This is a genomic window from Fibrobacter sp. UBA3629 (genome assembly GCF_002374005.1).
Lineage (GTDB): Bacteria > Fibrobacterota > Fibrobacteria > Fibrobacterales > Fibrobacteraceae > Fibrobacter.
Window position 1 is genome coordinate 74,845 of the sequence record NZ_DFLC01000014.1, and the last position, 41,504, is coordinate 116,348.

Below are 41,504 nucleotides of genomic sequence, written 5' to 3' on the forward strand. Positions count from 1 at the left end.
CTCCGCAAGATTATGGAAAAGAGCCGCACGCTCGGAATCCCCGTGAAGCCGACCTGCGCCCCGCAGTTCCTGCGCATCGCGGACCAATTGGACATCAAGACCCGCTACAGCCGAGGCTGCCTCGCCGGTATCGACTACTGCATCGTAAGCCCGATAGGGAAGGTGCGCCCCTGCGCCTACATGATGGAAGAAGCGGGCGATGTGCACGATACGCCGTTCGACGAAATCTGGGCGAACGCCGATGTGTTCAAGAAACTCCGCACCAAGGCATACTCCGGTTCTTGCGGCAAGTGCAAGTTCAACGACCGCTGCGGCGGCTGCCGTGCCCGTGCTGCCTACTACCACGACGGCGACTACATGCAGGAAGACTCCTACTGCGCCTACGGGAGAGGGCTGTGATTTCTGCAGACGACGAAAAGTTCATGCGCATGGCGCTTCGCGAGGCGCAAAAGGCTTTCGACGAGAAGGAAATTCCCATCGGTTGCGTCATCGTGAAGGACGGCGTGGTGATAGGGAAGGGCCACAACCAGATCGAGATGCTGAGGGACGCCACCGCCCATGCCGAAATTTTATCCATCGGGACTGCCGCGGGCAAACTCGAAAACTGGCGCCTGGACGGTTGTACTTTGTATGTAACGCTCGAACCCTGCCCGATGTGCGCGGGGGCTATCCTCAATAGCCGTGTTTCCCGCGTGGTCTACGGCTCCCCGGATACCCGTTTTGGTGGCTGCGGAACGACTATCGACGTGATTGCGGGTAACGCTCTCAAGCGCGAGGTCGAGGTGGTGGGTGGAGTGCTTGCCGATGAGTGCCTGGGCCTGCTGAAGGCGTTTTTTCAGCGCATGCGGCTCGAAAAGGGCGATTCCGGCAACAAGGGCCCCACGTAAGCCGGTCTAATATCTATATTCAGAACATGAATTTTATCAAGTCTTTTTCATGCTCTGTAGCACTCGCTTTTCTTTGTTCTTGTGACAGCAATGATGTTTCCTTGGCGTTCAATACCCAGAATCCGCCTGTCCAGAAATATTTCATAGAGTCCTCTTTGGACGCCCTGTTGCCGGTTGATTCCGCAAATCCGAACCCGGAATCGATGCAGACCCGCCTGAACGTCCAGGCGACGCTCTCCGAACTGGTTGCGTACGATAACGGTTCCGGTCGGTTCGAGATGAAAATCGATTCCATTCAATATAAGAGCGATAAGCGGACCGTAGAGGATTACCTCTATATAGAGAAATATCTCCTAACGCAGCATTTCCAGTACAAGATGGCCTCGGATGGAGCCGTGAGCGAACCGGCCGTTGAAGATGTTGCCTTGCAACCGGGAACCGAGGAATTGAATCTGCTCAAGCTGTTCATGAAGGTGCAGCCGATTCTTCCGGGAGGTCCCGTGAAGGTGGGCGAGACCTGGAAGCGTCCGGTGGAAATTCCGGAGAAGGGCAAGACGACAGTCGTTTATAAGTCTTTTACCCTCGAGGAAGTGTTTTTGCATGATGGCGTCCAGATGGCAAAAATCGGGATGAACGTACAGTACAAGGAAGTCGCGGATTCTACGTCGAATGTCCGGATGGAAAGCGATGACTTTATTGTCGGGACGGGCTCTATCCTCTTCGATATCACGCACGGGATTGTGTCCTCGGTAAATCTTGAACTTTCGGGGCATTTGAACGTGAACGATATTGTCGCGGGCTACGAGGTTCCCAACATGCGCGTCATTCAGAGAATCAAGCTGAGGAGTGAAATCTGATGTTTGTCCGGCGTATAGGATATGCTGTGGTTTGGTGCGTGGCCGTTCTTGTGGTGGCGGGTTTTGCCGGTGAAATGCCGTTCCCGCATCCGACCGAAGGCGTTGTCCGCTTGACGGAAAAGGATAGCCCCTATATTCTAGAACAGAGTGTCGTCGTTTCGGTCTCGGACACCTTGGTTGTCGAGCCTGGAGTGACGGTCCTCATGGGCGAGTATGCGAAACTTACTCTTCGCGGGCCGGTCCGCATCCTCGGGACGGAGACGAAACCCGTCACGTTCAAGAATGCGGATTCTAGCGGCAACTGGAATGGAATCCATTTTGTCTCGTCTAATAGGCCGTTCGAAGTCAAGAACCTGGTGGTGCAAAACGCCTTTCGCAATACGGTGTTCCGTTCCCGCGGTATTTTTGAAAATGTGCATTTTGTGAACAATTACTACGGCCTGTGGATTGACGATGTTACAGAAGTATTCCTTTCACGCTGTGATTTTGTCCGCAATCGCTTTGCTCTTTCTGTAAGGGCGGGCAAGGTGCTCGCTGCCGATACCAAGATTTCCGGCAATGTCTATGGCCTCTATCTTGAAGCGGGCGGCGACTACAATGGAGATCTTGCTCTCATCAAGGGAAATCTTGAGGCGGATGTCCGCAAGGAAGCCGACGAACTTTCTCGTTCCGGCAAACACGTGAACCGTAGCATCTGGCATGCGATCGAGACTGGGTTCTAGGGGGAGCGCGTGGAAGAGTCTTTTCGTCGAGCTATAAGGAAGATGACAGGGGTGAGCGTTCGCTTGAACGATAGCCCTAACCGCTCCTCCATGGTTGCGGATCTTTCTCAATCGATGATGGTCACTTGGTCTATAGCTCTTTTTGAGCATATGGATGCGCTCCTGAACAACCTGGAAGAATCTGTCGGCGGTTCGGAACAGATTTCGTATAGCGAGACCGCGTGGAAACTCTGTGATGCGGGGTTCCCGCAGATCATGGCCGATGCGAACAAACTTTATGATGAATTCCGCGCCAAGTGGATCCAGCGATTCTCGACGGAAGAGGTGATGCGTCTGCTTCTGGAAGGGGGCGATTTCTTGCATCATGACGAGGAAAAGGGCTGGGCGCTCACGGTCAAGAACAACAAGCAGGATATAAGCGCTTTCTACTCGGCGACGATCCATTTGCTGGTGAGCGATGCCGAACCCTTGTTTGTCCGCATGCATGGCCGCGTGATGCAGCTGCAGGAAAAGCTGTGCAAGTATTGGCATGCCGAGAGTGCCGTGGATGCGGTCTCGAAACTGCTCCCCTGCCTAGAATCCTCGCTCCGCGAAAAAGAAAATACGATCGTGGTGTCCTTGCGCAGTTCGCTCAATGCCCTTGCCAAGAAGCGCTTTGCTGCGGCTTTCAACACCAAGGGGGCTCCGCGCTATTATAGTTCTGCGGCCTCCTGCGCTCGAAATGTGGGACGCTTCTGGAACCCGCATTATGCTTACGAGAATGGTTTTCTCGCTTTTACGGATGATTTTTGCGACTACGCCCGCGGACTTACTATGCATGTCATTGAATGGTACCGCGACAAGTGGTTGCTTTTTCTCCGCGGATTCTCCCGCGGTCAGTTGAACCTTTTTGAAACAACGGCCTCGATGGAGGCCTAAACTCAAGGAATAAGATGAAGAACGCTTTCAACTCGATTCTCATTCTCACGGTTGTCGGACTTGCGGTCTTGGTTGCCGGCGCTGTTTTCTTTGGAGCCCCGCTCTTCGGCTGGATTATCATGATGGCGATTTTCGCCGTGTTCGTTATCGACCAGTTCAGGTTGCTTTCGGCTTTGAAAACCATGAGCTCGGATGAGGATGGGTTTGTTTCCCGCCGCCTGAGTCAGGCCCGCGAATTGCTCGGCAGGGGGGTGCGCCTGGATTCTGCGATTGCTTTCGAGGTGCTTTCGAACAATTCCTCTGTTCCGGCTCCGAGAAGTTCGGGGGGTACGGTGATTCTCCTTGGCCTTATGGGAACTTTCTTTGGTCTCATGTATTCTGTTGCGACCGCGGGCGTTGCCATTGACAATTCTACGACCCAGGGGACTCTCGATACGATCCAGGTTCTCTTTGGCAACATGAAGGGTATTTTCGGTACGAGCCTTTGCGGCCTCTTCGCGGCTCTCGTGCTTGGTATTTCGCGCGGGCTTTTCCTCGGTTCCCGCGAGGCCTTTATTGCGCGCTTGGATTCGCTTACGTTGGATTTGCAGGGAGAATCTGCTGGTGAAAATGAAAAGAGCAAGGATGAGCTCGGCCGCCTCTTCGATGCGGTCGAAAAGAATCTTGCCCGCGTGGCGGAGTCTGTGCAGCAGGGCCTGAACGGTGTTGTTTCGAAGGTGGGCGAGGAACTTTCTTCGACAACGTCCAAGTTGAATTCTGACCTCGGCTCCATGGTCTCGAAACTGGAGGGTTCTCTTGGAAATCTGGGTAGCAGCGTCGGCAATGATGTCGCGAATGCGCTGGGTCCGATAAACGACTACATGAAAAACCTGCAGACATCGGTGGAAGCATTGCCGTCCAGGCTTGACGACAAGTTGAACGGAATCTCTTCGAGTCTGAATTCCAACTTGAATGCTATTTCCTCCAGCGTGAAGGAAGGTCTTTCGGGTGTTGCTGCATCGACCGAAAAGTCGATGGATGGCGCTGTAAAGAACATTGCGGATTGCGTCTCGGCTCAAGTCAAACAGTCTGACGAACAGTGGAAAGCCTTTATGGATAAACTTGCGTCTGAAAGTTCTGCGAGTACGGAATCCCAGAAGCAGGGTCTCGAGACTCTCAAAAATGTCGCCCTTCAGGTGGCCGAGAAGGCGCAGGCGGGTTCTGCTGAACTCAGCAATTCCGTTGCCGAAAAGCTTTCGGCGCTCTCGAACGATATCCTTACCGCATTCCAGAAACTTTCTGAAACGTCGGCGACACTCCTCGAAGCCCAGAAGGCTCTCACCGAAAGTATCGACAATCGCGTGGTGAAGGAGAAGGAAGCGACCGACGCGCTTGGCGGAAACATCGTCGAGACGGCCGAACTCATGCGTGTGAACCAGAGCGAACTTAGCGCGAATCTCGAAATGCTTCGTGCGGGCCTCGAGACGATTCTCGAGAAGCTCAGTGGCGATACGGCGGAACACGAGGAAGAAGAAAACTTCGTGGAACACCTCAACCAGTCCCTGGAAGCCTTCCACGAACGCGCAAGCGAAGTGCTCGTGGAAAATGCCGTCAAGACGCAGGAAATTCTACTCGAGGTGCTGGAACAGGCTCAGCGTGCTTCCATTGCACACAACGCTCCGAAGGCCGAGGGCTAACCTATGCGTCTGCGTCGCGACGAGAATACCAATCCCTGGATGGCCTATACCGACCTCGGCATAGCTTTGGTTTCTCTGTTCATTCTTGCGTTTGTCGCCATGGCGACATTGAAGGAACAGAAGGCCGAAGACCTTACGCGAACCGAGGAAGAAGTTCTCAGCTGTCAGGAAGAAATGCGTAAGATAGCGAGCGAACGAAATGCGCTCCTGTCGAAAAGTTTGCAGACATCCATCGAGGCGGGACTCATTGCTCTTGACGACGGAAAGATTCAGATCCAGGCGTCGTTCCTTTTCCCGACGAGCGGTGCCAACCTGACCGAAGAAGGCGTTTCCGTCATCAAGGGAATCAGCAAGGGGCTCCTGGATGCGCTCGACACGGGCGATGTCGTGATGGTGAGCGGTTTTACCGACGATACTCCGTTCAGTTCCAAGGTCAATTACACGAACTGGCACTTGTCTTCGGAACGTGCAGTGAACGTCGTGAAGGCGCTGGTTGCACAGGGGTTCCCGCCCGATCGCATCTTTGCGGCGGGATTTGGCGAATTCCAGCCCAAGTATCCGAACGATACCGAGGAACACCGCCGCTTGAATCGCCGTGTGGAAATCGGTGTCACGCCACTTAGACGAGAGAATTTCCACTGATGAATGAAAGGGTAGAATCCATACGTCGATCCGTCGATGCCATCCGCAAGTCCGGGACGCTCCCGCACTGGCGCTTGGTCTATGCCGACAAACTCCTCGAGCGAGCTTGCGACTATATCGCGATTGACAGGGAACCCGAAGCGAAGATGATGCTGGACAAGCTTGCTCGCTGGGTGGGGTCGCATACGCCTATGGCGAGCGGCAAGACGTCGGATTCGCGGATCCCGATGGTCTTCTGGAAACCCGACATGTTGCGCGGAACTGTCCAGCAGATAAGAGATACCCTTGTCCGCAGGAAGATGCTTATTCCGCCTACGGAGCGTTCGTCCATTCAACGTCGCCTCGACATGGTGGAAGATTGGATTTCGAAGGGCAAGTGCCTGGAAGCGCATCGCGAACTCGTATCGCTTCGCGGTACACTTATCGCCCGCTTGCGCCGTTCGTTCCGCGCGCGCCTTGTTGCGTCGACTGATTACCGTGGCGGAGTGCTGGTCCAGCCTGCGGGTAGTTTGGTCGGCCCTTACAACTCGCGTCATACGCTCGAGGAAATGTTCCAGATCGTGGGCGAGAGGGATCCTATCTGGATAGAAGATTTTCTTGATGTCTACAATGATCTTTTCCGTATTGCGGAACGCCTTGTGCCGCAAGAAAAGAAGTAATGCGCTAGGCGATGTTGCCTATAACCAATGATTGGGAGGGATGCTGTGGAATGTAGAATCTTGATGCGTTTTATCGGCAGCCACGCCGATTTGGAATCGGTTTGGAACGAAATTCTGGAGCGTTTTCCGGAGGCTGACTTGCCGAATGCTGATTCGGGCGACTGGTATTACGTGAATGACGTGATGGTGGACGAATACGAATGCCGCTTCGAGGAACTTCCTGAGGAAGAGCTTCTTGCGATGGATGGAAGCCTCTTCGTGGAAGAAGACTTTCCCGAGGAATTCCTGACGGAGTTGATGGAACGCAATGAACGCGTCTATGGCGTGTTCAAGTGGTCCTCGATGGAAGTTGGAGTTGGTTGCGGAGCAAGCGAAGCCTGGGGCGAATTTACGGCCGATTTTGTTGATGATTACTCCGACGAGGCGAACGAAATCTCCGAGGCGGTCCTCGGTTTTTAAGTCTGCTTCGTTAATATAGTTTGCTTCGAACGGCATTTCGCACGCTCACACATAGCAAAAACCGCCTGGACTTGCATCCAGACGGTTTAATTTTTGCATTTTCTAGTAACTAATAACTAGTGACTAGTAACTGCGGCGGAGCCGCTTACGTTTTATCTTCGCCGCGGAGCATGATGACCTTGCCCGTGCGGATGTATTCGACAATCTCGAACTTCTGCAAGAGGCTCTTGAGCGTGTCGACCTTCTGGCTGTTGCCCGTAATCTGGATAATCATGGACGTGGCGGTCATGTCCACGGTATTGGCGTGGAAATGGTCGCACAGCTGCAGGATTTCGGTACGCTGGTCCGGAGTGCAACGCACCTTGATGAGTGCGAGTTCTTTCTCGACGGCGTCCGTGCCGGTATGGTCCTTTGCCTGCACAACGTCCACGAGCTTTTCGAGCTGCTTGATAATCTGCATCAGGATCTCGGGATTGCCGTGCGCGATGATATTCATGCGGCTGAAGTTCGGGTCAAGCGTGGGGGAGACAACGAGTGAATCGATGTTGTAGCCACGGCGGGAGAACACGAGGGCGATACGCACGAGCACGCCCGGGCGGTTCGCCACCAACAAACTAATGGAATGTCCTTTATCGATCATGGTAATGTCCTCCTGTTAGGTCGATCCCGTGGGTTTTTCAAGTTTGGCCTTGGGTGCTTCCGTAAGCATGGCGGTAAGCGGTGCGCCTGCCGGAATCATCGGGAACACGTTGTCTTCCTTCTCGCATTCGCAGTGGATGAGGATCGGACCGTCCTTGTATTCGAGCGCCTTCTGGATTACGCGTTCGGCATCAGCGGCGCGCTTGATGCGGAGCCCCGGAATTCCGTAGGCTTCGGCGAGCTTCACGAAGTCGGGGTTGCCCATCATGTCGACGCTAGAGTAGCGGTGGTCGTAGAAGAGTTCCTGCCACTGGCGCACCATGCCGAGGTATTTGTTATCCATCACGAAAATCTTGATGGGGAGCTTGTGGATGGCAGCGGTCGCGAGTTCCGCTTCGGTCATCTGGAAACCACCGTCACCGCTGAAGCTGAGCACTGGCCAGCCGGTCTCGTTGCCGAATGCGGCGCCGATAGCGGCGGGGAAGCCAAAGCCCATCGTGCCTGCGCCACCGCTGGAGTGCAGCTGGCGCGGATAGTTGATGTGGAAGAACTGTGCCACCCACATCTGGTGCTGGCCCACGTCGGTCGTGACGATGGCCTTGCCCTGCGTGAGTTCGCTTGCGGTCGCAATCACGTGCTGCATGCGGAGTCCGCCCTGCTTGGGGTAGGTGAGCGGGAAGCGCTTCTTCCAGGTCTGGCAAGTCTTGATCCAGTCGGCTGTATCGAGCTTGTGCACCATCGGCAAAAGCTGTTCCAAAACGAGCTTCGCGTCGCCGCACATGAACACGTCGGGCTGCAGAACCTTGCCTTCTTCGGCGGGGTCGATGTCGATGTGCATCTTGATGGCGTCCTTGCAGAACACTTCAAGCTTGCCGGTAATGCGGTCGTCCCAGCGGCTGCCGATAGAGAGAATCAGGTCGCAGTCGAGTACGGCCTTGTTGGCGTACACGGTGCCGTGCATGCCGAGCATGCCGAGCGAAAGCTCGTGATCAACGGGGAAGGCGCCGAGGCCGAGCATGGTGCAGCACACCGGGGCGCCGATCTTTTCGGCGAGTTCCTTCACCTGGCGGCTGGCCCCGCTGATCATGGCGCCGTGGCCCACGAGCAAAAGCGGTTTCTTGGAATTCTTGAGGTATTCGGCGGCCTTCTCGACGCTCTCGGTAGAGGCGTATGTCGGAATCTTGTAGCCGGGCAAGTCCATCTGGTCGGTGAACGGAGCGGTGCAGGGGCCTGCGGTCACGTCCTTGGGCAGGTCGATGAGCACAGGGCCCGGGCGGCCAGTGCGCGCGATGTGGAAGGCTTCCTTCATCACGCGCGGGAGGTCGTTGGTATCCTTCACCAGGTAGGAATGCTTGACGGCAGCGAACGTCATGCCGCTGGTGTCGCATTCCTGGAAGGCGTCCTTGCCGAGGTTCGGGGTCGTCGTCTGTGCGGCGAGCACCACGATGGGGCTAGAATCCATGAGGGCTGTATAAATACCGGTGAACGTGTTGGTTGCACCCGGGCCGCTCGTCACGAGAGCGACGCCGACCTTGCCGGTCTGGCGTGCGTAGCCGTCGGCCATGTGGGTCGCGCCCTGTTCGTGGCGGGAGAGGACTACCTTAATATTGGAATCGAGAATCGCATCGAACATCGGGATGGCGGATCCACCGGGATAGCCGAAAATGGTGTCGATGCCTTCGCGTTTGAGGCATTCGATAATCACTTCGGCGCCGCTCAAAGTCTTGTTTGCCATAATTTTTCCTGTTTAAGCGTTTGGATTTTTAAAATTTGTGCTGAAAATATAGAATGTAGGCTTGTCTATGGCAACGGATAATTGGTAATTTAATGAAAATTTTTTGTTTTTATGGTGAAATTTTGATTTTTTGTGATTTTGCTTTCGTCTAAATCGAATGAAAAAGTTTGAAATTTGTCGGTTTTAGAATTTTGTGACTTTGAAAATTGGCTGTTTTTGAATGAAATATTATAATTGAATGGAAATAATTATAGAAAAATTCGATGATTTTTGAAAAAATAACCCGTGAGGCGTAGCGGCCCCCCCTCTTTAGGTGCTCTTGAATAAAAAAATGGCAAAAAAGGAACAATTTCTGGTTTCGGCCGTTTTTATAGGTAGATAGTACTTGGAGGTACAAATGGATATGAATCTTCTACCGCGCGAAAAACTCGCGGCGCGTGGTGCTGCTGCGCTTTCGAACGAGGAACTCCTGGCCCTCATATTGGGGAGCGGGACTCAAAAGTGCGATGTATTCGAGCTCTCGCGCCATATTTCGGATTACCTGTCTGCGGCGACTCAGGTCCCGACGATTGAATCCCTGTGTCGCATCCGGGGGCTTGGGAGGGCTAAGGCAACGCAAATCCTTGCCTGTCTCGAGCTTTCCGGACGTTATATTTTGAGCGCGAAAGCCGTATCGGTAATGAGCCCCGAGGATTTGCTTTCGAGGCTAGCCTACATGAAATACGAAGAGCAGGAGCACCTGGTTGCGGTGACGCTCAATTCTGCAAACAATGTCATCAATGTTCACGAGTTGACGACTGGGCTTGTGAATCAGACTCCGGTGCACCCGCGGGAGGCCTTTGTAAAGGCGATTGAGGACCGTGCGGTGGCAGTCATCTTTGCGCATAACCATCCGTCAGGTTCGATAGCGCCCAGTGAGGAGGATTTCGCCATTACGAGGGTTCTTTGTGCGGCGGGGAAGATTGTTCAGATTCCCGTGATAGACCACATCATTATTGCAAAGGGCGGTTTTACCAGCTTGTGTCGCGAGATGCCGGAGCTGTTTGAGGGATGTTTGCGTTGATTGTGCAACCATTTTTGTAAAAAGATATAAACAATGGCAAAAAAAGCCGTAAAAGTGTGTTTTTTATCGCTTTTTGAGGGGACTCGTGAAAAAAAAGCTTTATTAAAAGTTATATTATGTGCAGTTTAGTTTAGGGATCACCCTTTTTAAGGAGACTCTATGAAGAGAGTAGTTACTGGGTTGGCTTTGGCCTTGGCAGTACAGGCCTTTGCTGACCATCCACAAACGATTAACAAGACCGGTTTTGTCGGTGTAAATAAAACTCAATCTGCTCAATCTCTCGGGCATGCCAAGCTGTCTTTCTATGCCTTGATGGATGCGACTACGGACGTGGAGAATATTGCTCCGACGGGCGTCTCGGAATATTACATTGGCCAAGAACCCACTCTTTCGTATAACACGCTTATGCGTCAGGGTATGGTCGAAGATTACATTGCCTTGGGAGCCCAAATCGGCTTCGGCATCGGTCTTTGGAATATCGTTGACTTGGGCGTGGGTATCCCCGTTTATTACGATAAGTTCACTGTGAATAATACGGGATGCACTCCTGGCTTCTACGGGGTTGATGCCGCTTCTGGAATGAGCTATGGCTGCCAGACGGGACAGATTCCCAGTACCGATATCGGCTATATTGGCAATATCAAGGGAAACGTCAAGTTGAGGATTCCTCTTCCGGACGAACAGCCCATCGACATCGCCATTTTCGGCGAGGGTGATTTCGGCACGTCGAACCCGGCCAAGGATGGTCTCTGGATTCGTGAGGCTGAATTCATCCACAAGACGGGTGGAACTGCCGAAGCTTACGGAACCCGCGCAACCGTTATCAAGGGCGGCTTGGCATTGACGCTCGACTTTGACAAGATCGACGCGATTCCGCTTCTCATCCACGGAAACGGTGGTTATGTCTATTCCATGAACGAAGACTACCTCTCGTATCCGTATGCGACGGGCGCCTTGGAAATTTACTTTGCGTCCTTCCTCTCGATCTTTGGCGAATACTACATGATTTTGCCTTTCATGCAGGACGCGTTCAAGGATGGCGTCAAGCTCGATGTCAAGGACATTACGGGCGCAATCGTGTTCCACTTGCCAATCGGCCTCGATATCCATCTGGGCGGATCTTATTCTCTGGGCAAGGGCTATGCGGACGACTCCACGAAGTACACTACTGTCCGCGCGATGGAAAACGATGTCCGTATCCTCGAATACAAGACGACGATCAATCCGAAGTATAAAGTCTACGGCGGCATTACCTGGAGCGGCTTCCTCGTTCCGCAGGACCGCGACGGCGATGGCGTGAAGGACAACGAAGACAAGTGCCCGGATGACTTTGGTCATCGTCTGAATCAGGGTTGCCCGTTGGGCAATCCGGATGCCGACGAGGATGGCGTTTGCGATTCCTGGGTGGCCGAGAAGGGCTTTGAAGCTGAATTCCAGGATGTGTGTGAAGGTATCGACGCCTGCCCGAACGAACAGGGTGAAGGCGAAGATGGTTGCCCGCTCGATGAACCGGATCCGGATAAGGACGGCGTTTGCGATGCTTGGGTCTCCAAGAAGAAGATGCTGAAGAAGTTCAAGGATGTGTGCGAAGGCATCGATAGCTGCCCGGCCGAAAAGGGTACTGTCGCCAACAAGGGCTGCCCCGAAGATAATCCGGACCCGGATTCCGATGGCATGTGCTCTCCGTGGGTGACCGACAAGAGCAAACTCGCTGAATTCGCGGGCGTCTGCAAGGGATACGATATGTGTCCGGGTGAAGCCGGTCCTAAGGCGAACAAGGGTTGCCCGTGGGATGATCCGGATAGCGACGGTGACGGCCTCTGCGACGAGTGGGTGACCCAGAAGAAGATGGGCTTCTACTTCGAGAAGGCTGCCGAAGACGACAAGATCAAGAACGAATGGTTCATCGAGAAGACCTGTAAGGGTATCGACAAGTGCCCGACCGAATTCGGTCCGGCCAACAACGAAGGTTGCCCGCTTGGCGAACCCGATACCGACAAGGACGGCATCTGTGACGAATGGGTGACGCAGAAGAACATGCTCGACCAGTACGACGGCATCTGCTCCGGTATAGACAAGTGCCCGACCGAACCTGGTGAAGCATGGGCCAACGGCTGCCCGATGGACAACCCGGATATTGACGGCGACAGCCTCTGTGCCGGCTGGGTTGCCGAGAAGAACATGCAGACGCAGTTCAAGGACATCTGTCACGGCATTGACAACTGCCCGACCGAAAACGGACCGGAATGGAACAAGGGTTGCCCGGCTGAAAATCCGGACTCCGACGGTGACGGCCTCTGCGATTCCTGGGTCTCCAAGCAGAAGATGCAGGATCAGTTCAAGGATGTCTGTAAGGGTATTGACCGCTGCCCGGATGAAGCTGGTCCGGAATGGGCTAAGGGTTGTCCGTCTGATGACAATCCGGATACCGACGGAGATGGCATCTGTGACGCCTGGGTGACCAAGAAGAAATTGCAGGATCAGTTCAAGGATATCTGTAAGGGCATTGACAAGTGCGAAGAGGAACCGGGACCGGAATGGAGCAAGGGCTGCCCTGCCGACAATCCGGACTCCGACGGCGACGGTCTCTGCGATGCTTGGGTTTCCAAGAAGAAGATGCAGGATCAGTTCAAGGATGTCTGTAAGGGTATCGACAAGTGCCCGGATGAAGCTGGTCCGGAATGGAACAAGGGTTGTGCCATGGAAGACGATCCGGATGCCGATAAGGATGGCGTCTGCTCTGAATGGGTGTCTACCAAGAAGCTCCTTAAGCAGTTCGAAGGCGTCTGTACTGGTCTCGACCGTTGCCCGGATGTTGCGGGTGATGACGGCCACGGCTGCCCGAAGAAGGCTGTCGAGAAACTCACCGGCGTGACCTTCAAGCCCGGCAAGGCAACGCTCGAATCCAACGCCAGGAACATCCTCAAGGCTGTTGCGAAGAAGCTGAACGAAGACGATAGCTACAAGGAACTGAAGATTGTTATCCAGGGCCACACCGATAACAAGGGTAAGGACAAGACGAACCAGAAGCTCTCTGAAAAGCGTGCTAAGGAAGTCATGAAGACCCTCATCAAGTTCGGCGTGAAGAAGAACCGCATCAAGGCCGTGGGTCTCGGTGCAAGTTGCCCGGTGGATGACAACGAAACAGCCGAGGGCCGTGAGATGAACCGCCGTATCGAAATGCACTTCGCTACGCCGGAAAACGACGGCACCAAGTGCGAATCCGAATTCGCTCAGTAAGATTGAACGGCAAATAGATTTAAATCCCTGGCCCCTGCGGGTCGGGGATTTTTATATTTGAGGCATGACAAGACTTGACGAAATTCTGCAGTCCCTCGGGGCGTCGAACCACGACCTGGTGGAAAAGCTTCCGGCCAACCTGAACCACAAGATGGTGCAGAAGGCGCGTTTGGGTAAGAAACCCGTGCCGAAACACACTCAGGATTTGATATTGCAGGCGCTGAACATGCTGATGCGTGAAAAGGCTGTCGCCGAGGACAAGGCGGTTTGCCAATATAAACGTGTGGAAATATTCCCGGCGGAGCCGGAAACGTGAGTTTTCTGATTCCACTTTTTTTATAATTTGGTTATATGCGACAGTACCTAGACCTACTTCAAGATATTATCGATAACGGCGTGGACCGTTCCGACCGTACCGGCACCGGCACCCGTAGCGTTTTTGGTCGCCAGACCCGCTTCGACCTTTCGAAGGGATTCCCGTGCCTCACGACAAAAAAGTTGCATTTGCGCTCGATTATTCATGAGCTGCTGTGGTTCTTGAAGGGCGACACGAACATCAAGTACCTGCACGACAACAAGGTGACCATCTGGGACGAGTGGGCCGACGAGAACGGTGACCTGGGTCCGGTTTACGGCCACCAGTGGCGCAGCTGGCCGACCCCCGATGGCGGCCACATCGACCAGATTCAGAACTTGATCAACAGCCTCAAGAACAATCCCGATTCACGCCGCCACCTGGTGTGCGCCTGGAACGTGGCCGAGGTCGACAAGATGGCGCTTCCGCCGTGTCATTGCCTGTTCCAGTTCTACGTGGGCGGAGTGGGTGCATCTGGCAAGCGCAAGCTCAGTTGCCAGCTTTACCAGCGCAGCGCCGACATGTTCCTCGGGGTGCCGTTCAACATTGCTTCGTACTCGCTTTTGACGTTGATGCTTGCGCAGGTGTGCGATTATGAGCCGGGTGAGTTCGTCCATACCTTCGGTGACCTTCACCTGTACAGCAACCACTTTGACCAGGCCCGCGAGCAGTTGTCGCGCGAGCCGCGCAAGCTTCCGACCATGAAGGTGAATCCCGACGTGAAGGATCTCTTCGAATTCAAGTTCGAGGACTTTGAACTCGTCGATTATGACCCGTGGCCAACCATCAAGGCTCCCATCGCGGTATAGGCTGGGTGATTCGGTATGCTTGTTTCTGCTATCGTTGCTGTTTCTAGGAATAATGTCATCGGTCGCGATGGACACCTCCCGTGGCACCTGTCTGCCGACCTCAAGCGTTTCAAGGCAATTACAACTGGTCATTCGATTATCCTCGGCCGCAAGAACTACGACGACATCGGACGTCCGCTCCCGAACCGCACGAACTACGTGCTTTCGCGGAATACGGCGTTCGAGGCTCCGGGGTGCACGGTGTGCCGGAGCCTCGGGGAGGCCTTGGAAAAGGCCTCTGCCGCCGGAGAAACGGAATGTTTCATCATCGGCGGCGCCGCCGTATACCGCGAGGCGATGCCGCTTGTGAAAAAGTTGTACCTGACGCGTGTGCTTTCCGATGTCGAAGGCGACGTGTACTTCCCGGATTGGGGTGATGGATGGCACAAGGTGAGCGAAGAGGCTTTTGCTGCCGACGAAAAGAATGATTTTGAAACTTTGTTCGAGGTCTGGGAACGATAAGATGCAGAAGGGAATGGACGTCTCCAGAGTAATCAAGAAGATTTTGGCGAGGCTCCTGACGCTAGCCCTGTTGCTGTTCTTTATTGCTGTGCTCTTGATTGTCCGCGATAACGGTATTTCGCCTTCTATCACGCATCTCAAGTGTGCTGGGAGCATTTTGTACAAAGGGGAAACGTTCGAAGTCCCTTCAATTTCGAACTATGTGCTTCCTGAAAATATGGCGAAGGGTGATACAGTCACTTTAAAGTTCGCGCTCCCTTCGGAATTGAAACCGAAAACGGTTCTTCGGTTCAAGACTTACCATATGATGGTCGAGGTTGTCGAGGACGGACGTGTCGTCTATTCATACGGCAAGGAAAAACAGATGAAGGGACGCATGGTGGGAAGCGGATTCCATTATGTTGTCTTGAACCAACAGGCTTCGAAACATCCCCTGGAAATCCGTTTTGTCCATGCTATCGAAGGAAATCTTTCCGCATTTTCCGAATTTGATTTGCTCCCGGCCCAATATGCCAATAGCGATTATTCGTCGCGCCATGTAGTTGCACTTGCGGTTGGCGTATTCCTTCTGCTGTTTGGCTTTTTGTCCGTGCTGATAGGGATCGGAATCAGCTTCCATGGAATCCGGGGGTTCCGTGTCACCATGATTGGATTCCTTTCGTGTTCGCTTGGAATATGGACATTGTGTTATCAGAAACTGCTCCAGATTGTCTCGTACAACTTTGCTTTCAATACGACTCTGGAATACTTCAGCCTCTATTTTGCGCCGATTCCGTTTTTCTTGTTGCTGCTTGACATGCGGAAAGGTAAAATCGCCAGTTGGAAATGGTGGGGAACTTTTGCATTTGTGGCCGTTGAAGTTGCGTTCCTCCTGGTAACGACGTTTCTCCATGCGCTTAATGTGGTATGGTATCCCTTCTCGCTACCGTTCTTCCATGTGTTTGTTGCGATCGCCTTCTCGTATCTCCTGTTTTTTGGTGTGCTCTACAACCGCAAAATCGATTTGTCGGGTAAGTTCCTTACCATGGGCGTTGTGGTGTTCGGTTGTGTCGCGCTCCTCGACTTGATGCGCTACCATTTCTGCAAGTATTTCTTGATAGATAACCCGATTCTTGATATGACGTGGATTCCCTTTGGGACCCTGCTGTTTGTCCTTTGCCTTGTGCTGAGTTACATCATTTATCTCTTCCAGTTGCTAGAGTCCAAGGCCGAAAAGGATGTGCTTTCGACGATGGCGTATGTGGATTCCTTGACGGGACTTTTCAACCGTGCCAAGTGCCAGCAGATTTTTGGATTCCTGGACAAGTCTCCTGCCGACTATGCAATCGTGAGCATTGACATGAACGGCCTCAAGCTCGTGAACGACAAGTACGGCCACATGGCGGGCGATACCTTGATCAAGGCGTTCGCGAACGTGTTCAAGCAGTCGCTCGCCGGCATAGGGACTGCAATTCGCATGGGTGGCGACGAGTTCCTTGCGATTGTCCGTAGCGAACATATTGCGGAAGTAGAATCGTCGCTCGCAAAGCTTTTGCAGTTGCAGAAAGATTGCAAGGAAGAACTGCCTATTTCGCTGGAAGCCGCCTATGGAGTGGCCTACCGTAGGGAATGTGGTGAGAACGCTACGGCGGAAATGGTTTACCAGGAAGCCGACAAACGCATGTACGACATGAAGTCGCACATGAAGTCTAATCTGGTCCGCAAGTAAATAGTTCGATTGCTTAGTTTGTCTGCGACATTTCGCGGGCAAGCTCGATTAGAGTCTGCACGCCGAAACCGGTGGCGCCGTATTCGGTGTACTTCCACTTCTTGGTCGAAAATGCGGTGCCTGCGATGTCCCAGTGCGCCCAGGCGGTATTCTCGGGGACGAATTCTTGCAGGAAAAGTGCTGCGGAGATGGCTCCCGCGTCGCTTCCCGTATTCTTGAGGTCGGCGAACTTGTCCTTGAGCGCATCGGCGTATTCTTCTTCGAGCGGCATGCTCCAGAATTTTTCGCAGCAGGCTTCGCCGCAGTTGATGACCTTGAGGGCGAGATCGTCGTCGTTGCTGAAGAATCCGGCGACGGCATAACCAAGTGCGCGGACCATGGCTCCGGTAAGTGTGGCGAGGTCCACGATGTGCGTCGCTCCGATTTCGCCCGCTTCGGCAAGTCCGTCGCTGAGTACGAGCCTGCCTTCGGCGTCCGTATTGTCGACCATGACGGTCTTGCCGTTCTTGGCCTTGAAAATGTCGCCCGGGAGGACAGACTTGTTGCCGATGGCGTTTTCGGCGAGGCAGCAGACGGCGCTTACGTGAATCGGAAGCTTGAGCGTAGCGATGGCCTGGATGGCGGCGAGCGCGGTAGCGGCGCCACTCATGTCACTGATCATTTCGGGCATGGATTTGGGCGGCTTGAGGCAGAGTCCGCCGGTATCGAAGGTGAGGCCCTTGCCGACAATCACGAGGTGGTCCTTGGACGTGCGCTTGGCGGGCTTGTAATCGAGCGTAATCATGTACGGCTCGTGCGAGCTGCCCTTTCCGACAGTCACGTGGCCCATGAAGCCTTCCTTTTCGAGCTGCTTCATGTCGCGCACCTTCACGGTAAGGCCCGGAGTGTATTTCGCGATGGTCTTTGCGTTTTGAACAAACTCGGCGGGGTAGAGGTCGGCGGCGCAGGTGTTGATGAGGTTCTTCGCGAGCACGACCGCCTTGTTTTCGATGGCGACTTCTTCGGCAATTTTCTTGAAGGCGCCCGCGCGGTCACCCGCGACAATCTCGTAGATCACCTGGAAGTTGGGCTTCTGCTTGCTCTTGTAGGCGTCGAACTTGTATTCGGCGTAGTGGAGTCCGTGGAGGATGGCCTTGAACTGTTCGTCGGCGGCATCGGCAAGGAAAAGGCTGACGCAGGCAATCTGTTTTTTCATAGCGCGGCCGGCAAGGCGGTAGGCGGCCATGCGCAGGTGATCGAGGGCGGAAAGGCCGCGCTCTTTTGCGGCATCTACGAAAAATGTGGGCTTGGCGTCGATTTCGAGGTATTCCAGGTCTTCGAACGGACCATCCTTCATGCCGTTGAGGACGGTTTCGGCTTGGGCGTTGCCGGTTTCGGTCAGCACGCTGGAAAACTGGATGGACTGCTTGACAAAAAACAGCGCATAGGCCTTGCTTTCGGAGGCCTTGGCGGATTCGGTGGTGACAATGTTCAATTTCATGTCCATAAAGATAGCAATGTGCTGTTCTGCGAAATGAAAAAAATGCTATAATGTTGAATGTTAGAACTAGTTGAACTTAAAAATGGAGTGCAAGATGAACCTCAAATTTTGCGTTACCGCTATCTTTGCGCTTTCTGCAGCCGTATTTGCTGCAGATGCGGCAGTTCCTGCTGAAGTGGCTCCTGCTGCGGAAGAGGCTGTTGCTGAAAATCCGGCTCCGGCAGCACCCGAACCGGGCGCTGCCGAAGTTACCGCTCCTGGAACGGCCGAATCTGTCGAATCAGCTCCGCAGCCGGCAGAACCGGTTGTTGAGCCAGCCGCCGAACCTGTTACAGATGCGGTTGCGGAACCGGCGCCCACCGAGGCCGAGCCTGTGATGGATGGGGAAGTCCCTGCACCAAGGGCAGTGCGTGGCGTCCCGGCAGATGCTCCTGCGGGTTATCCCTATGCAGAAGAAGCGAAGCCCGCGCCCGAGGCTCCGGCATTCCGTCGTCCTGATCCTGTCCCGATGACGTTCTCTGCCGGTGTCCAGGCCTTTATCGGGATGAGTAACCTGTATGACAATAATTGGGACCTTAACGAGTCCTATGACGGTGTCGAATGGAAGGCGGGTGCCTTTGTCCTGATTCCGCTGAACGAATATACCATGGGATTCAGGATCGGCGCTTTCTACAGTCGCAGCGAGACGAGCGCCTCGTATGCCTATACGAGCGACCTTTCCAAGGAAGCCCATGTGAAGTTTAAACAGGACAAGGTCGATGTTCCGCTCCTGTTTGTCTTGAAGCCGACATATTCCCGCTTTACTATCGACATGGGTGCGCAGGTATCTATCCCGGTGCGCGATGAGTTCAAGTATTCCTATGAGAAGTCGAACGGGGACCAGGTAAATCGCAAAGCCGACATGATTGATTTGGATTACCGTGCATCTATGGATTTTGCTCTTGTCTTTGGCTTTAGCATCCGCGCGAACAAGTACTTGTCCTTCGATCTACGGACGGATTGCGGATTCTCGAACAATTACGAGGGTGTACCCGGCTGGCGCATCAACGATTTGACTCGCACCTCCCTGATGCTTGGCCTTTCCATTTACGCTTTTTAAGCAGGTCTAATTCTTGTTTATGATTCTTCCGATTTTCGCTGTAGTCCTGGGATTGGGTGTCCTGGTATGGAGTGCGGACAAGTTTGTTGATGGTGCGGTAGGTGTCGCCAAGTTTTGCGGCATGTCTACGCTCCTTATCGGTATGGTTATTGTCGGGTTCGGCACCTCCGCTCCGGAGATGGTTGTCTCGGCGATTTCTGCCATGCAGGATGCTCCTGAACTTGCCCTTGGTAACGCTTACGGGAGCAACATCGCAAACATTGCCCTCATTCTCGGCGTGACAGCGATTATTTCGCCGGTTATCGTGGTGCGGAAGGCTCTCGTGCGAGACCTGCCCGTGTTGATTGCCGTTACGGCTGTTGCCATATTCCAGGCGTTGGACGGCTCCATCAGCAGGCTCGACGGCATTGTCGTGCTGCTCGTTTTTGCGGGCGTGTTGACCTTCAATATCGTGAGCGAGCTTCGCCAGAAAAAGGGTGCCGCTGCGGAAGAACCGGCTGCGGCGGAATTGGGCGAGAGCGAAAAGCTTTCTCTCGGAAAGTCTATCCTGTGGCTTGTGCTCGGGCTTGCGCTGTTGGTGGCGAGTTCTCGCGCGCTCGTGTGGGGTGCAGTTGAAATTGCTCGTGCGCTCGGCGTGAGCGACTTGCTGATTGGTCTTACGATTGTCGCCGTGGGTACCTCGCTCCCGGAACTTGCGAGTTCCATTGCGGCAGCCCGCAAGGGCGAGAACGACCTCGCCATTGGCAATATTATCGGGTCAAACCTGTTCAATACGCTCCTGGTGGTTGGCATCGCTGCGACGATTGCCCCGATGCATTCCTTCAGCGCTTCTATCCTGAGCCGTGACCTGCCGGTCATGGCCGTGCTGACTGTTCTCCTGCTGCTGTTCGGGCTTCCTGTGCGCAAGAGCAGGGTCGGTGCGGATGGCAAGCGCATTGGCCGCATCAACCGCCTCGAAGGTACCGTGTTTCTCGTTGCCTACGTGGGCTATATCGGCGTGCTTATTGCGCAGGCGACCGGAGTCTTGAAGTAGCGTGCTTTTCCATTCCTGGTATTTCATTCTGTTTGCGGTCGCTGTCGTAGGGCTATACTACGCGGTTCCCGTGGGCAGGGAGAATGCCTGGGGCGGCAAGTTCCGTCGCATACTGATTCTTGTTGCGAGCCTCTACTTTTATGCGGTGTGGCGACCCGAGTACCTTGCGCTTATCCTTGCGACAATCGGCGTGGATTACACGATGGCGCGCTTTATCGAAAGGTTTGGCCGGAGTGCGGATGGCCGTTTTGAAGGTTTGCCCGGCGCGGATGCTAAGGCGAATATTAAACGGCGCATCGCGCTTGCAGTTTCGCTGAGCTTTGACCTCGGGCTTCTGTTTGCGTTCAAGTACCTGGGATTCTTCGAGGAAACGTGGAATGCGGTTGTTGCCCCGTGGATGGGGAAACCTTTGGACTTGCCCAAGTTGCTGCTCCCAATGGGGATATCGTTCTACACGTTCCAGAGCCTGAGCTACGTGATTGACGTTTATCGCGGGAAGATTCCCGCATGCAAAAGCATTGCGAACTACGCGCTGTACGTGACGTTCTTCCCGCAGCTGGTGGCTGGCCCTATCGAGCGCGCTCCGCACTTGATGCCGCAACTTGCGCTCGAGCACCGCTTCGATTTGGGCGACTTGCAGGCGGGCATGTTCCGCATATTGCAGGGGTTCTTCAAGAAGGCAGTGCTGGCAGACCACCTGGGCGTATTCGTGGATGGCGTGTTCAATGGTGTTGCTGCGGGCCACGTGTCGGAACTGTCTCCTGTAGAACTGATTCTTGCGGGCATATTCTTTACCTTCCAGATATACTTTGACTTCTCGGGCTACTCGGATATCGCTATCGGCATCGCGCGGATTTTTGGCGTGCGGCTGATGGAAAATTTCAACGCGCCCCTGCTTGCGACAAGCATTTACGACTTCTGGAAGCGCTGGCATATTTCGCTTACGAGCTGGTTCCGCGAATACGTTTACTTTAGCCTCGGCGGTTCGCACAAGGGACGCCCGCGCGCTATCGTGAACGTGCTTGTCGTATTTTTCTTGAGCGGACTCTGGCACGGTGCTGCGTGGACTTTCGTGGCGTGGGGCGTGTGTCACGGTGTCGCGTATGTGCTGGAACGTCCGTGGCGCAAGCTCCCGGTAAAGCACCCGTGGCTCGGTCGTATCAAGACTTTTGCGCTTGTCGTGCTGTTCTTCACGCTGTTCCGCGCACCGGATTTTGGCACGTGGCTCAACTACATTGCCGGCATATTTAATTTCGGGCCGTTCGAAAGCCTGACGCAGGCGTACATTGTTCCTCACGATGATGCTTTCCTGAAAGGTCCTTTTATGTTGTGCGGTGGAAATTGTGCGCATTCGCTTTTCTGTGTCGATAACGATGCTGTGCATATTCCTGCAGCCCTTGCTGTGCTTGCGGGCCTTTTGATATGGGGTATCCGCTCGCTTGTGACTCGCGGTGGAACTCGCGGCTGCGTCGTGGGCGATGAGCCCGGTGTATGGCGCTGGACCTGGGGCCTCGTTTATTTGCTTGCCATTATTTTCCTCGGCCGCTTCAGCGGGCAGGGTTTCATTTACTTCCAGTTCTAGGGGGCGACGGTGGATACAAAGACTAAAATCGCTCTCTGGTGTGTTCGCGGGCTCGGCCTGCTTTCCATTGCATTGCTGGTGCTGTTCTTTAGCGGAGCCTTCCCGCAGTGGTTTACCGGCAGGGGAGACCTGTTCCGGCTTACTTCTGCAAAGCCGTTCAAGGAAGATGTCGACAAGCCGTACCATCCCGATGAAAGCGTGCATACGGCCCCGCTCGATTCGGGTATCGTGTGGTGGCTGGGGGATAGCTTCAGCCGCGTGCAGTTCGGGCACAAGCCCTTGCCCGAAGAGGTTTCGGATAAACTGTCTGCGGAAAGAATCGGGAAGGTTGCTGCGGTGGATTACATTGACCTGCAGGGTTCCCCGAAGTCGCTGTTTGCGCTTGCCGCTGCCCGCGCGAAGGAAGGGAAGCCCGTTCCGAAAGTCATCGTGGTGGAATGTGTCGAACGCAACGTGTATGTGAACTTCGGTGCGAATGCGGTATTCGATTATGGCGACGTGGCGCCCTGGAACGAGGGCAAGGGCCTAGGCTCGAAAGTCAAGCGCATCCGGCGTCGCGCCTTCCTCGAGGCTCCGGGAACGGTCGATTTTAAACTGCGTCGCTTCCCGCCGACGGCCGCCGTGCGTGAATTGACGGATACATGGCGCTATTCGTTCTACAAGGATACGCATCCGGGGGCGGACGAGGGGTGGATTGGGGTTGGCACTTATCACGAGACGAAACCGTTCCTTGCGTTTGCGGAAGATACCGCCGGTGTGCTCCTTGACAACAAGAATCTCGATGAATACGAGGCTGTAGCGGAACACCTGAAGGGGCTGGATTCCTTGGCGAAATCCTTCGGTGCGCGCCTCCTGTTTGTGATGGCTCCGAACCGGAACCTCTTTTGGCGCGATGATGTGAATGACTGGTTCTTGACTATGGGATTGCCGACGGTGTCACCTGATGCAAAGCACTACTTTGACTTTTACGATATGCTTGATTCTGCTGGCATCGAGAACGTTGACCTGACGGTTCCGTTCTTCAAGGCGCGTAAGGCCGGTAAGGATATTTTCTGGAAGACTGATTCCCACTGGAACGGAAACGCGCACGAAATTGCGAGCGATTCGATTGCCGCAAAACTTTCAATAATGCTGTTCCCGAATAAGAGGCTGGTGACGCCTCATGTCGTTAGTTATTAGACTGGCGGGAAGAACAGGTACGCGATTGCAATTGCCGAGATGATGCCTACCGCATCGGAAATGAGTGCACAGGTGAGGGCGTGGCGCGTCTTCTTGATGCCCACGGAACCGAAATAAACCGCGATGATGTAGAACGTGGTGTCGGTTGCGCCTTGGAACATGCTGCTGAGGCGCCCTGCAAAGCTGTCCGCACCGAAAGTCTTCATGGCGTCAATCATCATGCCGCGCGCACCGCCTCCGCTCAGGGGCTTCATGAATGCGGTGGGGAGAGCGGGAACTACGTCGTTGCCGATTCCGAAGCAGGCGAGAACCCACGAGATTCCGTTCATGACCAGGTCCATCGCCCCGCTGGAACGGAATACGGCAACTCCCACGAGAATGGCGACCAGGTAGGGAATGACCATGACTGCCGTGTGGAATCCTTCCTTTGCGCCTTCGATAAACGCCTCGTAGGCCTGAACCTTCTTGTAGACGGCGAGGGCCATGAACGCAACAATCAGGCCGAGCAATACGATGCCGCTGATGAAGAGGCTCGTGGTTCCGATGGCTTCGGCAGTGAGGTGGCTGAAGTAGACCATGATGGCGATGACGCAGGCAGAAAGCCCGCCGAGCCATGCGACCGTCACCGGGTCCTTGAGTTTTACTTTCTGGAAAAAGCTGATGGCGATGATGCCCGCGATGGTGCTGAAGAACGTAGAGAGGAGAATAGGGAGGAATACGTCGCTCGGGTTTGCCGCTCCCATCTGGGCGCGGTACGTCATGATGCTCACCGGGATGAGCGTGAGCCCGCTCGCGTTCAGCACGAGGAACATGATTTGCGAGTTGCTTGCTACGGTCTTGTCTTCGTTCGGGTTCAAGTCCTGCAACTGCTTCATCGCCTGCAGGCCCATCGGAGTGGCCGCGTTATCGAGCCCGAGCATGTTCGCGCTTATGTTCATGAGCATCGTGCCCACGACCGGGTGGTCTTTCGGAACTTCGGGGAAGAGCCTGCTGAACAGCGGGGAGACGATTTTTGCGAGAATCTGTACGGCTCCCGCCTTTTCGCCAATCTTCATGATGCCGAGCCAGAGGCTGAGTATGCCAGTGAGGCCGAGGGCGATTTCGAACGCGGTTTTCGACATGTCGAACGCGCCCATGATAGTCTTGTTGAAGATTTGGGTGTCGCCGAAGGCGATCCACTGCACCATGCACGCGATAAATGCGCCAAAGAAGAAGATGAGCCAGATGATGTTTAAGACCATGGCTTAAATGTTAGTAAAAAAAGTAGGATGGGAGTGTGAGATGTGAAGTGTGTAATGTGTAATTGAAAACCATTTCACATTACACATCACACATTACACATTTTAATTCGCTGCCGTCGTCGAGCCTGTGGATGCTGAATTTGGCGGGGGAGGCTGCGGTCGCGCTTTCGTAGAGGGCGAAGGTCGGCGGGTTTCCGCCCTTGGGGAGGCTCGTGGAACCCGGATTCACGAGCAGGACTCCCTTGAAGTTCTTTTCGCATTTCCAGATGTGCGTGTGCCCGTAGACGTACGCATCGACGCTTCTGCCGTTCAGTTCCAGGTCGTTCGGGGCGAGCGTGTGGAGCGCATCTGCGGGGAAGCATTCCGGCATAAAGATGTGCCCGTGGCTCAGAAACAGCGTCGTTTCTGCGGGCGTAGCGCCTGCGCGGTCATCTTTCACGACAGCAAATTCATCCTCGATGGGCATGTCGAGCATCATCAGGTCGACATCTGCATCGCAGTTCCCGCGGACCGCGACGATGCGCTCCTTGTAGGGAGCAAGCGCATCGACGACTCCCATGGGGCCGTGACCCGCCGGGAGCGGGTTGCGCGGTCCGTGATAGAGCGTGTCGCCCAGCAAAAAAATTTTGTCGCAGTTGAATTTCTCGAAAAAAGCAAGCGCCTGCCTTGCGGCGATGGCGGAACCGTGAATATCGGAGAGGATAAGTGCGCGCATCTTGTTTCCTGAGCTATCTTATTTCCTTGCCCCGCGTGGGTCGGCAATATCGTGCCTAAAACGCATGGGCTTTAGGTTGTCTATAACGCTTTGCAATTCCTTCGGGAGCGGACAATCGAATACCTTGCGTTCGCCCTGCCATACGAATTCGAGCCTGCAACTGTGCAGGAATAGCCTGTGGAGCCCGAGCGTCTTTTTCACTTCGCGGTTGAGTGCGAAATCGCCGTAGCGGGTATCGCCCAGGAGCGGGTGTCCGATGCTTGCAAAGTGCGCGCGAATCTGGTGCATGCGCCCGGTCTCGAGCTTGATTTTCACGAGGTCGTAGCCTTCGTAGTGCTGCTTCACTCGGTAGTGCGTGATGGCTTTCTGCGCATCCTTCCCGGTTTCGCCGACCTTCATCTTGGATCCCTTTGCGGCATCGGTGCGGGTGAGGCTCTCGTTGATGGTGCCCTTTTCCTTTTTCAGGTTGCCCTTCACGAGCGCGAAGTAGAACTTTTCCACCTCGTGTTCGCGAATCATACGGGTAAAGTCGCGCAGCGTGTCGCCGTGGAGGGCCGCAATCAGCATGCCCGATGTCTCTTGGTCCAGACGGTGCGCGATGGTGGGCTTGAAGTCGAGGCCTTCGCGGCGGCCCCATTCCCACAGGTATTCCACGAGGCTTTCGCCCGGGCGCGTACCGGAACCCGGCTGGCTCGCAAGTCCCGAGGGCTTGTTCACGATGACGTAGTCTTCTGTCTGGATGACGATATCTAGGTCCTTCGCGCCCCAGCCCGCCTGCTTTTCTGCAGGGGAGAGAACCTTGCCCCATGTGGACTTGTTCTTCGCGAAACCGGAACTTGGGGCTGGTACCGGCGACTGTTCCGTTTCGGTGGTTTGCACTGCGGATTCATCCACGCTCTTGAAATTCTCGTAGATGCAGACGGTATCGCCTTCGGCAAGCATCTGGTTCGCCTTGCCGACGACTCCGTTCACGCGCACCTTTTTTTTTCGGATGACTGCGAAGAAAACCGACAGGGATTCGTCGGGGAATGCCTTGCGTAAAAAACGGTCCAGTCGCATGTTGGCGAAGTTGCGGTCGATGATGCGCGTAATCATGTAATGAAAGATAGAAATAAATGCCAAACAAGTTTGTCACTTCTCTCGCCTTGCAGAATTTTTATATTTGCGCCATGCTCAGATGGGAAACACTTTTATCCGCTACGCGTTACGGGCACCCGGCCGATCAGGACCCGAACCGCTCCGATTATCACAGGGATTACGACCGCATTGTCTTTTCGACGGCTTTCCGCAGGCTTGGCCGCAAGACGCAGGTTCACCCGTTCTCGGTGAACGACCACGTGCATAGCCGACTCACGCACAGTATCGAGGTCTCGAGCGTGGGGCGTAGCCTTGCGATTACGGTTTTCCACCTCATCAAGAAGTACTTGCCCAAGTATATCAACGAATACCAGTTCGGAACCATCGTGCAGTCGGCCTGCTTGGCTCACGATATCGGTAACCCGCCGTTCGGGCATGCGGGCGAGGCGGCTATCCGCGAGTGGTTCCGCAAGAACCGCCAGAGCGCTCCGCTGAAGGATTTGAGCGACAAGGAAATGGCAGACTTCGAGAATTTTGACGGCAACGCGCAGGGGCACCGCATATTGAGCAAGCTGGAGTACCACTTTCTCGATGGCGGAATGCGCCTTACCTACGCGACCATCGGCGCCATGATAAAGTACCCGCAACTGGCCAAGTACGGTTGCCCCACCAGTCTGTTCTCTACGGAAGCGGACCTCTACGGGATTACCGCCGAAACGCTCGGGCTCCCGCAGATAGATAACGGCAAGTGGGTGCGCCACCCGCTCGTCTATCTGATGGAAGCCGCCGACGATATTTGCTATTCCATCCTCGACGTGGAAGATGCCATTGAACTTGGAATCCTTGCTTTTAGCGATGTTCGCGACATGTTCAGCTACCTCTGCGGCCCCGAAATAAATATCGACAAGGAATACGAGGAAAACGGACGCAACTTCCGCGACTTCCTCAGCAGCATCCGCGGGAAGGCCTTCCAGAACATTATAGACGACGTTGCCGTGACCTTCGTGAAGCACTATGAAGAAATCATGGAAGGCAAGCTCAACAGCCACCTGATCGATATCACGAAATCCGATGCCATGTGGGGAATCCGCATTGCGAAGCGCCTGGGCGTGGAACGTATCTATCCGGATCGCCGCAAGACGGAACTTGAAGTCGGCAGTTACACCACGCTAGCAACCGTTCTCGACGCCTTTATCAACGGCGTTTACGATTACAGGCAGAATGGCAGGAATTCTTACCGTGCCGACCGCATCGTACGGCTTATCGGGCAGGCGAAAATCGGACAGAGCGTGACCGCCGCCGAGGCCTACCACCAGGTGCTCGATTTTGTGACGGGCATGACGGACAACTACGCCACATACTTGGCGCGCCAGATTGGCGGCCTTGCGATGGGCGTGTAGGCGGGGGTCCCTTGAAGGTCTGGCTTTTCGATTACGACCTTACTTTGTATGGTGACGAAGAGCGCTATGTCATCAATTCGCTCGACCACCGCATTTCGCTTTTTGTGCAGAAGACTGTCGGCGGCGATTTTGAATCGGCGCACAGGATTCGCACGGATTACCTGGAAAAGTTCGGCACGACGCTTGCTGGCCTCATGGCGATGAACGATACCGACCCGGACGAATTCTTCGACTTCATTCACGAACCGGAATATCTGACGTACCCGAAGCGTGCTCCCGAGAAACTCGCGCTGTTGCAAGGCCTGCAGGGCCCCCGCTACGTGTTTACCAACGGGCGGCACGACTGGAGCGAGGCGGGCATGGCGCACATGGGAATTGCGCCCGCGATAGATGGCGTTTTTGACCTGAAGATGATGGACTGGGAAGGCAAGCCGCACGAGAGTGCGTACGAGAAGATGGAACGCTGGCTTGCGCGTGTTTTGCCGGAGAGATATGGCGCGATGCCCGGATGGGAATGCTCGATGCCCGCGGACAAGCGCGATATTGTGCTCCTGGAAGATTCTCTGCGGAACCTGGAACCCGCGCATAGGCGGGGCTGGACCACCGTGCTCGTGAACCCGAGCGTGGAAGCGCCGGCTTGGGTGGATTTCCATATACCGCATCTGATGAACCTGCGCGACTTGGATGTTTCTGTTTAACTTTTTGTATTTTATACCCGTATGAAACGAACTGTTTTTTCTGCACTTTTTGTAATGCTCGCTCTCCTTTTTGCCTCCCTGGCGTGGTCGTTCCCCGCTCCGCAGGCGCGCAACGGCTTCAGCAACATGAACGTGACGACGGAGTATTCCGAACTTTTGAAAGAGAAGAACGCCCGTAACGATTCGCTTTTGCCCGCGCTCGACGGCGACAAGGCCTTTGCGGAGGTGCTCCGCCTGAACCCGAACTTCTGGAGCCTCGGGAGTGCGATGGACAAGGAAGGCTCGCTTGTCACTAAGCTCAATGCGCAAATCGTGTTTATCGACGGTATCCGCGAGGATCCTTTCTGCGAGCTGGTAAAGGGCTCCAAGAGTGACGCTTCCACATGGAACGTTCGTATCGGCGTGGACTTCGTTTCGGGCGGTTCGAATACGGTGCATATCCACGTGCAGCAGTGCCTCGACTACGTGCGTGACCAGCTGGGTTATGCCATCAAGCAGGGCGACAAGATTGTGGTTATCCCGCCGAAGAAGGTGCTGGACAAGCTCCGCGAAAGCGAGATTCCCGATGCCATCGACCTCGACATGCAGCAGACGCTTTTGAAGGCACATGAGGAGGTGGAACTTGACGGCAAGTGCCCGAAGAACATCGAGGCCTACATCATATTGATGAACGTGTACAACCAGGTCAAGGACAAGAAGATGGATTACGTTGTCATCAATGACCAGTTGAACAAGAACCGCAACGGCGCGGGCCGCGTGCAGAGCTGCGCCTTTAGCCGCGAGTGGAACAAGCGCTACCAGGAAAGTGCGAGTTTCGAGTGCGATATCGACAACGACCGCTGCCTCTACCGCCAGGAGAAGGACGGCAACTCCGGGTGGAGCATCAACTACGAAAAGGACCGTTTCGAGTACATCAACAAGAAGTTCCTGTTCTTCAACCGCAATCCCAAGAGCATCCACAAGGGCGGCACCATGCTCGACCTGCGCCTAATCCGCCTTTCGACCAAGCTCTACCTGGAAGCCTATATCAACCTGAAGGGCGAGCCCGTGACGCTCGGCCTCATCATCGTTCCCGGCGACAAGACCATCGAGGATTACGACGATGGGGAAGACGAAGAAGACGGCGTGATGATGGAATAGCGGAAATTTGCCTGTAAAATGGCGTATTTCTTGTAAAAAAGTCCGTTAATTGGTCCGTTCGTTGTTTTTTATAGTATATTTAGAACAGAATAGTTTACAAGGAGAATCAATGAAAAAGTTTGTCAAGGCGTCTCTTGTTGCTGGCATGCTTGCCGCTCCGATTATGGCCGACGAACAGTTCGGCGGTATCGGCGTTACGATCTACCAGGTGCCCGCTGGCGTGTACGTAGCCGAGGTTATTCCCGGTGGCCCCGCTGCCGACACAAAAATCAAGAAGGGCGACGTGATTGTCGCTGTTGACGGTGTAAGCCTCAAGGGCCAGAACATCGAGTTTTCCAAGGACCAGATTCGTGGCCAGGTGGATAAGCCGGTCGAACTCACCTACGTGAGCGAAGGCGATACGCTTTCCGCTGTCGTGCGTCGTACTTCCATGCTCGTGAAGGACTTCAATGCCGACGACGTTACGGCCTGGTATGGCGACAAGGACGAATTCAACGCCCAGGAACTTGAAACGTTTGCTAGCGGTAGCGAAACGGACAAGCAGCTGCTCGCCGTATTGAGCCGCGGAACGATCGTCGCGGGCGATGCCGAGAAGGTTTCTGCAAGGAACCTGAACGGCGTGTTCGTGAAGAAGGCCGAAAAGGTTGAACCCAAGACCAACCCGAACAAGGGTGTGAAGTCCAACGGGGCCGTGCTGAAGAGCTTTAGCCGTAATGCAATCTCCTTCACGCTCAAGACCGCAGGAACGGCTGTTGTCAAGGTTTCTGGTCCGAACGGCGAAGAAGTGGCTTCGGTGCGCGTGGATAACGCTCCGGCCGGATTCAACAGCGTTGCTTGGAATTCCGAGAACGTCCCGAGCGGCCGCTACATGGTAAGCATCGAGCAGTCCTTCGGTGTTGCCGGCAAGTTCGCCGTCCTGAAGTAAGTACAAATTAACTTTTGTCTGGAAAGTCTCGCGCTCGCGGGACTTTTTTTGTTGCGGTTCCCAAACAGTAATCTCTAATTCCTATATTTGCCGCAACGTGATTTTGTCTAGAACCCATAGTCTTCTATGGGCCGTTTTGCTGTTTGCAATCGGTGCCCTGGATACTCCCGCCGTGTTTGGCGCGGAGATGATGCGTTTTGAACTTGAGGAGCGCGAGCAGCCGGTCGAGGACACTACCGAGGTGGACTGGATGAACGACACCACGGGGACGGATACCGTCGAATACCGCGCCGTGGACCTCATCTACGACGTGGAAAAGGAAACGTTTAATCTGAACAATTCGGCGCAGCTCAAGTACCGTACGGCGACGCTCGATGCGGATACCATCTGGTTCGACCAGAAGAACAGCGTGCTTGTGGCAGGCGGCCAACCGATACTCCGCGAAACGAAGAACCCGTCGCTGTCGGGGATGCGTCTCAAATACAACATGAACAGCCGCATTGGCGAAATCTACTATGCGACGACCTTCCAGGATAACCAGCAGCTCAACGGCATGGAGGTGCGCAGGCTTCCTGACCAGCGAATCCAGATTGCCCGCGGCGACTTTAGCACCTGTAACGATTCGACGCACCAGCACTTTTACTTTTACGGTCGCCGCATGGTGGTGAAACCGAAGGAAACCATCACGGCGCGTCCAGTGGTCTTGAACATTGCCGATGTGCCGGTCGCTGTGCTCCCGATGATTGTTGCACCTTTGAAGAGCGGCCGCAAGTCGGGGCTCCTCACGCCCAAGTTCGGTGGCGACCAGGTGCAGGGCTACTACATGCGCAACATCGGTTTCTACTATGCTCCGAACGACTACTGGGATGCGACCATCAGCGGCGACATCATCGAAGGAGAGGAAGCCCGATTCGAGAAGTCTTCGCTTAAGGGAGAAGTTCGATACAAGAAGCGCGATTTGCTCGATGGAAACCTTTCCTATACGGCATACCTGGACGAATTCGATTTTGGCAAAAGCGACTACGACATCCGGTATTCCCATAACCAAAACCTGACTCCGGATGCGAAGCACAAGCTGACGGGTACGGGCTCTTTCGTAAGCAACACGAAGGTCCGAAGGGAAAACGCCCTCGACGCGGAAACGATTCTTGACCAGCAGGCAAACGCCTGGCTTACCTATTCGGGCAAGTTCGGGACGAACAAGAGCCTTACCGTGAAGGCGGGGCAGAACCATAACTTGCAGACGGGCTATATGGAGCGCCAGCTTCCCGATGTGCAGTTCAACATGAGCGGTCCGCTGTTCTCTTTTGAAACCGATGAGGATGAGACGGCCGTCGAAGATAATTCTTTCCGTTCTTACCTTCAGAAGTTGAACTACAACTTTACGAACCGGTTCAACTACAAGATGGTGACCGCTCTCGACAGCGTCAATGACATGGACACGACTGCCAAGTATGTCGGCTATTCGGGAACGTACTCCCTCGATTATTCGGGGTCGCTTTTCAATGTCATCAACTTGACTCCGAGGGCGACCTGGAGCGGCTACTGGACGGGTCAGTCGTGGATAAACCCGGACGATTCGAGCAAGTACTGGAAACGCCGCACGAGCCTCGATCCAGAGCACGATACCTTCGGCGAGTTCGCCTATAACCACAACTACAGCCTTACGGCCGATACGAAACTTTACGGCATCTGGGTCCCGGAAATCGGGCGTTTTACGGGACTTCGCCACATTCTTTCTCCGAGCATTTCTTACACCTACGCGCCTGAAATCGATACGGTCAAGTATTTTGCGCCGCATCCGGATTTGGGGCAGTCGCCTTATCAGAAGGAGCAGCAGACGATTGGGTTCTCGCTTGGAAACGACCTTGATCTCAAGTACCTGAAGGTGGTGGGGCACAAGGCGGATACTACGAAGGGAGATACGGCAAAGGCTGTCGAAGACCAGTATGGCAACCGCAGGCTTCTTACGACGCGCCACAGCGTTTCGTACAACTTTGCGGCAGACTCGCTCAATTTTTCCGATATCAATTCATCCTTCGGATTCCAGATTTTGCCGGATTACCTGTTCACCATCACGACGCGCCACAGCTTCTATCACAAGTATTCCATGGAACCGACGAAGGTGCAGGTGCCGGAGCTCACCTACTGGGGCTACGAGCTGAGCCGCAGCTTCAACTGGAGCGGAACGCTCAATGCGGGGCTCCCGTCCCAGATGGGCAAGTACGAGATGCGCAAGTGGTCGCTGGGCCTCACGTATCGCTATTCGTTCTCCAGTACGCGCGTGGGCAAGGACCTCTTTCAAGACAACGTAAACCACTCGACATCGATTACCGCATCGTTCCAGCCGACGATAAATTGGGAAGTCTCCTACAGCACGCAATACGATTACAACGAGGGCAAGTTCGTGACGCACCGCTTCACGTTCAACAGGGCCCTCCATTGCTGGCAGCTGGATTTCACATGGACTCCGACGGGGCCTGCTGCGGGCTGGAGTTTCGCCATCTACGTGAGAGACCTGCCCGATATCAAACTCAATGCGGGAAGCACGGAATCGAGCAAGTAGGGGTTCACGACAAGGATATGGAAATGGAAAAGACAAGAATTGTTCTCGCAAGCGGTTCTCCCAGGCGGCGCGAAATCCTGACCCAGATAGGGGTGGATTTCCGGGTGGTCGTCTCCAACGAGGAAGAAAAGCCGACATCGAGCAACCCGCTGGATTTCCCGCGCGAAAATGCGGCGGCGAAGGCGCTTTCGGTCTCTAAAAAGGAGCCCGGGGAATACGTGCTCGGTTTCGACACCCTCGTTTTTCTGGACGGACGCCCCCTCGGGAAGCCGAAAAGCCCCGAAAACGCACTCGAAATGCTACAGGAACTGAACGGAAAATCTCACAAAGTTATTACGGGAGTTGCAATCGCAAAAGATTCGCAAGTCCTTGATACTCAACAAGAAGAAACAGAGGTCGTTTTCAGGAACTGCTCCTTACAGGAGCTAAAAGATTATGTAAATTCTAAAGACCCGATGGACAAGGCGGGGGCCTATGGTATCCAAACGCGTGGCGCCCGGCTTATCAGATCGATTTCTGGATGTTATTACAACGTGGTGGGCTTGCCTGTCGCCCTCACACTGGAAATGCTTACAAGGCAGAAGGTAAACGTATGAGTATGAGCCCTATAGAAGACAAACGCCCTGATGAACGCCTGGGATCCTACCTTGCGCGTGCGCGTGAAGCGAAGGGCCTTTCCGTAGAGGAACTCGCCACTGTGACGAAGCTCACAGTGAAGAACATTACCCTCATCGAAAGCGGCGACTGGAAGGCATTCCCGGTCGAGGCCTACCTGAGGGGCTACCTGCATTCGATTTGCGTAAAGCTGAATCTGGATTCCAAGAGGGTCCTGGATTACTACTCCGGCGAAACTGGCGCCAAGTTTTCGAGTCTCCTTTCTCCGTCCCCGGCTAAGCCCGCGAAACCCGCAGCCCCGGTCGACGAAGAGCACAAGCCTCACAGCAAGGCCGTTCCGGTGGTGGTGGTCCTGCTCGGACTGGCATTTGTGGTCGGCACTCATTTCATGAAGAAGATGGACGAAGGGACGACTCCTCCCGAGATGAACGAATCCGCTGCGGAAATGGTGGTGGAACCTCCTGCACCGTCGGAAATGCCCTCGGAAATGCCTGAAGGCGCCGAGGCTATCGCCCCGGATTCTTCCTCGGTGGATTCTGCGGCCGTCGATTCCTCCAGCCTGAAGGTGACGCAGGAAGTCGTGGACGAGGCTGTCAAGAAATCGGACCTTCCCGCATCTGCGACAATCTTTATCTCTTCGACGTCTGGCAAGGATGCTCCCGCCGAGAAGACGAACAAGACTCGCATCGAGCTTGTCGCTTCGGGCGAAATGCGTTCTTGGATTGGCCTCAAGCGTCACGAGGAAGACAACGCTTTCCTGAAAGAAGCGAACCTTGCGGAAAAGGGAACGCGACTGATTTACGAATCGGAAGACACGCTGTTTGTTGTCGTGGGCGAACCCCGTGCTATTTCGAAGATGCTTTTGAACGGGAAGGAATCTCCGCTTCCCGAAATGAAGTTTGGCCGCGTGGCGCGCTTCCGCGTGTTCGGCGGCGAAATTGTTAAGACGAAGGGAGGCCGCTAATGCGTACTGCGAACATCAAGAGAAAGACCGGCGAAACCGATATCGAACTCTCGCTGAACCTGGACGAGGCTTCCCGCGGGGTCGTCAATTCCGGCAACGCGTTTCTCGACCACATGCTCGACCTGTTCCAGGTGCATGGCGGCTTTACGCTCAACCTCACCTGCAAGGGCGATACCGCTGTCGATATGCATCACAGCATGGAAGACATCGCGATTGTGCTCGGTCAGGCGATTGTGGAATGCCTTGGAGACAAGAAGGGAATCGAACGCTACGGCTTTTACTTTGTTCCGATGGACGAGGCCCTGAGCCGCGTGTGCATTGATTTCAGCAACCGCATCGGATTCGTGTGGAACGTGAAACTTCCGGCCGCGGTGGCGGGCGGAATCGATGCCTCGATGTTCGAGCACTTCTTCAAGAGCCTGTGCGAGAATGCCCGCATGAACCTGCACGTGGAGCTCTTCTACGGAAACGACAACCACCACTGCCTCGAAAGCATCTTCAAGGCTTTCGCGCGTGCAGTTGCGATGGCCGTTGCTCCGAGCCGCAATGTGAAGGGAATCCCCAGCAGCAAGGGCGTGCTGTAGAATTTGAGATTGCCGGGAGGGTCTTAGGGAGGGGGTTACCCTCCCTAGTCTTATATCCTAGGGACCTTGACTTTATCCCCGGCGTTCAGCTTTTCGAGGTTGAGGCCGGGGTTTATTGTTTGCAGCGCGGACTGCACAAAAAAGCGGGGGAGCGTGAGCGAACCTGCACCGTAGGTCCGCTTGAGGAATGTGGTCAAATCCTCGTCGTTTGCGACTACGATCTTGTAGAGCTTCGCGTTGTTGGGGTCGGACTGTAGCGCGTTCATCGCCTTCACGAACCTGTCGCCGAAAGCCTCCGCCTTTTTGCCGGAAATATCTTCGCTTCGGCCCTGCGGGGCTGCCCTGCCCGATTCGTGCGCCTGCTTTTCGGCGGCGATTCTTTTGAGCATTTCTGCGGTGCCGGGCTGCTTTGGCCCGTCTTTTTTCCCGGTTACGGAACTCGGCAGTTTAAATACGGGCGCGCTCTTGGAATTGAGCGAGAGGTTCACGTCCTTTTTCTCGTTTGCGGATTTCTTGACAGGTTCAAGTGCGAGGATGGAGTCTAGCGAGTTTACGTAGATGCTGTCGGGCCACTCGATGAGGGGCATCTTTTGGTCTATCTTGATGACGGTGGCCTTGGGGGGCTCGCTTTTGCATGCGGAGAGGGAGAGGGCGATAATGGAGGCAGGAATCGCTAAAAGCAGTCTGTAGCGGGTGTTCATGTCCACAAAGATACTATTTCCCTTGCCAAAAGGCCGAAAATCTTCTAAATTTAGGCTCTCAAAATCAACTACTTCAATAGGAAGTTTAAAATGAAAGAAGGTATCCACCCTAACTATCAACCGGTCGTGTTCGTCGATGCGAATACGGGTAAAGAATACATCACCCGCTCCACGAAGTCTTCCGCCGAAAAGAAGACTATCGATGGTGTTGAATATAGCGTAATTTCTCTGGAAATTACGGCTGATACCCATCCGTTCTGGACGGGCAAGCAGCATCGCGTGGATACGGCTGGCCGTATCGACCGCTTCAACAAGCGTTTCGCTGGCAACATCACGGGCGCAAAGCGCAAGACCCGCAAGGCTGTGCCCGCCAAGGCCGAAGAAGAAGCTTAATTTTAGGCGATTCTCGATGCCCTCCACGCTGCGGGGGGCATTTTTTTTTAAATTCAAATCGGTTTTTAACACAAGGAAAAAAAGATGAAGAAACAACTTATCTCTGCATGTGCCTTCGCTCTCGTTGCCATGGCAATGACTGGTTGCGAAAAGACCGGCACGATCGAAGGTGTCGTTCTCGATCCGTTCACCGAACAGCCTGTTCCGATGCCGACGGTGTGGATGGACTCCACCATCTATACGACGACCAAGGAAAAGTACCCGTTCAAGGAAGACCTCCAGAAGGGTGAATTCAAGTTCCAGAAGGTTCCTGTTGGCAGCTACCGCATTCTCGCCGGCCGTTCCAAGTATATCAAGAGCCGTAACCCGATTGAAACATCCGAAGCCAATCCCAACCTGCAGCTCAAGCTCTACATCTACAGCGACCAGGTGAACCCGGGCCTCTACAAGACGGGTGAAAAGGCTCCGACCAAGATCAACAACGAATGGGTGCTCTTCTCTACCCAGTGCACCGAATCCATCGCCGGCTACCGCCTCGAAATGCCGCAGGCTACCGATGGCGCCAAGATGCCGCCTGCCCCGAAGAAGGAAGACAAGAAGGGTAAGAAGGGCAAGAAGGCCAAGAAGGCTGCCGCTCCCGCTGCAGCTGCGGCTTCCAAGATGCTCGCTCTTCCGGCTCCGCTCGTTGTCGGAAACCAGATCAACGTCCTCTTCGTGAACGCGAACTCCGTTTCTTCTCCGCTCGTCGCGAAGACCTTCGCTGCGGTTGAAGAAAATGTCTCTGCCCACAAGGACTGCAAGGGCTTCGACGCAAACGACAAGAAGGGCATCTTCGTAGACAAGAGCAAGTCCACGGATCTCCAGGTGACCTACGTTGCCGAAAACCTCTTCCGCATCACGGGCACGCTCCCGCAGGGCAAGCAGATCATCCAGCTTTCCCAGGACGGCAAGACGGTCCAGACCTACTACTTCGAGGTGAAGTAATCGGTTAACGTTTTTACAAAGCCTTAAACGTTAAAAGACGGCGCCTGCAAAGGTGCCGTCTTTTTTTTTGTGCGCGAATTGTCTTCGCCACTCTAAGTTGGAATAAATTCACTTGATATATGTTTTTGTAAAAACAGGAACGAGAATTTTGTTGCGGGATGCCTGTGGAAAGCCTTATTTTTCGGGATTTCCGCGATGGAACCTGAGTTTACATTTCTTATGTTGAAAATTTGTTTACCCGTTCGGGAGCATCCGTTCCGATTTTTCTTTATAGTTTAAAATCAGAGAAGAACAATTTGTCTTGAATCTGAGTGAAGGAACGGATTCGGGAATGGTGTTTTGGATAAAGTAATTCCTTCGGTGTATGTAGTCTAAACATCCTGACATTGTTAGTTTGTGTGAAAGGCTTGGCGGACAAGCCCTTTCCCCGGTATTGCTTTTTGCAAAGAAAAAAGCCTTGACCACAAGGCGATAGCCCACTTTTTACCCCCATAAACATCAACCATCAATTCCCTCGAAAGAGGGGGAGGATAAAATCATGAAACCGATCAAAAAACCACCAAAAGAAAAAGAAACTGATGAACTCGTGGTAGCGCTCATGCCCGATTCCGACGAGAAACTGAGGAACATTACAGGAGTTTCTCTGCTCGTTGCTCTCGCGCTGAGTTTCTGGGCCACGACATATGAGGTTGTTATCAACGATATGATGTTCGAGAAAACCTCCAGTTTGGAAATCGAAACAAAAATCGAAATCGCAGATAAGAAAGAAGAGAAAAAGCAGGAAAAGAAACAGGAGAAGAAGCCGGACAGGATGACAAAACGCGATACAAAATCCACGGGCGGGGGCAAGCCCAAGGGTGCCGGGAAACCGAACGTTCCCGAATCCAGGGGTGTGCTCAGGGAACTCGCTTCGATGACGAAGACCGCCACGGCATCGGCGTATACCCTGATGAACGACCAGAAATTCGCGAAGGATATCGATAAGATTCTCCGGAATGCGAACGTTCTGCGCAATTCGGGCAAGACGCAGATAGGCGAGAGGCGCGGCAAGGTGGACGGCGGCTTCAACGAAGGTGCCGCTTCGGGCGATGGCGGCGGGATTGATGGCGATCTCAGGAACCTCTTCGGGGCGCCCGGGGGCGGTTTCAATAACAAGGCCATGAAGGGAAATATGAAGACCCCTTCCGTGCGCGATATCGACATGGGATCCGGTGGCGGCTCGCGTTCCGCTGCCGATATCATGAAGGTCGTTCGCACACGTACACCCGGACTACGCCATATCTACAATAAGTACCTGAAGAAAAAACCGGGCTTGGAAGGCAAGGTGACGCTCAAGTTCACGATTGCCCCGGGCGGCGAGGTCATCAGCATTGCGGTTGTATCGTCTACCACGGGTCACGGCGAATTCGACAACGACATCAAGAATGCAGTCGGTCGCTGGACTTTCAGCAAGGTCAAGTCCGGAAACACCACGGTGACCATACCCTTCACGTTCACTGAATAAGTCAATAAAATCCTATAAATAATTCCATTCCGGTGGCCACACGGCTGCCGGAATTTCTTTTTTGCCTTGTGGATATCGAAAAAAAATATAGATTGTCTGAAACAAAAATTTCTGGTAGAGGTTAGGTTATGCTAAAAGCGAAACATGGATTTTCTTTTGTTGTTGCGGCTGTTTCCTTTTTGTTGCTTGTCGCCTGCGGCGATGACGACAGCGATTTTGCGACCCGCCCGTCGGAAGGTTCGTCCTCCAGCGTCACACCGCAGTCGAGCGATAGCGAGACAAGTGTGTCCACTGGAACAATGACAGACTCCCGCGACGGGCAGACTTACAAGACGATTACCATCGGCACTCAGACTTGGATGGCCCAGAACCTCAACTACGCATACACTGGTGTACCCTATAAAGTTTATAGCTATACCTCTGATTCCACCAGTTGGTGCTACGAAGACGGGGAAAGCAACTGCGCCAAGTACGGACGCTTTTACACTTGGGCTGCAGCGATGGACAGCGTGGGAACATGGTCTACGAACGGCAAGGGCTGCGGCTATAAGAAGACATGCTCTCCGACTTATCCTGTTCGCGGTGTTTGCCCAGAGGGCTGGCACTTGCCAACAATAGAGGAATTCGAAACTTTGTTCACTGCAGTCGGCGGTCAATCAACCGCAGGCAAGGTGCTCAAGTCCACATCCGGATGGAATAGTGGTGGCAATGGCTCGGATGCCTTCGCCTTCTCCGCGCTCCCTGCCGGCCACAGGGACTACTACGGGAATTACAACAGCGAGGGCGACTACGCGCACTTCTGGAGTTCTACAGAGAGCAATAGCGACGACGCGTACAGCATGTACTTGTTCTATAGCGTCGGCGATGCGTGCCTGGACCTCAACTACAAGGCCGACGGGTTATCTGTTCGTTGCCTCAAGGACTAGTAGTGAGGCGAGTGAAGCGGCCCCTTTTCAATTTTTTTTGAGCGGGTCCCTGTTCTTGCGTTTGTTTCTCCTTTTTGCTATATTCTCACGCGGAACAAAATGGAGAAATTGAAATGACCGATCCGCGTATTACGAAACTTGCAGAAAATCTGATTAACAACGCGCTTGCCCTGAAGGCGGGCGAGAACATCCTTATCGAAACGACCGACACGCCCGACGAAGTTTCTACCGAGCTCATCAAGGCTGTCGAGAAGGTGGGGGGCAACGCCTTCGTGCGCAACTCCAAGAGCCGCGTGCGCCGCCAGATGCTCCTTTCTGCAAGCGAAGCCCAGATGAAGGTCGAGGCCGAACTTGCCCTTGCCGAAATGAAGAAGATGCAGGCCTACATCGCCATCCGCGGGGCCGACAACTTCATGGAAAACTGCGACGTGAGCGACGAGAAAATGCTCATGTACCGCAAGATGACTAAGGAAACGCTCGACTACCGCGTGAACAAGACGCGTTGGTGCGTACTCCGCTGGCCGAACGCCTCCATGGCGCAGGGCGCGAAGATGAGTACCGAGGCGTTCGAGGACTTCTACTTCCAGGCGTGCCTCGCGGACTACCCGCGCATGGGCCGCGCCGCGCAGAATCTCGTGAACCTCATGAACAAGACGGACAAGGTGCGCCTCGTGGCAAACGGCACCGATATCACGTTCAGCATCAGGGATATCCCTGCGATTCCGTGCTGCGGCAACATGAACATCCCGGACGGCGAAGTTTATACCGCGCCCGTGCGCAACAGCATCAACGGCGTGATTCACTACAATACGCCCACGCTCTACGAGGGCAAGCAGTTCAGCAACATCCGCCTGGAATTCAAGGACGGGAAGATTGTGGACGCCACCTGCGAAACGGGCGATAATGCGCAGCTCAACGCCATTCTCGATACCGACGAGGGTGCACGCTATGTGGGCGAGTTCGCCATCGGTTTCAACCCGTTCGTGAACGCGCCGATGTGCGACATCCTCTTCGACGAGAAGATTGCTGGCAGCATCCACTTTACGCCGGGCATGTGCTACGAGGAAGCTCCGAACGGCAACAATTCCGCCATCCACTGGGACCTGGTGCTCATCATGCGCCCGGAATACGGTGGCGGTGAAATCTGGTTCGACGACAAGCTCATCCGCAAGGACGGCCTGTTCGTGATTGACGAACTCAAGTGCCTGAACCCGGACCAACTGGGAAAGTGACGCTTGGCGTCATCCTATGAAAAAAGCCGTCCTTTTGCGGGACGGTTTTTTGATGCTTGTAATAGAAGATCCCCGTTATGGTTGGTGCGCTTCGACAAGCTCAGCGACCTTGTGCCGAATCACGCGGGGATGACACTCGGGATTACACGCCCTTAGCGAGAATTTGGACTCCTTTGGAGTCCGATGCTCGGCGGCTCGGCAATGGGAATGCAAGCATTCCCGCTGCGCTCGCCTTTAGAGCATCTCACCAATCTGCACGGCGTTGAGGGCAGCGCCCTTGCGGATCTGGTCACCGGTGAGCCACAGTGTGTTGCTGTTGTCGTCGGCGAGGTCCTTGCGGATACGGCCAACGAACACGTTGTCCTTGCCTGCGCTTTCGAGCGGCATGGGGTAAACGTAGTTCTGCGGGTCGTCCTTGAGGGTCACGCCCGGGGCGTTCTTCAAAGCGTTGCGGATTTCTTCGACAGAAACCGGACGCTCGGTCTCGAACCACACGGATTCGGAGTGGGAACGCAGCGAGCTCACGCGCACGCAGGTAGCGCTCGTACGCACGTCGGAGTGCATAATCTTACGCGTTTCGTTGAACATCTTCATTT

40 protein-coding genes are annotated in these 41,504 nt (G+C 54.3%); 32 read left to right on the forward strand and 8 right to left on the reverse strand.

What is annotated here, in order from left to right; genetic code table 11:
• The 9 genes from B2310_RS05240 to B2310_RS05280 form a co-directional block, all read left to right on the forward strand.
• Positions 1-399 (forward strand): SPASM domain-containing protein (locus B2310_RS05240; RefSeq protein WP_290729203.1); only part of this gene is annotated, 399 nt, incomplete at its 5' end.
• Positions 396-887 (forward strand): tRNA adenosine(34) deaminase TadA, encoded by a 492-nt coding sequence (gene tadA / locus B2310_RS05245; protein WP_290726916.1) that lies wholly within the window; start codon positions 396-398, stop codon positions 885-887. The genes B2310_RS05240 and tadA, both read left to right, overlap by 4 nt.
• Positions 888-913: 26 nt before the next feature.
• Positions 914-1,744, forward strand: a complete 831-nt coding sequence (locus tag B2310_RS05250) for a hypothetical protein (RefSeq protein ID WP_173382572.1) — start codon at positions 914-916, stop codon at positions 1,742-1,744.
• The gene (locus B2310_RS05255) at positions 1,744-2,466 is read left to right on the forward strand and encodes a hypothetical protein (RefSeq protein WP_173382571.1); all 723 of its coding nucleotides are present in this window, start codon (positions 1,744-1,746) and stop codon (positions 2,464-2,466) included. The genes B2310_RS05250 and B2310_RS05255 overlap by 1 nt, the downstream gene beginning before the upstream one ends.
• 150 nt (positions 2,467-2,616) lie before the next feature.
• Positions 2,617-3,384 carry a hypothetical protein gene (locus B2310_RS05260; RefSeq protein WP_290729208.1) on the forward strand — a complete coding sequence of 256 codons (768 nt, stop codon included), beginning with the start codon at positions 2,617-2,619 and terminating at the stop codon, positions 3,382-3,384.
• Positions 3,385-3,398: 14 nt separating this feature from the next.
• Positions 3,399-5,060: a fimbrial protein gene (locus tag B2310_RS05265; protein WP_290726909.1), complete on the forward strand. Its 1,662-nt coding sequence runs from the start codon at positions 3,399-3,401 to the stop codon at positions 5,058-5,060.
• A gap of 3 nt (positions 5,061-5,063) precedes the next feature.
• The gene (locus B2310_RS05270) at positions 5,064-5,702 is read left to right on the forward strand and encodes an OmpA/MotB family protein (protein WP_173365417.1); all 639 of its coding nucleotides are present in this window, start codon (positions 5,064-5,066) and stop codon (positions 5,700-5,702) included.
• The gene (locus B2310_RS05275; RefSeq protein WP_173382569.1) at positions 5,702-6,361 is read left to right on the forward strand and encodes a hypothetical protein; all 660 of its coding nucleotides are present in this window, start codon (positions 5,702-5,704) and stop codon (positions 6,359-6,361) included. Before B2310_RS05270 ends, B2310_RS05275 begins: the two co-directional genes overlap by 1 nt.
• 45 nt (positions 6,362-6,406) lie before the next feature.
• Positions 6,407-6,820 (forward strand): hypothetical protein, encoded by a 414-nt coding sequence (locus B2310_RS05280; RefSeq protein ID WP_173382568.1) that lies wholly within the window; start codon positions 6,407-6,409, stop codon positions 6,818-6,820.
• 145 nt (positions 6,821-6,965) lie between these two features.
• On the opposite strand, the gene ilvN is transcribed toward B2310_RS05280, so the two are convergent.
• Positions 6,966-7,460, reverse strand: coding sequence for an acetolactate synthase small subunit (ilvN, locus tag B2310_RS05285; RefSeq protein ID WP_173365414.1), 495 nt, complete (start codon positions 7,458-7,460; stop codon positions 6,966-6,968).
• 15 nt (positions 7,461-7,475) lie between these two features.
• Positions 7,476-9,194, reverse strand: a complete 1,719-nt coding sequence (gene ilvB / locus B2310_RS05290; RefSeq protein ID WP_290726904.1) for a biosynthetic-type acetolactate synthase large subunit — start codon at positions 9,192-9,194, stop codon at positions 7,476-7,478.
• 397 nt (positions 9,195-9,591) lie between these two features.
• On the opposite strand from ilvB, the gene radC reads away from it, so the two are divergent.
• From radC to B2310_RS05320, 6 genes are all read left to right on the forward strand, one after another.
• Complete coding sequence (radC, locus tag B2310_RS05295) at positions 9,592-10,257, forward strand: RadC family protein (RefSeq protein WP_173365413.1); 666 nt, start codon at positions 9,592-9,594, stop codon at positions 10,255-10,257.
• 159 nt (positions 10,258-10,416) lie between these two features.
• Positions 10,417-13,497, forward strand: a complete 3,081-nt coding sequence (locus B2310_RS05300; RefSeq protein WP_173381983.1) for an OmpA family protein — start codon at positions 10,417-10,419, stop codon at positions 13,495-13,497.
• A 64-nt stretch (positions 13,498-13,561) separates the two neighbouring features.
• The gene (locus B2310_RS05305) at positions 13,562-13,813 is read left to right on the forward strand and encodes a hypothetical protein (protein ID WP_173381982.1); all 252 of its coding nucleotides are present in this window, start codon (positions 13,562-13,564) and stop codon (positions 13,811-13,813) included.
• Positions 13,814-13,848: 35 nt separating this feature from the next.
• Entirely contained in the window at positions 13,849-14,661 is an 813-nt protein-coding gene (locus B2310_RS05310) for a thymidylate synthase (protein WP_173381981.1), read from the forward strand.
• A gap of 15 nt (positions 14,662-14,676) precedes the next feature.
• Positions 14,677-15,162, forward strand: coding sequence for a dihydrofolate reductase (locus B2310_RS05315; RefSeq protein WP_173381980.1), 486 nt, complete (start codon positions 14,677-14,679; stop codon positions 15,160-15,162).
• Position 15,163: 1 nt separating this feature from the next.
• Complete coding sequence (locus tag B2310_RS05320) at positions 15,164-16,870, forward strand: histidine kinase N-terminal 7TM domain-containing diguanylate cyclase (protein ID WP_290729212.1); 1,707 nt, start codon at positions 15,164-15,166, stop codon at positions 16,868-16,870.
• A 13-nt stretch (positions 16,871-16,883) separates the two neighbouring features.
• Here B2310_RS05320 and B2310_RS05325 read toward each other — a convergent pair whose 3' ends face one another.
• Entirely contained in the window at positions 16,884-18,350 is a 1,467-nt protein-coding gene (locus tag B2310_RS05325) for a leucyl aminopeptidase family protein (protein WP_290729215.1), read from the reverse strand.
• A 94-nt stretch (positions 18,351-18,444) separates the two neighbouring features.
• On the opposite strand from B2310_RS05325, the gene B2310_RS05330 reads away from it, so the two are divergent.
• Genes B2310_RS05330 through B2310_RS05345 form a run of 4 tightly spaced genes read left to right on the forward strand, consistent with a single transcriptional unit; the run spans position 18,445 to position 23,243 of the window.
• Entirely contained in the window at positions 18,445-19,449 is a 1,005-nt protein-coding gene (locus tag B2310_RS05330) for a porin family protein (protein ID WP_290729219.1), read from the forward strand.
• A 19-nt stretch (positions 19,450-19,468) separates the two neighbouring features.
• A complete protein-coding gene (locus B2310_RS05335) occupies positions 19,469-20,482 on the forward strand; it encodes a calcium/sodium antiporter (RefSeq protein WP_290729222.1) in 1,014 nt (337 codons plus the stop codon).
• A 1-nt stretch (position 20,483) separates the two neighbouring features.
• The gene (locus B2310_RS05340; RefSeq protein WP_290729225.1) at positions 20,484-22,064 is read left to right on the forward strand and encodes an MBOAT family O-acyltransferase; all 1,581 of its coding nucleotides are present in this window, start codon (positions 20,484-20,486) and stop codon (positions 22,062-22,064) included.
• A 9-nt stretch (positions 22,065-22,073) separates the two neighbouring features.
• Positions 22,074-23,243 (forward strand): alginate O-acetyltransferase AlgX-related protein, encoded by a 1,170-nt coding sequence (locus tag B2310_RS05345; RefSeq protein WP_290729228.1) that lies wholly within the window; start codon positions 22,074-22,076, stop codon positions 23,241-23,243.
• Here B2310_RS05345 and B2310_RS05350 read toward each other — a convergent pair.
• From B2310_RS05350 to B2310_RS05360, 3 genes are all read right to left on the reverse strand, one after another.
• Entirely contained in the window at positions 23,240-24,484 is a 1,245-nt protein-coding gene (locus B2310_RS05350) for a nucleoside recognition domain-containing protein (protein WP_290729231.1), read from the reverse strand. The two genes, B2310_RS05345 and B2310_RS05350, sit on opposite strands and share 4 nt — an antisense overlap.
• Before the next feature lie 79 nt (positions 24,485-24,563).
• Positions 24,564-25,199: a phosphodiesterase gene (yfcE, locus tag B2310_RS05355; protein ID WP_290729235.1), complete on the reverse strand. Its 636-nt coding sequence runs from the start codon at positions 25,197-25,199 to the stop codon at positions 24,564-24,566.
• A gap of 18 nt (positions 25,200-25,217) precedes the next feature.
• Entirely contained in the window at positions 25,218-26,294 is a 1,077-nt protein-coding gene (locus B2310_RS05360) for an RluA family pseudouridine synthase (RefSeq protein ID WP_290729238.1), read from the reverse strand.
• A gap of 74 nt (positions 26,295-26,368) precedes the next feature.
• On the opposite strand from B2310_RS05360, the gene B2310_RS05365 reads away from it, so the two are divergent.
• The 8 genes from B2310_RS05365 to hisB all read left to right on the forward strand — a co-directional run bounded on the left by B2310_RS05365 (position 26,369) and on the right by hisB (position 35,168).
• A complete protein-coding gene (locus B2310_RS05365; RefSeq protein ID WP_290726879.1) occupies positions 26,369-27,676 on the forward strand; it encodes a deoxyguanosinetriphosphate triphosphohydrolase in 1,308 nt (435 codons plus the stop codon).
• An 11-nt stretch (positions 27,677-27,687) separates the two neighbouring features.
• Positions 27,688-28,374, forward strand: a complete 687-nt coding sequence (locus B2310_RS05370; protein ID WP_290729241.1) for a pyrimidine 5'-nucleotidase — start codon at positions 27,688-27,690, stop codon at positions 28,372-28,374.
• A gap of 21 nt (positions 28,375-28,395) precedes the next feature.
• Complete coding sequence (locus tag B2310_RS05375; RefSeq protein ID WP_290729244.1) at positions 28,396-29,514, forward strand: hypothetical protein; 1,119 nt, start codon at positions 28,396-28,398, stop codon at positions 29,512-29,514.
• A 109-nt stretch (positions 29,515-29,623) separates the two neighbouring features.
• On the forward strand, positions 29,624-30,439 hold the full coding sequence (locus B2310_RS05380; protein WP_290729247.1) for a S41 family peptidase: 816 nt from the start codon (positions 29,624-29,626) through the stop codon (positions 30,437-30,439).
• A gap of 136 nt (positions 30,440-30,575) precedes the next feature.
• Positions 30,576-33,005 (forward strand): putative LPS assembly protein LptD, encoded by a 2,430-nt coding sequence (locus B2310_RS05385; protein WP_290729250.1) that lies wholly within the window; start codon positions 30,576-30,578, stop codon positions 33,003-33,005.
• Between the two features lie 23 nt (positions 33,006-33,028).
• Positions 33,029-33,601, forward strand: a complete 573-nt coding sequence (locus tag B2310_RS05390; protein WP_290729252.1) for a Maf family protein — start codon at positions 33,029-33,031, stop codon at positions 33,599-33,601.
• 2 nt (positions 33,602-33,603) lie between these two features.
• A complete protein-coding gene (locus B2310_RS05395; RefSeq protein WP_290729255.1) occupies positions 33,604-34,584 on the forward strand; it encodes a helix-turn-helix domain-containing protein in 981 nt (326 codons plus the stop codon).
• Positions 34,584-35,168 (forward strand): imidazoleglycerol-phosphate dehydratase HisB, encoded by a 585-nt coding sequence (gene hisB, locus B2310_RS05400; RefSeq protein ID WP_290729259.1) that lies wholly within the window; start codon positions 34,584-34,586, stop codon positions 35,166-35,168. The genes B2310_RS05395 and hisB overlap by 1 nt, the downstream gene beginning before the upstream one ends.
• Positions 35,169-35,218: 50 nt before the next feature.
• On the opposite strand, the gene B2310_RS05405 is transcribed toward hisB, so the two are convergent.
• Positions 35,219-35,869 carry a hypothetical protein gene (locus B2310_RS05405; protein ID WP_290726864.1) on the reverse strand — a complete coding sequence of 217 codons (651 nt, stop codon included), beginning with the start codon at positions 35,867-35,869 and terminating at the stop codon, positions 35,219-35,221.
• Positions 35,870-35,959: 90 nt separating this feature from the next.
• Between B2310_RS05405 and B2310_RS05410 the strand changes: the two genes are divergently transcribed.
• The 5 genes from B2310_RS05410 to B2310_RS05430 all read left to right on the forward strand — a co-directional run bounded on the left by B2310_RS05410 (position 35,960) and on the right by B2310_RS05430 (position 40,908).
• Positions 35,960-36,262, forward strand: coding sequence for a type B 50S ribosomal protein L31 (locus tag B2310_RS05410; protein ID WP_290726862.1), 303 nt, complete (start codon positions 35,960-35,962; stop codon positions 36,260-36,262).
• 84 nt (positions 36,263-36,346) lie between these two features.
• Positions 36,347-37,246, forward strand: a complete 900-nt coding sequence (locus B2310_RS05415; RefSeq protein ID WP_290729262.1) for a hypothetical protein — start codon at positions 36,347-36,349, stop codon at positions 37,244-37,246.
• A 538-nt stretch (positions 37,247-37,784) separates the two neighbouring features.
• Positions 37,785-38,750, forward strand: coding sequence for an AgmX/PglI C-terminal domain-containing protein (locus B2310_RS05420; RefSeq protein ID WP_290729265.1), 966 nt, complete (start codon positions 37,785-37,787; stop codon positions 38,748-38,750).
• A gap of 128 nt (positions 38,751-38,878) precedes the next feature.
• A complete protein-coding gene (locus B2310_RS05425; protein WP_290729268.1) occupies positions 38,879-39,676 on the forward strand; it encodes a fibrobacter succinogenes major paralogous domain-containing protein in 798 nt (265 codons plus the stop codon).
• A 113-nt stretch (positions 39,677-39,789) separates the two neighbouring features.
• The gene (locus tag B2310_RS05430; protein WP_290729271.1) at positions 39,790-40,908 is read left to right on the forward strand and encodes an aminopeptidase; all 1,119 of its coding nucleotides are present in this window, start codon (positions 39,790-39,792) and stop codon (positions 40,906-40,908) included.
• A 234-nt stretch (positions 40,909-41,142) separates the two neighbouring features.
• On the opposite strand, the gene B2310_RS05435 is transcribed toward B2310_RS05430, so the two are convergent.
• On the reverse strand, positions 41,143-41,504 hold a 362-nt coding region (locus B2310_RS05435; RefSeq protein ID WP_290729275.1), incomplete at its 5' end, for an Asd/ArgC dimerization domain-containing protein.

Excerpts from the sequence above, each read along its gene's own strand:
- B2310_RS05250 (WP_173382572.1), top strand. The coding sequence starts at position 914 with ATGAATTTTATCAAGTCTTTTTCATGCTCTGTAGCACTCGCTTTTCTT.
- B2310_RS05255 (WP_173382571.1), top strand. The coding sequence starts at position 1,744 with ATGTTTGTCCGGCGTATAGGATATGCTGTGGTTTGGTGCGTGGCCGTT.
- B2310_RS05260 (WP_290729208.1), top strand. The coding sequence starts at position 2,617 with ATGGATGCGCTCCTGAACAACCTGGAAGAATCTGTCGGCGGTTCGGAA.
- B2310_RS05265 (WP_290726909.1), top strand. The coding sequence starts at position 3,399 with ATGAAGAACGCTTTCAACTCGATTCTCATTCTCACGGTTGTCGGACTT.
- B2310_RS05270 (WP_173365417.1), top strand. The coding sequence starts at position 5,064 with ATGCGTCTGCGTCGCGACGAGAATACCAATCCCTGGATGGCCTATACC.
- B2310_RS05275 (WP_173382569.1), top strand. The coding sequence starts at position 5,702 with ATGAATGAAAGGGTAGAATCCATACGTCGATCCGTCGATGCCATCCGC.
- ilvN (WP_173365414.1), bottom strand. The coding sequence starts at position 7,460 with ATGATCGATAAAGGACATTCCATTAGTTTGTTGGTGGCGAACCGCCCG.
- ilvB (WP_290726904.1), bottom strand. The coding sequence starts at position 9,194 with ATGGCAAACAAGACTTTGAGCGGCGCCGAAGTGATTATCGAATGCCTC.
- radC (WP_173365413.1), top strand. The coding sequence starts at position 9,592 with ATGGATATGAATCTTCTACCGCGCGAAAAACTCGCGGCGCGTGGTGCT.
- B2310_RS05300 (WP_173381983.1), top strand. The coding sequence starts at position 10,417 with ATGAAGAGAGTAGTTACTGGGTTGGCTTTGGCCTTGGCAGTACAGGCC.
- B2310_RS05305 (WP_173381982.1), top strand. The coding sequence starts at position 13,562 with ATGACAAGACTTGACGAAATTCTGCAGTCCCTCGGGGCGTCGAACCAC.
- B2310_RS05310 (WP_173381981.1), top strand. The coding sequence starts at position 13,849 with ATGCGACAGTACCTAGACCTACTTCAAGATATTATCGATAACGGCGTG.
- B2310_RS05315 (WP_173381980.1), top strand. The coding sequence starts at position 14,677 with ATGCTTGTTTCTGCTATCGTTGCTGTTTCTAGGAATAATGTCATCGGT.
- B2310_RS05320 (WP_290729212.1), top strand. The coding sequence starts at position 15,164 with ATGCAGAAGGGAATGGACGTCTCCAGAGTAATCAAGAAGATTTTGGCG.
- B2310_RS05325 (WP_290729215.1), bottom strand. The coding sequence starts at position 18,350 with ATGAAATTGAACATTGTCACCACCGAATCCGCCAAGGCCTCCGAAAGC.
- B2310_RS05330 (WP_290729219.1), top strand. The coding sequence starts at position 18,445 with ATGAACCTCAAATTTTGCGTTACCGCTATCTTTGCGCTTTCTGCAGCC.
- B2310_RS05335 (WP_290729222.1), top strand. The coding sequence starts at position 19,469 with ATGATTCTTCCGATTTTCGCTGTAGTCCTGGGATTGGGTGTCCTGGTA.
- B2310_RS05350 (WP_290729231.1), bottom strand. The coding sequence starts at position 24,484 with ATGGTCTTAAACATCATCTGGCTCATCTTCTTCTTTGGCGCATTTATC.
- yfcE (WP_290729235.1), bottom strand. The coding sequence starts at position 25,199 with ATGCGCGCACTTATCCTCTCCGATATTCACGGTTCCGCCATCGCCGCA.
- B2310_RS05360 (WP_290729238.1), bottom strand. The coding sequence starts at position 26,294 with ATGATTACGCGCATCATCGACCGCAACTTCGCCAACATGCGACTGGAC.
- B2310_RS05365 (WP_290726879.1), top strand. The coding sequence starts at position 26,369 with ATGCTCAGATGGGAAACACTTTTATCCGCTACGCGTTACGGGCACCCG.
- B2310_RS05375 (WP_290729244.1), top strand. The coding sequence starts at position 28,396 with ATGAAACGAACTGTTTTTTCTGCACTTTTTGTAATGCTCGCTCTCCTT.
- B2310_RS05380 (WP_290729247.1), top strand. The coding sequence starts at position 29,624 with ATGAAAAAGTTTGTCAAGGCGTCTCTTGTTGCTGGCATGCTTGCCGCT.
- B2310_RS05390 (WP_290729252.1), top strand. The coding sequence starts at position 33,029 with ATGGAAAAGACAAGAATTGTTCTCGCAAGCGGTTCTCCCAGGCGGCGC.
- B2310_RS05395 (WP_290729255.1), top strand. The coding sequence starts at position 33,604 with ATGAGCCCTATAGAAGACAAACGCCCTGATGAACGCCTGGGATCCTAC.
- hisB (WP_290729259.1), top strand. The coding sequence starts at position 34,584 with ATGCGTACTGCGAACATCAAGAGAAAGACCGGCGAAACCGATATCGAA.
- B2310_RS05405 (WP_290726864.1), bottom strand. The coding sequence starts at position 35,869 with ATGAACACCCGCTACAGACTGCTTTTAGCGATTCCTGCCTCCATTATC.
- B2310_RS05410 (WP_290726862.1), top strand. The coding sequence starts at position 35,960 with ATGAAAGAAGGTATCCACCCTAACTATCAACCGGTCGTGTTCGTCGAT.
- B2310_RS05415 (WP_290729262.1), top strand. The coding sequence starts at position 36,347 with ATGAAGAAACAACTTATCTCTGCATGTGCCTTCGCTCTCGTTGCCATG.
- B2310_RS05420 (WP_290729265.1), top strand. The coding sequence starts at position 37,785 with ATGAAACCGATCAAAAAACCACCAAAAGAAAAAGAAACTGATGAACTC.
- B2310_RS05425 (WP_290729268.1), top strand. The coding sequence starts at position 38,879 with ATGCTAAAAGCGAAACATGGATTTTCTTTTGTTGTTGCGGCTGTTTCC.
- B2310_RS05430 (WP_290729271.1), top strand. The coding sequence starts at position 39,790 with ATGACCGATCCGCGTATTACGAAACTTGCAGAAAATCTGATTAACAAC.